General features: G+C 70.8%; 43 protein-coding genes and 2 pseudogenes (1 of these 45 running past the window's edge). 17 read left to right on the plus strand and 28 right to left on the minus strand.

Annotation, left to right across the window (positions count from 1 at the left end; genetic code table 11):
• Positions 1-131: 131 nt before the first annotated feature.
• The 4 genes from HZS56_RS19135 to HZS56_RS19150 all read right to left on the minus strand — a co-directional run bounded on the left by HZS56_RS19135 (position 132) and on the right by HZS56_RS19150 (position 3,772).
• Positions 132-1,511, minus strand: coding sequence for an SCO6881 family protein (locus HZS56_RS19135; protein WP_216721930.1), 1,380 nt, complete (start codon positions 1,509-1,511; stop codon positions 132-134).
• A gap of 34 nt (positions 1,512-1,545) precedes the next feature.
• Positions 1,546-2,229, minus strand: coding sequence for a hypothetical protein (locus HZS56_RS19140; RefSeq protein ID WP_216721931.1), 684 nt, complete (start codon positions 2,227-2,229; stop codon positions 1,546-1,548).
• A complete protein-coding gene (locus HZS56_RS19145) occupies positions 2,229-2,528 on the minus strand; it encodes a DUF6112 family protein (protein ID WP_216721970.1) in 300 nt (99 codons plus the stop codon). Before HZS56_RS19145 ends, HZS56_RS19140 begins: the two co-directional genes overlap by 1 nt.
• An 86-nt stretch (positions 2,529-2,614) precedes the next feature.
• Positions 2,615-3,772 (minus strand): C40 family peptidase, encoded by a 1,158-nt coding sequence (locus tag HZS56_RS19150; RefSeq protein ID WP_216721932.1) that lies wholly within the window; start codon positions 3,770-3,772, stop codon positions 2,615-2,617.
• Positions 3,773-4,396: 624 nt separating this feature from the next.
• Between HZS56_RS19150 and HZS56_RS19155 the strand changes: the two genes are divergently transcribed.
• Positions 4,397-5,146 (plus strand): DNA-methyltransferase, encoded by a 750-nt coding sequence (locus tag HZS56_RS19155; RefSeq protein WP_216721933.1) that lies wholly within the window; start codon positions 4,397-4,399, stop codon positions 5,144-5,146.
• 91 nt (positions 5,147-5,237) lie between these two features.
• On the opposite strand, the gene HZS56_RS19160 is transcribed toward HZS56_RS19155, so the two are convergent.
• Positions 5,238-6,158, minus strand: a complete 921-nt coding sequence (locus tag HZS56_RS19160; RefSeq protein ID WP_216721934.1) for a DUF5655 domain-containing protein — start codon at positions 6,156-6,158, stop codon at positions 5,238-5,240.
• 921 nt (positions 6,159-7,079) lie between these two features.
• Here HZS56_RS19160 and HZS56_RS19165 point away from each other — a divergent pair.
• Together HZS56_RS19165 and HZS56_RS19170 are read left to right on the plus strand one after the other, a co-directional pair.
• Positions 7,080-7,565, plus strand: a complete 486-nt coding sequence (locus HZS56_RS19165) for a CU044_2847 family protein (protein ID WP_216721935.1) — start codon at positions 7,080-7,082, stop codon at positions 7,563-7,565.
• Between the two features lie 25 nt (positions 7,566-7,590).
• The gene (locus HZS56_RS19170) at positions 7,591-12,291 is read left to right on the plus strand and encodes an NACHT domain-containing protein (protein ID WP_216721936.1); all 4,701 of its coding nucleotides are present in this window, start codon (positions 7,591-7,593) and stop codon (positions 12,289-12,291) included.
• 340 nt (positions 12,292-12,631) lie between these two features.
• Here the strand turns inward: HZS56_RS19170 and HZS56_RS19175 are convergent, their stop codons facing one another.
• From HZS56_RS19175 to HZS56_RS39095, 4 genes and pseudogenes are all read right to left on the minus strand, one after another.
• On the minus strand, positions 12,632-14,734 hold the full coding sequence (locus HZS56_RS19175) for a hypothetical protein (RefSeq protein ID WP_216721937.1): 2,103 nt from the start codon (positions 14,732-14,734) through the stop codon (positions 12,632-12,634).
• Between the two features lie 37 nt (positions 14,735-14,771).
• On the minus strand, positions 14,772-16,745 hold the full coding sequence (locus HZS56_RS19180) for a hypothetical protein (protein ID WP_216721938.1): 1,974 nt from the start codon (positions 16,743-16,745) through the stop codon (positions 14,772-14,774).
• A gap of 18 nt (positions 16,746-16,763) precedes the next feature.
• Positions 16,764-17,456 carry a hypothetical protein gene (locus tag HZS56_RS19185; RefSeq protein ID WP_216721939.1) on the minus strand — a complete coding sequence of 231 codons (693 nt, stop codon included), beginning with the start codon at positions 17,454-17,456 and terminating at the stop codon, positions 16,764-16,766.
• 739 nt (positions 17,457-18,195) lie between these two features.
• Positions 18,196-18,327, minus strand: a pseudogene (locus HZS56_RS39095) (MFS transporter); the annotation flags it as partial.
• A 186-nt stretch (positions 18,328-18,513) separates the two neighbouring features.
• Between HZS56_RS39095 and HZS56_RS19190 the strand changes: the two are divergent.
• A complete protein-coding gene (locus HZS56_RS19190; protein WP_216721940.1) occupies positions 18,514-20,583 on the plus strand; it encodes a phosphocholine-specific phospholipase C in 2,070 nt (689 codons plus the stop codon).
• A gap of 26 nt (positions 20,584-20,609) precedes the next feature.
• On the opposite strand, the gene HZS56_RS19195 is transcribed toward HZS56_RS19190, so the two are convergent.
• On the minus strand, positions 20,610-21,572 hold the full coding sequence (locus tag HZS56_RS19195; RefSeq protein WP_216721941.1) for a DMT family protein: 963 nt from the start codon (positions 21,570-21,572) through the stop codon (positions 20,610-20,612).
• Positions 21,569-22,375, minus strand: coding sequence for a phosphatase PAP2 family protein (locus HZS56_RS19200; RefSeq protein WP_216721942.1), 807 nt, complete (start codon positions 22,373-22,375; stop codon positions 21,569-21,571). Before HZS56_RS19200 ends, HZS56_RS19195 begins: the two co-directional genes overlap by 4 nt.
• 218 nt (positions 22,376-22,593) lie before the next feature.
• Between HZS56_RS19200 and HZS56_RS19205 the strand changes: the two genes are divergently transcribed.
• On the plus strand, positions 22,594-23,208 hold the full coding sequence (locus HZS56_RS19205) for a TetR/AcrR family transcriptional regulator (protein WP_216721943.1): 615 nt from the start codon (positions 22,594-22,596) through the stop codon (positions 23,206-23,208).
• A 163-nt stretch (positions 23,209-23,371) separates the two neighbouring features.
• On the opposite strand, the gene HZS56_RS19210 is transcribed toward HZS56_RS19205, so the two are convergent.
• A complete protein-coding gene (locus HZS56_RS19210; protein ID WP_216721944.1) occupies positions 23,372-24,424 on the minus strand; it encodes a DUF2510 domain-containing protein in 1,053 nt (350 codons plus the stop codon).
• A 295-nt stretch (positions 24,425-24,719) separates the two neighbouring features.
• Here HZS56_RS19210 and HZS56_RS19215 point away from each other — a divergent pair, with 295 nt between their 5' ends.
• Positions 24,720-27,398 carry an ATP-binding protein gene (locus tag HZS56_RS19215; RefSeq protein ID WP_216721945.1) on the plus strand — a complete coding sequence of 893 codons (2,679 nt, stop codon included), beginning with the start codon at positions 24,720-24,722 and terminating at the stop codon, positions 27,396-27,398.
• 25 nt (positions 27,399-27,423) lie between these two features.
• On the opposite strand, the gene pcaDC is transcribed toward HZS56_RS19215, so the two are convergent.
• From pcaDC to pcaH, 4 genes are read right to left on the minus strand one after another with little or no spacing between them, the layout of a single operon-like run.
• A complete protein-coding gene (gene pcaDC / locus HZS56_RS19220; protein ID WP_216721946.1) occupies positions 27,424-28,548 on the minus strand; it encodes a bifunctional 3-oxoadipate enol-lactonase/4-carboxymuconolactone decarboxylase PcaDC in 1,125 nt (374 codons plus the stop codon).
• Positions 28,545-29,903, minus strand: a complete 1,359-nt coding sequence (gene pcaB, locus HZS56_RS19225; RefSeq protein WP_216721947.1) for a 3-carboxy-cis,cis-muconate cycloisomerase — start codon at positions 29,901-29,903, stop codon at positions 28,545-28,547. The genes pcaDC and pcaB overlap by 4 nt, the downstream gene beginning before the upstream one ends.
• A complete protein-coding gene (gene pcaG, locus HZS56_RS19230) occupies positions 29,900-30,505 on the minus strand; it encodes a protocatechuate 3,4-dioxygenase subunit alpha (protein WP_216721948.1) in 606 nt (201 codons plus the stop codon). Before pcaG ends, pcaB begins: the two co-directional genes overlap by 4 nt.
• A gap of 6 nt (positions 30,506-30,511) precedes the next feature.
• Positions 30,512-31,285 carry a protocatechuate 3,4-dioxygenase subunit beta gene (pcaH, locus tag HZS56_RS19235; RefSeq protein WP_216721971.1) on the minus strand — a complete coding sequence of 258 codons (774 nt, stop codon included), beginning with the start codon at positions 31,283-31,285 and terminating at the stop codon, positions 30,512-30,514.
• A 227-nt stretch (positions 31,286-31,512) separates the two neighbouring features.
• Between pcaH and HZS56_RS19240 the strand changes: the two genes are divergently transcribed.
• On the plus strand, positions 31,513-31,977 hold the full coding sequence (locus HZS56_RS19240) for a MarR family winged helix-turn-helix transcriptional regulator (RefSeq protein WP_216721949.1): 465 nt from the start codon (positions 31,513-31,515) through the stop codon (positions 31,975-31,977).
• A 23-nt stretch (positions 31,978-32,000) separates the two neighbouring features.
• On the opposite strand, the gene HZS56_RS19245 is transcribed toward HZS56_RS19240, so the two are convergent.
• Complete coding sequence (locus HZS56_RS19245; RefSeq protein WP_216721950.1) at positions 32,001-32,984, minus strand: DUF3048 domain-containing protein; 984 nt, start codon at positions 32,982-32,984, stop codon at positions 32,001-32,003.
• A 210-nt stretch (positions 32,985-33,194) separates the two neighbouring features.
• On the opposite strand from HZS56_RS19245, the gene HZS56_RS19250 reads away from it, so the two are divergent.
• Complete coding sequence (locus HZS56_RS19250) at positions 33,195-34,385, plus strand: zinc-dependent alcohol dehydrogenase (protein WP_216721951.1); 1,191 nt, start codon at positions 33,195-33,197, stop codon at positions 34,383-34,385.
• Between the two features lie 204 nt (positions 34,386-34,589).
• On the opposite strand, the gene HZS56_RS19255 is transcribed toward HZS56_RS19250, so the two are convergent.
• Positions 34,590-35,657: an ATP-dependent DNA ligase gene (locus HZS56_RS19255; RefSeq protein ID WP_216721952.1), complete on the minus strand. Its 1,068-nt coding sequence runs from the start codon at positions 35,655-35,657 to the stop codon at positions 34,590-34,592.
• A 74-nt stretch (positions 35,658-35,731) separates the two neighbouring features.
• Between HZS56_RS19255 and ligD the strand changes: the two genes are divergently transcribed.
• On the plus strand, positions 35,732-36,757 hold the full coding sequence (ligD, locus tag HZS56_RS19260; protein WP_216721953.1) for a non-homologous end-joining DNA ligase: 1,026 nt from the start codon (positions 35,732-35,734) through the stop codon (positions 36,755-36,757).
• An 18-nt stretch (positions 36,758-36,775) separates the two neighbouring features.
• Here ligD and HZS56_RS19265 read toward each other — a convergent pair whose 3' ends face one another.
• Together HZS56_RS19265 and HZS56_RS19270 are read right to left on the minus strand one after the other, a co-directional pair.
• A complete protein-coding gene (locus tag HZS56_RS19265; protein ID WP_216721954.1) occupies positions 36,776-38,965 on the minus strand; it encodes an OmpL47-type beta-barrel domain-containing protein in 2,190 nt (729 codons plus the stop codon).
• A gap of 14 nt (positions 38,966-38,979) precedes the next feature.
• A complete protein-coding gene (locus HZS56_RS19270) occupies positions 38,980-41,457 on the minus strand; it encodes a ThuA domain-containing protein (protein ID WP_216721955.1) in 2,478 nt (825 codons plus the stop codon).
• Between the two features lie 200 nt (positions 41,458-41,657).
• On the opposite strand from HZS56_RS19270, the gene HZS56_RS19275 reads away from it, so the two are divergent.
• On the plus strand, positions 41,658-42,680 hold the full coding sequence (locus tag HZS56_RS19275; RefSeq protein WP_216721956.1) for a multicopper oxidase domain-containing protein: 1,023 nt from the start codon (positions 41,658-41,660) through the stop codon (positions 42,678-42,680).
• A gap of 352 nt (positions 42,681-43,032) precedes the next feature.
• Positions 43,033-44,220, plus strand: coding sequence for a LacI family DNA-binding transcriptional regulator (locus HZS56_RS19280; RefSeq protein ID WP_374201181.1), 1,188 nt, complete (start codon positions 43,033-43,035; stop codon positions 44,218-44,220).
• A gap of 247 nt (positions 44,221-44,467) precedes the next feature.
• Here the strand turns inward: HZS56_RS19280 and HZS56_RS19285 are convergent, their stop codons facing one another.
• A complete protein-coding gene (locus HZS56_RS19285) occupies positions 44,468-45,253 on the minus strand; it encodes a VOC family protein (protein WP_216721957.1) in 786 nt (261 codons plus the stop codon).
• Positions 45,254-45,449: 196 nt separating this feature from the next.
• Between HZS56_RS19285 and HZS56_RS19290 the strand changes: the two genes are divergently transcribed.
• Positions 45,450-45,695: a WhiB family transcriptional regulator gene (locus HZS56_RS19290; RefSeq protein ID WP_216721958.1), complete on the plus strand. Its 246-nt coding sequence runs from the start codon at positions 45,450-45,452 to the stop codon at positions 45,693-45,695.
• Positions 45,696-45,839: 144 nt separating this feature from the next.
• On the opposite strand, the gene HZS56_RS19295 is transcribed toward HZS56_RS19290, so the two are convergent.
• The 4 genes from HZS56_RS19295 to HZS56_RS19310 form a co-directional block, all read right to left on the minus strand.
• Positions 45,840-46,814: an acyl-ACP desaturase gene (locus HZS56_RS19295; protein ID WP_216721959.1), complete on the minus strand. Its 975-nt coding sequence runs from the start codon at positions 46,812-46,814 to the stop codon at positions 45,840-45,842.
• 208 nt (positions 46,815-47,022) lie between these two features.
• Positions 47,023-47,799, minus strand: coding sequence for a dimethylargininase (ddaH, locus tag HZS56_RS19300; RefSeq protein WP_216721960.1), 777 nt, complete (start codon positions 47,797-47,799; stop codon positions 47,023-47,025).
• 96 nt (positions 47,800-47,895) lie between these two features.
• Entirely contained in the window at positions 47,896-50,154 is a 2,259-nt protein-coding gene (locus HZS56_RS19305; protein ID WP_216721961.1) for an ATP-binding cassette domain-containing protein, read from the minus strand.
• 10 nt (positions 50,155-50,164) lie between these two features.
• The gene (locus HZS56_RS19310; protein WP_216721962.1) at positions 50,165-51,790 is read right to left on the minus strand and encodes an ABC-F family ATP-binding cassette domain-containing protein; all 1,626 of its coding nucleotides are present in this window, start codon (positions 51,788-51,790) and stop codon (positions 50,165-50,167) included.
• A gap of 400 nt (positions 51,791-52,190) precedes the next feature.
• Between HZS56_RS19310 and HZS56_RS19315 the strand changes: the two genes are divergently transcribed.
• On the plus strand, positions 52,191-52,886 hold the full coding sequence (locus HZS56_RS19315) for a GOLPH3/VPS74 family protein (RefSeq protein ID WP_216721963.1): 696 nt from the start codon (positions 52,191-52,193) through the stop codon (positions 52,884-52,886).
• 39 nt (positions 52,887-52,925) lie between these two features.
• Here HZS56_RS19315 and ssgD read toward each other — a convergent pair whose 3' ends face one another.
• Positions 52,926-53,342: a spore wall synthesis regulator SsgD gene (ssgD, locus tag HZS56_RS19320; protein WP_216721964.1), complete on the minus strand. Its 417-nt coding sequence runs from the start codon at positions 53,340-53,342 to the stop codon at positions 52,926-52,928.
• 326 nt (positions 53,343-53,668) lie between these two features.
• Between ssgD and HZS56_RS19325 the strand changes: the two genes are divergently transcribed.
• Both HZS56_RS19325 and HZS56_RS19330 read left to right on the plus strand, forming a co-directional pair.
• Positions 53,669-53,998, plus strand: coding sequence for a plasmid stabilization protein (locus HZS56_RS19325; RefSeq protein WP_216721965.1), 330 nt, complete (start codon positions 53,669-53,671; stop codon positions 53,996-53,998).
• 69 nt (positions 53,999-54,067) lie between these two features.
• Complete coding sequence (locus HZS56_RS19330) at positions 54,068-54,772, plus strand: endonuclease V (protein ID WP_216721966.1); 705 nt, start codon at positions 54,068-54,070, stop codon at positions 54,770-54,772.
• On the opposite strand, the gene HZS56_RS19335 is transcribed toward HZS56_RS19330, so the two are convergent.
• The gene (locus tag HZS56_RS19335; RefSeq protein ID WP_216721967.1) at positions 54,760-54,954 is read right to left on the minus strand and encodes a hypothetical protein; all 195 of its coding nucleotides are present in this window, start codon (positions 54,952-54,954) and stop codon (positions 54,760-54,762) included. The genes HZS56_RS19330 and HZS56_RS19335 overlap by 13 nt on opposite strands.
• 304 nt (positions 54,955-55,258) lie before the next feature.
• On the opposite strand from HZS56_RS19335, the pseudogene mmpA reads away from it, so the two are divergent.
• Positions 55,259-55,399 (plus strand): annotated as a pseudogene (gene mmpA / locus HZS56_RS39100) (morphogenic membrane protein MmpA); the annotation flags it as partial.
• A gap of 39 nt (positions 55,400-55,438) precedes the next feature.
• Here mmpA and HZS56_RS19345 read toward each other — a convergent pair.
• Positions 55,439-56,617 carry a saccharopine dehydrogenase family protein gene (locus HZS56_RS19345; protein WP_216721968.1) on the minus strand — a complete coding sequence of 393 codons (1,179 nt, stop codon included), beginning with the start codon at positions 56,615-56,617 and terminating at the stop codon, positions 55,439-55,441.
• Between the two features lie 206 nt (positions 56,618-56,823).
• Here HZS56_RS19345 and HZS56_RS19350 point away from each other — a divergent pair.
• Positions 56,824-57,671: part of a CaiB/BaiF CoA transferase family protein coding region (locus HZS56_RS19350; protein WP_216721969.1), annotated on the plus strand (this coding region is incomplete at its 3' end). Its footprint extends 240 nt past the window's final position; the window shows 848 of its 1,088 annotated nt.

Raw genomic sequence — 57,671 nt, forward strand, 5'->3', positions numbered from 1 at the left:
GGCGCGTCTGCCCGCTGGGGGTGGGGGGCGCGGCACCCCGCGGGGGGCGGGGGGGGGGCGGGGGGGGGGGGGGCGGCGCGGGGGGGGGGGCGGGGGGGGGCGGGGGGGGGGGCCCCCACGTCCACTGCGGGCTAGGAGCCAGGTCCATTCGGGGGCGAGGGGTAGACCCAGCTCTGCGGTGTGGCGTCTCCCTGCGGCGCGGGCCCGCTGGACCGTGGCGCTGGCGGGTCCTCGTGCAGGACCCGGGATGGAGCGACGGACGCACGCGGGGGAGTGGGGGCGGAGGCGGCCGGGGCTGTGCCTGCGGCTGCCTGGCCGGGGCGTTGGATGAGGGGGACACCGCGGTCGCCGTCGGTCTGGGGGCGGCGTATCAGGGCCTGGCCCTTGTCGCCGGTGGCGTTCGAGTCCTCACCGAAACGGAAGTGGGTCTGCTTCGGCTGGGCGTCGCCGCTCGAGCCACCACTCGAGCCACCGGTCGGGTCGATCCCGGGGTCCGCCCCGCCCGCCCCTTGGCCCGGCACATTCGTCGGCCCCTGCGGTGCGGGCGCCCCCGTGCCGGCCTGCATGGCGAGCTGGCCCGCCGTCTTCGCCGCGCCCGCCGCGACCGCCACACCCGCCACCCCGGTGCGGTGCAGGTCGTCGTGGCCGCCGCCGTCGGCCGCCCAGTGCACGAACTTGTACGTGGCGTACGGGCACAGCAGCACGAGCACCATGACGACCATGCCCGCGAGCGCATCGGAGAGGGCGCCGAGCCCGTCGCTGGCGTGCGTCTTGCCCACGGCGGACACACCGAGCAGGAACACGATGGTCATCAGCAGCTTGGAGACGATCAGCGTGCTGGTGGCCTCGATCCAACCGCGCCGCCAACGGCGGGCGACCTCCCAGCCGCCGCCCGCCCCGGCGAACACCGCGAGCGAGACGAGGACCAGGACGCCGACCTTGCGGGCGATCATGACCGCCCAGTACATGAACGCCCCCACGGCGCAGCTGAGTGCGATGAAAGCGGGAGTTCCCCAGCCCAGCCCGAACATCGCACCCAACTCATTGACCCTGATGATGCGGCGCACCGCTTCAACGGCCGAGGTGTTCGCGGCCTGGAACAGGCCCGCGCTGAGCGCGTCGACCACGGTGATCAACACGGTGGTGCAAGCGATAGCGGCGAACGCGAACAGGACGCCGACCACGGTGCCGTAGACGGCCTGGGCGAGCGCACGCTCGTCGCGGCGCCAGGCAGCCCGGGTGAGCTGCAGGCAGAACGTGCCCACGGACAGCACGAGCCCGATGGGCAACAGCAGTTCGTAGTTGTGCCGGAACCATTCGGCATTCAGGTCGATGGCCGTGGTCTGGTCCACGGCCTTGGTCGCCAAGTCCGCAGCAGCCTGGGCCATTTCGCCCATCGACTTGGCGATCCAGGCGCCGATGCCGTCCGTGACGGCCTCGCCCGTGGCGCCGGCGACACCGCCCACGGTGTCGCACACCGTGTTCATCAGGGGAAGGTCACACGCCCCCATGAGGGCACCTCCTTTTCGGAGTTGAGGGCCGTGATCACGGCGAGGTGTTCGGCAGGGTCCCGACCAGCGCGCAGTCGTGGTGCGGGCGGCACTGGACGGCGAGGGTGGTGGAGCGGGACTCGGCTCCGGCGCCGGCGCCCTTCCAGGTGATGGACTGCTTGCCGGAGACCGTGACGGCGTAGACGTACGCGTCGGTGATCGCGCCGGGGTCCTGGCGCAGGGCACTCTTGAAGGCCTGCGGAAAGTGGCCCTCGCCGATGGAGGCGTCGGCGTGCTGGCGGTTGTCGTGCATCCGCGACCACAGCACCGGGCTGGGCACCTGCGCGGCGACCGACCTCCAGTCGGCGACCTTGTCCTCGTCGGTCATCCACCGCTTGAGAGCGGCGAGTTGCTGAGCATGGGAGTAGGTGCGGGTGTCGTAGCTCCACAGGGCCCTGGTGGCGGCCTTGGCGAAGGTCACCGGATCGCGTGTCCGCGGCGGCTCGGTCACCGCCGAACCGGAATCCGGCTTGGGGGACGACGCGCTGGCTGATGCGGACGATGGGCGCGGCGCCGCCTTTGGCGCGGACGGAGATTCGGCGCGGGTCAGGTAGGCGGCCAGGCCGGCGACGGCCAGCAGCACTGCGAGCACGGCACCCCCGATGGCCGCGCGACGGCCCACCGACGACGGTCCCCGCCAGAGCCGCTCACCAGCGGACGCGGGAAGCTTCTTCGGCATCAGTGGACCTGCGTCCCCATCGCCGAGAAGAAGGCGACGATGCCGTTGGCGGCGCCCAGCAGCAGCGCGCATCCGGCGGCCACCACGGTGCCCTTCTTGCCGGTGGCCTCGGCCTGGTGACCGCCGCTGTGGTGACCCCAGGCCCATACGATCGCGGAGATCGCGAGGGCGCCGACCACGGCGATGATGCCGAACAGGTTGATGCTGCTGATGACCTTCTTCAGGACGTCGAGGCCGGGCAGGCCTCCCTCGCTCGGAGTGACGCCGGGGTTGTAGGCCAGGATCTGGGCGTGCTGCATGAGCTTCACTGGGACTCCAGGGTCAGATGTTGGGCGCGGGCACGCGAAGGCCCGGAAGTGGTGGAGAGGAGAGGGAGGGGCGCTGGTCAGACGATCCGGCGGGCAGCCAGCACGTCCGGGCGCCAGTCGGCCAGGGCCGAAATCTTGAGCACGTCGCCGGTGTGCGGGGCTTGCAGCACCAGGCCGTCACCGATGAACATGCCGACGTGCTCCGGCACTTCGGCCGTCCCCTCGGTGAAGAGCAGGTCACCGGGCTCGAGGGCATCCACGCTGACCTCCTTGCCCTCCTTGACCTGCGTGTACGTGGTCCGCGAGAGCGAGATGCCACCCGCCTTGTACGACGCCTGCATCAGGGACGAGCAGTCACAGCGCCCCATCGGGTCCTGGCCGCGCGGATCACTGCACTGGCCGCCCCACTGGTACGACGTGCCCAGCTGTCCCAGACCCCAACGGATGGCCGTGCGCACCGACTTCGGGGCAACGGCCGGGATCTTGTAGCCCTCGGGTACAGACCCGGCCGGGATGGCACCGAACTTGGTCCCGTCGTCACCGGTGCCGCACTTGGCAGACTCGGCGGACAGCGCCTCCGCAGGGGCGCCCGCCGTGTCCGCGCCTGCGGTCCTTGCGGAACCGGAACTCGATGGTGTCGACAGCGACGAGGCGATGGCCTGCTGCAGGGCCCTCGCCAGTGGCTCCCACTTGGCGTACGCCTCGGAGAACCCGCTCTGCTGCACCGCCTGCGCGGCTTGCGTGACCGTCATGGACTGCCACCCCGGAACCTTGAGCAGGGCCTCGTAGAACTTCGTCGAGGCATGGACTGGGTCGCGTACTTGTGCTGCCGTTCCCCAGCCCTTGCTGGGACGCTGCTGGAACAGGCCGAGGGAATCTCGATCCCCGTAGTCGAGGTTGCGAAGTCCCGATTCCTGCAGAGACGTTGCGAGCGCGATCACCTGCCCCCCAGGCGGAATCTTCATGGCAGCCGCAGTGGCCAGGATGGTTTTGGCGCTTGGGATCTGCTCGGCGGGATCGTCGAGCCCTGGGACCGAAACCGAATCCCGTCCGTGTCCCGCAAGGGCCGAATTCACCTGCTTGGCCACGGCTGCAGGGTTCACCCCCTGCGCGTCGCCCGGTGAACAAGTGGCAGCCTGCGAGGACTCGGCGCCCGCGAGCGCTATGCCCAGCGGCGCGACCAGCAGGAGTGGAGCGAGCGCCACGGCGCCGACTATGACAGGGGCCGTCTTCACGGCTGAGGCCCCGGGGGTGGGGCGCAAGCTGAAAAGGACAATGCCGGAGACAACTGCGCGGGGACATGCTGCATCAGCAACTCCTAACTCGTAGGCGGCGCAGTGCGGGCGTTCTCGTCGAAGGCCACCCAGACCGAGCCGGTCAGAACAATGCAAGTCCGAGAATCGGGGCGGGGGTCACAGACGCGCGGGATCGGCCAGATCCCGCGCGCCCGAACCATCCCAGGGGAAGAACGGCAGCCAGCCGCCCTCTTAATCTCAGAGACCACATGACAATCAACTCCCCGCCAATCGTGCTTGATTTCGAGGCGCTGCAAGGACGCCCGCTGCGTCTTGCGGGACACATCGGCACAGTTCAACTGGGTTGCAGCGCAGCCGCGTCCGTCGAACATGGCGAGACTGTATGAACGAATTCCGTCCGCACCAAACGCATCCAAATTGAGGGAGCAGTTCTTCGTGAGTGGGGACAGTAGTAGTTAGGTACGGCCGGATCGCGCGGTTAATCTCCCGCTGGTCCCCGCCCGGTAGATCTATTCGCACCTCTATGTGCGACATGGGCGGTCCCGCGCGGCCGCGGATGAATATCGGTCGCGTACGGCCCCTGCGAACAGAGAGAACCGCGCAATGTCATACACCCTGCATCGAGGCGACGCGCTCACGTCCCTCGCCGGCATTCCCGACAACAGCGTCGACGCCGTCATCACCGACCCGCCCTACAACAGCGGAGGCCGTACCAGCGGCGAACGCACCGGCCGCAGCGCCCGCGCCAAATACACCTCCGCCGACGCCGACCACGACCTCGCCAACTTCCCCGGCGAAAACCGGGACCAGCGCTCCTACGGGTTCTGGCTCACCCTCCTGCTCACTGAGTCCTACCGGGCCACCGTCGAGTCCGGCACCGCCCTCGTCTTCACCGACTGGCGGCAACTGCCCACCACCACGGATGCGTTGCAGGCCGCTGGATGGACATGGCGAGGCATCGCCTCGTGGCACAAGCCGGTCTCCCGCCCGCAGAAGGGCCGCCTGAAGCAGTCCTGTGAGTACATCGTCTGGGGCACCAAGGGGCCGGTCGACGCCAGCCGCAATCCTGTCTATCTACCCGGCCTCTACACGGCGAGCCAGCCCCGAAAGGGCCGTGTCCATATCACCCAGAAGCCCGTCGAGGTCATGCGGGAACTGGTGAAGATCTGCCCGCCCGGCGGCACTGTCCTTGACCCGTTTGCCGGCTCCGGAACCACCGGCGTCGCCGCCCTGATCGAGGGCCGACAGTTCATCGGCGTCGAGCTGTCCGGCCACTACGCCGACATCGCCGAGCAGCGGCTGCGCGATGCACTGACCCAGGACGCCTTCGAACTTGCTGGGCCCGAGAAGTGAGAACGAGACGAACCATGCATGGGGGGCGAAGCACGAGATGGGCTGTTGCTCCACCGTCTGGCTGGAGCAACAGCCCATCCTTGTAGTCGAGTTACGCGGCATCGACGCTGCATCGAATGAGGTCAGCGGCGCGGTCGAGATCCTGCCGAGTGGTGATCCGAACCTCGACAACGTGCTTTCCTTGCAGCCCGAGGTTTCCGCGCCCCTTCAAGTCCCGGGTGAAGCCTTCCTGCAGAGCCACGGTGCTGGGATCGAGGCGCAGGCTAACTACAAGCGCGCCTCGCCGAGGCTGGATACGTACCGTGGCGATGTTCTTGAAGCGCCGGTATGCGAAGTAGTGCATCTGCGGCTCCATCTGCACGTCGCGATGCGACAGCAAGAGCTCATCGAGATCGGCGTACAGCTCGCGCAACGCTGTGGGCGATTCGTCGAGAAACTGCTGGACCGACTTCGATGCCGCTGAAGCCGCTCGTACTGGCGACGTGCTCTTGCTGCGCGTCGTGAGCCGGGCGCCTCCAGCAGCCGAGACGAGCTGCAGCGCCACTGCATCGCCGAAGACCCGGTACGTCACGAGATCGATCCGGTGCGGGATCATCTCGACTGCCACCATCTCGTGATGCGTGAAGGCGCCGGCGACGCACACGATTCGTGGAGCACTCCAGTCGACTGTGTCGGCGGCTTCGTTGCCGAGCTTGTCTCGTACCAGGTTCTCGAACTCGTAGTGGTGGTCCTGGAGCCAGCACAGATAGGAGAGGGCTTGGACGACGATCGCTTCGTCCCGGGTTCGCTTGTACTCCACGATGACCGGCGTGCCGTTCTCATCTAGACCAAGTGAATCGATCCGGCCGCCATGGCGCCCAGTACGGTACTCAGTGGCCAGGAACCAGATCCCGAGCATCGTCTCCATGTTGGCCTCGACGAGCCTCTGCAGCTCGACCTCCATGCTGACGGTCTCCCCGGGTACTTCGGTGACGTGCTGGCCTCTGACCTTGAAGACCTTCAGGTTGCTCATCTCATTCCCCCCGACGTACCTGACCTTCGTACGTGATCAATCGAGTCGAGGGGGCCTGTATTCCTCCCAAGGAGGCGGCAACAGCGACGGTTCGGGCGCTCGCGCACAAGCCGGAGGAGGTGATGCGGTTGGCGAGGTATTTGACCGGTTCGCGAGGACGGGGCCACCGGTACTGCGACGCTGGCGGAGGAGAGGGTGGTCGTTCTTGAGTGTCCGGGCGGTCGCAGCAAGTGCAGATCGAGCAGTCCGTCAGTTCGTAATCGCTGCCACATCGCATGGCCTCGCTTCGCTGTCGTGGGCGCGGATCATTCGTTTCCTCCAGGAAAGCCCGTAATGAGATCGGCACAGTTGCCTCGGCGAAGCATCGGCGGTTACTGATCCGTGCTCGCGCCGTCCAGCTGTGGCGGGTCCGCTTCACATTCGGCGCAGCGCCGATGCTGCGGTTGGGTGGATACAAACCTTGGGTGCCTCGTCGAGGACGTGCTGAACTGACTCCGGGGTGGGGAGCCCGCACGGGCCGGCCAAGCAGTCTTGCGTTGCGCAGGCTCCGGGAGCCCCGACTTCGGTGATTGAGCTTCCAGCGCACCGGAATCACCGAAGTCCCGTGGGTGCGGGGATGACCCCGACCCTTTCGGCCGCGGCGGCGACGAACAAGCAGTCTCCACGCGTCCGCGAGCACGCTCCCTCGTCTGTGGATCCGACCGGCACGGTCGCTTGTGCCTTACCTGGGGTACGGGGAACGGTCCCTACTTGTAGCGTGCTGCCCCGAGGGCTGGACTGCCTCGGAAAATCGAAGCCCGCAACGATCTGATCAGGGGGACTCGCCTTCAGAGACCCCCACGCCGCATCGAGGAACGGCATCAGTGCTCTCCGGATTGGTGCCTCCCCGTTCATGCGCCACTGCAAGTGGCCGCTATTCTCATGACGATTCAGGCAATCGATTCACTGACGTACGGGGGTGGGACCGTGTCCCAGTTTGTGGACTTTGAGTTCGAGGATGGCACTTCGGCCATGGTCCAGATCTTGCCTGTTGACGGAAGCGACCGGGATGGGCCCGCTGACAGTCAGTGGGAAGATGATGTGCCCGTCGGGCCGGTCGGTGCGGGGACCCGTGTAATCCAGCGGTCGGGACAGATGCTTCATGACGCCTTCGCCCCGCTCGCGCCGATTTTGTCGGGTATCCATGCCCGAGCGCGGGAGATGCCGCATGCCCCGGACGAGCTATCCATCGCGTTCGGTGTGAAGCTCACTGCGGGGTTGAAGATGGCAGTGGTCAGTGGTGGCGAGGCCAGCTTCACCGTAACCGCCACGTGGAACACCCCCCAAGCGCAGAGCGCATCCGCCAGCCCTGCCAGCGCGACGCAGTCTGCAGAGCCAGCCGTAGCAGCCGGGGAGCCGCGGAACTGATGCGCGCTCGGGGAGTCCGTTGGTGATGGAAGCCGACGACCCGCTCTGGGGTGCGTTCGTAACCGTGCTGGCGAGCGACGGACGGGTGGTCGGCGGTGGTGTGTATACGCACTGCGGGGACCCCGCCCGCGCGACCCTTTTGACATGCGCTCATGTCATCAACTTAGCCGTAGGCCGAGACGAGTTCACCGCAGAGCCCCCGGGCCCGGCCGAGGTAACCTTGTCGTTTCCGGCGGCCCCGGCTGACCAGGTCACAGCGACGGTCAGCCGATGGTGGCCGGCCACGAGCCTCTCCCAGTCGGGGGCCCCGCCAGTGCGCGGACGCGACGGTCGCTGGCTGGCTGATTTCGCTGAACTCCAGCCCGTGACAACACTTCCGGCCGAGCTGCGGCCGGTCCCGTTGGCGGTAGCGGACCTGGGCGACGAATTGTGGGCCTGGCGCGGCAACGCAGACCCGCGCACCATTGTGCGTCTTGGCGTCAACGGGGCGGCAGGCGAGTGGTTGGTCCTCGAAGCTCCGCCGACCGGGTTCGCGGTCCAACCAGGCTATAGCGGAACCCCGTTGTGGCACCGCCAACGCGCCGCAGTGGTCGGCCTCATGGTCAGCGCGCACGAACGTGTCCCATACAACAGCATGACCACGGCCGTTCCCATCCGGCAAAGCTACGGCATCCGCGGCGACGTGCTCCGCGAACGGCTATTCGGCACCCAGGCCACCCGAAGCCGCCTCGGTGCAGGCATCTGGGCTTTGCTGAAGACTCAGCAGCAAGCAGCCGGGGCGTTCCCCTACCGGTCCGTAGGGCTGCATCGTGACGACCTTACCCAGGTCTACGTGCGTCAGCAGCTCTCCGCCGACGAGAATGCGCAAGGCCGCTCGCACACGATGGAGGAGGCCGCCGAAGCCGAGGAGGACGATCGACCGCCCCACACCGTGGAGGCCTTCCTCGCCCGCTTTCGGCACGTCCTGATCGTCGGGCCGCCGGGTACTGGAAAGTCCACGCTCACGCAGCAGTTGGCAGCCGAACTCGTATGCGTCCCGGGCCTACGCGGTGGGGAGACTTCACGGCTGGTCCCGATCCGTGTGTCAGCCCGGGATCTCGCTGATCGCCCCGAAGAAGAGCTCAGTGCGGCGGTCTCCGCTGCCGCACGCGCTGCCCTCTCCACCCGCCTCCATATCGACATCGGCGCGGACATATGCGTGGGCCCCGCAGACACTCTGGAGTGGCTGATCATTATCGACGGCCTCGACGAAGTAGCAGACACGGCCGCACGTGCGGAACTGTCCGATCGACTGCACAGGTTCATGGACCTCGAATCCAAACACCGGTTGCTGCTCACTACACGTCAGCTTCCTTCGCGCGAGCATGCTCGTTGGGAGGCCCGCGACGACCTCGGCCGATGCGAGATCGAGCCGTTCGAGCGCGGCCAGCGCCGTGACTTCGTCCATCGCTGGTTTCGCGACCAACCCGACCGCGCCGAAGACTTCCTCGCACAGATCACTACGGCCCGGCTGGAGGACGTGGTGTCGATCCCACTCCTTGCCACTGTCGCGGCCATCGTTTTCGAGGAGCAATCCGGACAGCCGCTGCCGCAGACTGCCTTTGCTCTCTACCAGCGCTTCGTATCGCATCTGTACGAATCACGACTGGCACAGCTGACAGCCAATCTCCGGGCACGGCTGTCTGGTTGGGCGGAAGCCGATCAGGTCATGCAACACCTGATCACTAGCCGGATCGACCTGCTCGAACACTGCGCGCAGACTTGGTTGCACGGTGAGGAAATCCTGCCCGTCGCACTGCAATGGCTTCGAGAGGCGGGATCCCAGCCCTACCCTCAGCCCACCGACTGGCCTGATGTCGTCGCTACTGTCCTGACCTCGACCGGACTGGTAGCTCACGACGGCACCGGCCTCACCTTCGTGCACCGCAGCTTCGCCGAGCATCTGGCGGCAGCAGGCGCTGCGCGGCGACTCCCTGCCCGGTTCGATGCAGATAACCCCAAGTGGTGGCACACGCTCCGGGGCGCACTGGCCGGTGGACGACAAGACCACGAAACGGTGCTGCACCGCGCACTACTCTCCGACACAGGAGACTTGCTGGACTGGTTGCTCGCCGGCGACGACCAAGCCCGTGAGCTCGGCGCCCGACTGATCTTCGAGGGAGCGCCTAGCACGGAGATCCACCACGAAGTACTGGCCGAGACCCTCAGCTACTGGAGCGCACGGACGAGGGTCACGGGGCCGAACCAGTTGGTGCGGGTACTCGACGCCATTCACTTCGCTCCTGCCGCTGTGGTGGAGGTCCTTATAGGTCTACTGGACGCCTCACGTCACCCCTTGGATCTCCGTGATGCCGCCATCCGCGCGCTCCTGCGCGCAGGCGCCGAAACGCATGAAGCGGTGCGCGCGTTGATTTCGATCGTCGACGAGCGCGCCCTCACCGGCATGCAGCGAGTGCGCGCGGCAGAGATGCTCATGGACCTCGGCCCCGAGGCTCGTTCCGCAGCACGATCCGGCCTCGCGCGCATCTCAATCGAGCATGACTGGGTTCTCTCCGACGTCCGCACCAGGGCGGCCAAACTTGCCGAAGAGATCGACGCGACGAACCTGACCGCAAACGATCTGGTGCACAGTATCGGCACCGACGTCCACAGATCCGGCGCATGGACCCGTTCGACGCTGGTACCCCGACAGGACCTGCCCCCCTGGCCTGTCGGCCCTGCTGACCTGCCAGCCCTCGACTACACACCGGTTGGCCTGGAGGAGTTCGCACTCCTGGAAGCCTACGAAACGGTGTCGCTTGAGGACGGACCCGCTGAGCCGTCCAGTGAAGAAGGCGGCCCGCATGCACACACCCTGCCCCCGCAGGCGCGGGCTGCCCTCGGGCTGCCCAAGTCGGGCCCGCTCGATCCTGCAGCGACGGCCCAGGCTATCTACACCGCCCTGGGGACGGTCTTCTTCGTGCCCCCCAAGCTAAGGACATCCCCTGGGGGTGAAGCCCGAAACTCGGATCAGGATCCAGGAACGAAAGACGCTCCGTCAGGGCTCGACGTCACCGACCAGCAGTGGGACGCTGTAGCCCGCTGGCTGTGTGCGCACCCAGAGTTGCATCTACCGGGTAGAACGGATACGTCCCTCAGCGTCGGTGAGATCGTCGCTTCAGCCACGCCCGGTCGGATCCATGCCCTTGCTGCGTCACTCATCCATGGATCGTCCAGCTCTCAAAAGGCCTGCGCCCTGCTAGCACGCCAGATCCTTGGCCCGGCCCCCACAACATCCCTGCATCTGCTGCGTATCACCGCTGAGAACGCCCAGCGGCCTGTCGACCATGTCATCGCCGAGCCCGTGATTGACGCGATCTGTACCCAGCTCCGCGGCAAGCAGTTCTGGCTGTCAAACGCCTACGCACAGACCGCCCGTGCCATCGGGAGCGAATTGTTCGCGACTCATCTGCTTGGATCAAGATCTGCCGACCCGAGCGGGGTCGTTCGAGCCCTGCTGGCACTAGACAGCAAGTACGTCCCCGCCGCCATCCGCTTTCTCGCCTCCAAAGCGCGCGACCCTCTCTGCGACCTGTCGCAGTGGTGCGCCGCAGTGCGAATGCTTAGGCGACTGCCCGAAGCCGTATCGCCATTGATCCGACTGGTGCGAGACGTCATCGAAGTAACTCACGAACCCGAGGACGTTCTGGAACTGTGCCGGCTATTGATCGACTACTCAGCTTTCGATGTGGCCACCCAGCACCTGCTAGATCTTGGATGGGACTCGTCCGTCGCGCCTGAACAACGACGCACCGCAGTCGAACTTCTGCCGCGTGGCGAGGGCTGTGAAGACGCAGCTGACCAAGCGCATGCGGTCATCCAAGAACTGACCACCCTCGCATCACCGGTGGAACGCGTCGCCTTGGCCGAGACCCTGCGCACTCTCGACCCCCGGGGGAGCCAGCTGGCGACCACGCTCCTCTTCTCCACTCTGGACGATGCCACCGTGCCGCCTGCCACCCGTCGAACGGCCCTCAACCTTCTCGCGGCCCTGGGGCCCGAAGTCCGTCGTCGCTTGGCGCACGACCTCGAGAAGCTCTACGCAGGGCCTACAGACTCTGACGCCCAGCGGCTGACGGTCCTGCGGAGCACGTCCCAGTGGGGTCCGGATCTCCATCGCGCAGCTCAGGGGATATGGGAACGACAGATACGCCGCCGAGCCGGGATGGAACGCGTCGCCATGGCTGCGGAGCTCCATAAGTGGGGGTGGATCAGCGAACTTCGATCGTCGCGTCTACTCAGCCGCATCGCCCGCTCAAGGGACGAAGAGGCACAAGTGCGTGCTGCCGCCGCCCACTTCTTGATGCGACACGACGGATCTGGGGTCCACTCTGCCGGAGAGGTACTGCTCCAGCTCGTGCGCGAGAGCCTCATCGCGCCTGGCCTGGCTCTCCAGGCGACCCGAGATCTAGCCGTCGCAGGCGGCTTGGTGGATGCACGGCGAATGCTGCGCCAACTGATCTTCGACATCAACGTCGCAGAAAACTATCGTTACAAGGCAGCCACCAGTCTTCTCATGGTCGACCTCACCGGCACGCCGGATACGTTGACGGCCCTCCGCTTCATGGTCCGCGATGCATCCTTGAGTAGGCGCACACGCGATTGGGCAACCTTTGCCCTTGACTACTCCCTCAAGGGAGTCCACATCCCAGACGGCACGCTTCCAACCTCCTGGGCTGGAAGCTAAGTCACTAATCTTGCTGTCGGCCTTGGGGGCGGCTCCTCTGGAGTAACGGCCATGAATAAGCGGTGAGCCTCTAGCAGACGGCTGGCTGACAAGTACGGAGGACGCCTCCCAGGAACAGGCGTCCTCGCGCTGCGCTGCTGCGGTGCATGCCAACACCCGGCCGGTGCAGGGGGTCCTATGGCGTTCGCGGGGGGACCACCCTTTCGGATGGCTACGGTTCCGCTCTGGCCGTCCAATCAGCGTATCGACGAGTGCACGCTACAAACCACTTGGTGGCGAGGAAGCGGCAGCTTCGGTGTTGAAGTCGGTGGATACTTCTGACGCGCTAAACTCAGGGGTACTACGAGAAGTCGCTCGGGGTGTACCGATTGCCCGTGACGACGCCTGCCACCACGGCGCGGTCGGCTCGGGCGCCTGGAGGTTGGTGTTTTGCCACCCACACCAGCTCATCGACCCGGAGCGACCCCAGTTTCATTTTCTCGGTGAGGTCGAGGACGATCAGCTGACCGAACGGGACGTTCGTGTTGCTGTACTCGGCGGCTTGCGCCAAGTACTTCCCCTCTAGGTAGGGCCGCTCGTTGCTTGTGTCGTTCTTCTTCAGCTCGGTCAAGTATTGGCGCGAACCGAAGTGAACGAGCACGTCGGCTCGCCCTATTGCCCGGTTGATCGGCTCTACCTGGATGAGGCTGCTGATTTGGCCGCTGATGAGCCAGTAGTAGAAGTGTTGCTGCAAGTCGCTCTCCACCGGTACGAGATCGCCGTCCTTCTTGTCGAACCGGCGACGATAGTCCCGGATCTTGATCCGCTTGCCCGTCGTGTCGTATCGGCCCTCGCCGAACGCAGTGGCGGTATCGAGGTCGGCAGCGGCCTTGAGGAACAGCAGCGTCTGCTCGACAAGCACGCTGAAGGTCCTGCGAGTCTCGCCCGTGAAGTCTGGGAATGTGTCCAGCTCTTCCAGGAGGCGGTTGAGTAGAGGCACGACGACCGGATCGGAATGACGAAGCCGGGCGAGGTCCTCATCGTAGGCCAGTCCATCAATCGCCTTGAGCTCGTCGTCGGTGATCTTTGCAGCGAGATCGGTGGTGAAGGTGAGGCCAAACTTCTTTACGGCTGTGGGGGCGAATCTGTGTGCCCGTTCCGCTTCAGCCTCGCTTGTTGCGTCCTCACCGGAGTTGCCGGTAGCTTCCGTCCCATGCTCGCGCCGAGCGACTGACGGGCGGGAGGTCAATTGCTGATCTACGCGTTGCAGCAACTGAGACGCCGTCTTGTGGTCGAAACTGCGGCCCGGATGCTGATCAGGTTCTGCGACAGCGCGGCGTAGCTGCGCCAGGAGAGCTTGCTGCCGCAGAAATGACTCCTCGATGGCAGGCTCAACAAGCACCGCTACCCCGTCACCATCGTGTGAGCCGATGGGACAGACCGTGCGGGCTGACTGGTAGGCGCTGAGTACGTGATCCAACGCCTCCCACGGCGCCATCCACACATCGTCCTGGAGGCATTCGGCTGCCCGTCGCAGCTGAAGGACTAGGCGTTCCCACGCCACGTCAGCCGCGATCTGTGGTTTCAGCCATGCTGGCTGATGCATGCCCCAGTTCCACGCACGGTGTTGTTCCAGAACTGCTGCCAAGCGATCAGCCGCTTCAACGAGTTGCGTGGGCTGCCTTGCTGTAAAGGCAAGCAGCGCGTCGCATACTGCAGCGTAAGACTGTGCGTCATGGCGGGCTTCCTGTGCCGCGTCGGCTGCGTTGAACCATGACCGGGCGGATTCGAGGTGGCCGCTGGCTTCTGCCAGCGACCGTGAGGTCACGGCGGACCGGAGGTTGTCGTAACCGAGTTCCACGAAGGCGTCGACGTTGCTCGCTTCAACGTCGGCAAGCCGCCGCAGAAAACCGCGAAGCGTCTCGGTGATTGCCTGCTCGTCATTGGACCAGCGATCCAGACTCAGTCCGATAATGCGTGGGAGCCTTTCCACGAAGTCCTCAGGGGCGTTGCAGTCGTCAAGGTCTTCCAGTGCACCCCACACTTTGAGCGGGCTGACTGCGTTGGACACCGCCAGCCGGATCGCTCCCTCCAATCGCGCTGCGGCCACCAGCGGTTGGGAGCTCACCAGTTCTTCGAGATTCCCCAGTAGAGCGCTGTTGAGCGGTTTGGCCAGTGCCCTCGTGGTTTCGAGGCTGCTGAACAGCGTTTCGAGCGCCGCAGTCGTGTGCAGGAAGCTGTATTGCCTGGCAAACCCGGCCGGGAACTTGGACGCTGCAGCATGCCAGTTTTGTTCTGCATGCTCGAAGGCATGAGAAACCGCTTCGGCCAAGAGGGGGGCGTGAGGGCCGGCAGCGACATCCGCGATCTCGGCGAGTACGAGGTCGTGGGGGAGGGCAACGCTGGGGAAACTAATCTCTTGGCCCGTAGCCGCCAGGTCGCTCAACCGTTCAGCGAGCTGCATCGTGCCCTCCTCTCTCCCGTTCATCAGCATGGGGCCTTCACCACAATGGGCGGCCCTCGGGGGCTTCCACGACATGATCGTCGTGTAGCACGTCATGAGCCAGCCCCGCGTCCGCGGTTGTTATCAGGACCTGAAGGTTGTCCTCCTGCGCCAGGGCGGCCAGTTCCTGAACCAGCTTGTGCGCGTCCAGGTCCTGGACCTCCTCGGCTTTAGGGCTGTCGATCATCAGCAGGCCTGGGTGAGTTGAAATGCCATGTGCGGCACCGACGCGGAGCAGGGCTATCACCACGGCGATGCGCAGGCGGAGCCGCTCGCCGGCGCTCTGTTTACTGAAGGAATCCGCGACGCCTCCGTCCTTGACGACCTTCAGCTGGGCAGCACGATTGATCTCCACCTTCTCCAAGGAGTCGATGCCGAAGCGGCGTCCGAGCTGGACGATCTGCTCGTTGACGTCCCGGAAGAGCCTCTCTGCCGCGACTGTGCTGTCCGCGCTCAGGACCTCAGTGGCTGCCTTGAGGATCTTGATTGTTGTTCTTTCGACGGGATCGTCAGCGATCTCGGGTGGTATGGGAGGCAGTACCGACAGGGCTCCTTCGAGCCGCAGCACGGATTCCCGCGCTGCCAGGCGCTCCGGGAGTTGCGTCACGGACTGAGCCCGCCGTAGCCGATCTTCGATGGTCTCGAGGGCTTGAGTGAGCCGAGCGAGTGCTGTCTCGGCTTCCTCCAGAGCTTCGTGTGCGGTCGTCTCCGCCTCTTGGGCATCACCTAGCCGTTGCTGCGCCTCGGATGTGACCTCTTCGGGGGTCAGGTCTTCGCCCGTGACCGGACGGGCGCAGACAGCGCATTCGTGGTTGTTCCGTTCTTGCATGCGTCGGTCCTCGGCGATGGACTGGTCGCACCGCGGGCAGGCCTGAGGGTCCAGGCCGTGGAACAGAAGCCGCGCCGTGACGCTTTCGGTCACGTCGTTGAGAATCTTCTCCTCGCGCTGCCTCTGAAGCCGGGCCCGGCGGTGCACGCGCATGAGCTCTTCCCAGGTGTCCTGGGCGTCGGCCACTTCGCGTGCAAGCCGGGCAGCCTCCGCGGCCAGTTCCGAGAGGGACTCACCCGGTTCTACGGATGGCAGGGCCGTCAGCTGGCTACGTGCGACCGCCAGGTCGGCTTCCACCTTTTCGCGTTCTGCCTTGCGGGCCTGGAACGCACCCTCAGCATCGGTGCGTCGCCGTTTGGCCGATGCATCCCTGAGGTCGTGGGCGGTCTTGACTCGGGTCAGGGTCGCAGCTGCTGGCAGGTCCAAGAACACTTGGAGTAGCCGGCCGGGCAGGCCACCCATCGTCTGGTCCCCCAGCAGCACTTTGTCTCCGCCGGCCGGCACGTAGATGGCTCCGTAGTACGAGGGCCAGCCATGGGTTTGAGTGCTGGTCTGCTTGACGCTATTGAGTAGCGGCTGGAGGTCGAGCCGGTCGAGCATGAAGGCTTGGGCCTGCTCCGCGAAGCTGGCCGAGCTGCTCGCGCGGAGGATCGGGGTCACCTCGTGGGCCGGGTCTGGCTCACGAAGCGTGCCGAGGGCATTGATGTCCGGCGCGGTGAGCAAGACCCCCGAATTGATCTCACCCTCCGTGACGTTCAGGCGGAAGCCTACCGGCTGTCCCGCCACCAGGGCGTCGAGGTCGAGTTCACGGATCCACTGGCGCACGCCCGCCTGCAGGTCCCGTGGAGTCCCACGCAGACACCAGGTGATCAGCTCGAGGACGCTGGTCTTACCCTTCAGGTTGGAGGCGACTAGGGCAGTCAGTCCGCCCGTGAAGTGAAAAGTGGTGTCGAAGGGGCCGGGTTCCGGTGTTCCGATGCGCACACCGGCTATGCGGAGCCGGTGTAGCCGGATTCCTCGTGGCCGGGCAGGCGTGAGGGTGAGCGGAAGTCCGTAGGTACCGAAGACGTCTCTGACGTTCTCCGCCGGCACCTTCGCGGCCGTCGCAATTCTTGTCTCAAGGTCTTCTTCGGCGTCGTTCATGGCTCCCCCGCCTCGTCGTCATCCGTGGTCTGAGCTTTGGGCTCGTAACTCGGAGAGCCGGGCTCTGGCTCGGGTGCTCACCGAACCGATGCGCGATCCCCGAGCCGCCTCGGCGTACTCCCTCTGCAGGTACTGACGCTTCTTCAAGTCCGTTCCGCCCAGGCCGTCTGCCAGCGCTACGACGAGTTCAACCCGCTTGACGTAGTAGCTGAATTCCGGCGCGTCGTGAACGATCTGCGCGGCAACCTGCGCACCGGCGGGCATGAGGTAGTAGTCGTGCTGGCGCACACGGCTGACGTTCCCCCGGCGCTTTCGGACCAGGAGACCTGCGCTCCGCAGGACTGCGAGCGCGTCATCGAGAGGCTCGTAGGCTCCAAAATGGTGTCGCAGCATCGGGTAGCGGCGTACTTCCGGCTCTTCAGAGTCCAGGATCTTGCCCGCCCATTCCAGCAGGCCCGGTTCGCGGCTTCTCTCGTAGTCGGTGAGCAGCTCGTCAGCCAGATAGTCAGGGTTTCTCAACCAGAAGTCGAGCTTCTGCAGCCTTACCTGTGTGCGGACTACCCCGACCGCGTCCGTGAGGCTGGGGTCCGCCAAGTCCAGTTCGTTGGGCCGCTCGCCTGCCCCGTGAATCAGTAGCAGAAGACGCACCGCGTCCTGCTCACGGCTCGTAACGGGATCCTCGGATTCATTCGGTGCCAGCTGATTTCCCACTGATCAAGAATATCGAGCCGATGCCTTCCCAGTAAGCCCTGTTCTTACGGGAGCAACAGCCGCCTACCGGAAGGGACGGTCCCGCATCATCCGTGGGGCGTGCGAAGGGGGCATCCTGGCTGCTTGCAGTGATGGAGCCTTCTCAGCCGCTGGGCAGGGCGATCATCACAGGTCGGGCCTTGTGGGAGGGGGTGCGACTGGGCTGATCGGCTGTTGCCTCGTCGAGCCAGGACGAGCCGCAGTAGTCCAGCGAGGGTGGGCCCGGGTCACGTGGATGCAGGCGAGGCGCTCCTCGGTGTCATCGATCGGGAGGAAGGAGGAGGCCCAACAGGCTATGGGAAATCGACGGGAGCGGGCTCGGCTCGCGGCGAGTTCTTCTATGACTGGAACGCTGGACTTCACGGCCTTTGAGGTCGTGAGCCGCGGAGGCTGTGGGTTTTGTTCGGATCGAGCGGCTCGTCGTGTTCGCCTACCGGATCGACCGGTGGGCCAATGCCGCATGAAGCAGCGTCTCCAGGGCGAAGCGGCTGGCTGCCCATGAGCTGTGCCCTGTACTCGTGGCGAGGGCTCAGCCAGTGGTCGGCCTGAACCCCGAGCTGATGGGGTGTCACGAAAGTCAGCCAGTGGTCAGCATTGAGACTGTCAGAGGTGGTCAAACTTTGCGGCAGACGCAGATTGCCCACCGTGCAAGAGTGTGTTCTGACCTGCAAGATTGCTGGTGCCGGGCCTCGTCGTATGCTGTCCCCGCGCCCGTATAAGAGAACCAGTCGTACCACTCGACGGCGTTGCCCACCGAGGCGGCGAGGAGCTGGCGTACGGGCCGTCGGCCGGGCGGTGCGTCCGTGTGCATGCCTGTCATGATCGCGACCATCCCCGGGTGGGAGGTGCGGCACACCCCGCGTACCCGTGACTTTCACACCAGCGCCATCGGACCCTTCCCTCTCGTTCGCTGCTCCTGGAACACTCCTTGCGCGCGCAATCCGTCAACATCCGGCAACGTCATCATCCGGCACCGTCCGGCCGGTTGGTCCCCCAAGGCGAGAGGTCCGTCACTCCCATGGCCGAAGTCAACCGGCGCAGGTTCTTCCAACTCGCGGGTGCCACCGCCGCGTTCAGTGCACTGTCCGCGAGCATCGAGCGGGCCGCGGCGCTGCCCGCGAACCACCGCTCGGGGACGATCGAGGACGTCGAGCACATCGTCGTCCTGATGCAGGAGAACCGCTCCTTCGATCACTACTTCGGCAGGCTGCGCGGCGTCCGCGGCTTCGGCGACCCGCACCCGGTGCGCCTGGACGACGGCAGGTCCGTGTGGCACCAGCGCACGGCCGACGGCACCGAGGTGCTGCCGTTCCACCCCGAGGCCGACGACCTCGGCATGCAGTTCCTGGAGGGCCTGCCGCACGGCTGGCCCGACGGCCAGGACGCCTACCACAACGGCAAGTACGACCGCTGGCTGCCCGCCAAGGGCACCACCACCATGGCCTACCTGACCCGCGAGGACATCCCCTTCCACTACGCGCTCGCCGACACCTTCACCGTCTGCGACGCCTACCACTGCTCCTTCATCGGCTCCACCGACCCCAACCGCTACTACCTGTGGTCGGGTCACACGGGCAACGACGGCGCCGGCGGCGGCCCGGTCCTCGGCAACGACGAACTCGGCTACGACTGGACGACGTACCCCGAGCGGCTCCAGGAGGCCGGGGTCTCCTGGAAGATCTACCAGGACGTCGGCGACGGCCTGGACGCGGCCGGCGGCTGGGGCTGGATCGACGACGCCTACCGCGGCAACTACGGCGACAACTCCCTGCTGTACTTCAACAAGTACCGCGACGCGAAGCCCGGCGACCCGCTGTACGACAAGGCCCGCACCGGCACCGACGCGAGGAGGGGCGAGGGCTACTTCGACCGGCTCCGCGCGGACGTCGGGGCGGGGCGGTTGCCGCAGATCTCCTGGATAGCCTCCCCGGAGGCGTTCTCCGAGCACTCCAACTGGCCCTCGAACTACGGGGCCTGGTACATCTCCCAGGTCCTGGACGCACTCACCTCCAACCCGGCGGTGTGGGCGAAGACCGCCCTGTTCATCACCTATGACGAGAACGACGGGTTCTTCGACCACCTGGTGCCCCCGCTGCCGCCCAAGTCCGCCGCGCAGGGCCGGTCCACCGTGGACGTCTCCCTCGACGTCTTCGGAGGCAGCGGCAGTCACCGCGAGGGCTTCTACGGGCTGGGCCCGCGCGTGCCCATGCTGGTCGTCTCGCCCTGGAGCAAGGGTGGCTACGTCTGCTCCGAGACCCTCGACCACACCTCGGTCGTCCGCTTCATGGAACGCCGCTTCGGCGTGCGCGAGCCCCAGATCTCACCCTGGCGGCGCGCCATCTGCGGCGACCTGACCAGCGCCTTCGACTTCTCGCGCAAGGACAGCCGCCCGGCCCGCCTGCCGGACACCGACGCCTACGAGCCGCAGGACCGCGAACGCCACCCCGACTACCGGCCCACCCCGCCCGCGGACCCCGGCATGCCCCGTCAGGAACGCGGACTGCGCCCCGCGCGCCCCCTGCGCTACGCCCCGCACGTGGACGGTGCCGCGGACCCGGACGCCGGGACGTTCACGCTCACCTTCGCCTCGGGCCCGAAGGCGGGTGCCGCCTTCCTCGTCACCTCCGGCAACCGCACCGACGGCCCCTGGACCTACACCACCGAGGCCGCCAAGAGCATCGCGGACACCTGGAACGCGGCGTACTCGGACGACGCGTACGACCTGACCGTGCACGGCCCGAACGGTTTCCTGCGCACCTTCCGCGGTGCCCGTGCGGCCGGCTCCGGGGCCGCCGCCGGGCCCGAGGCCACCGCCCGGGACTCCGGTGGCGACCTCCGGCTGACCCTGGTCAACAACGGCACCCGTACGGTCCGCCTCCGGGTCGAGAACGCCTACGGCGGCCGCGGCAGGACCTTCACCGTGCGCCCCGGAGCCACCGTCCGCCACACCGTCGACCTCGCGGGCAGCCGGCGCTGGTACGACCTGACCGTCACCTCGGAGTCCGACCCGGCGTTCCTGCGGCGCTTCGCCGGACACGTGGAGAACGGACGGCCCGGCGTGAGCGACCCGGCGATCGTCACGGACTGACACGGACGAAGACCTGCGGCCCGCGTTCAGAGCCGCGTGAGGCGCCCCGGCCCGGGCTGCCGGGGCACCAGCGCTCCCGCCGCCGCCCGCGCCTCCGGTCCCGTACCCGGTTCCGTACCTGTCGGCTCCGGCGCGGGCGCGGCAGCCACCGGAGGGGCGCCCGCGCTTCCCGCGGGCGCCGCCCGGCTCAGCTGCACCACGCCCCCGGCGGCCAGCGCAGCACCGGTCAGCGCGAGGGCGATGCCACCCGGCCCGCCGCGCAGCTGCTCCCCGAGCAGCGACAGCCCGATCACCGCGGCGGCCACCGGATTGGCCAGCGTCACCACCGCGAGCGGTGCGCCGAGGCCGCCCCGGTAGGCCGTCTGCGACAGCAGCAGCCCGCCCCCGGCGAACGCCGCCACCAGCACCGCCACCCCGACGACCTGGGCGGTGAGCAGCGGTCCCGTCTGGTCCGTGGCGGCGACCGTGACCGTCTGGGTGAGGGCGGAGGCGACCCCGGAGGCGATCCCCGAGGCCGTCGCGTGGCGCAGGCCCGGCCGGGCGCCGGGCCACGACAGCATCCCGATCAGCGCGGCCGTCGCGCCGGACACCGCCAGCGCCTCGGGCACGCTCAGCACGTCGTCGGGGGCCGGTCCGGACGCGGTGAGCAGCAGCGCGCCCAGCCCGAGCAGCGTCAGTCCGGTGCCCCGCCACTCCACGGCACTGACCCGCCGGCCCGCCAGCCGCGCCCCGAGCGGCACCGCCGCGACCAGAGTGAGCGCGCCGAGCGGCTGGACCACGGTGAGGGGGCCGTACTTGAGGGCCACCACGTGCAGCAGCGCGGCCGAGGCGTTGAGCGCGACCGACCACCACCAGGCGCCGGTGGCCAGCAGCCGCAACGTGCCCGCGCCGCTACCGCGCGACGCCAGCCGCTCCTGGGCGACGGCCGCCCCGGCGTAGGCGCAGGCGGAGACCAGGGACAGCAGGACGGCGACGAGGGCGGCGTTCACCGGCCCGCCCCGACCAGTTCCTGCTCCCGGGCCACCGCGCGGCGCCGGGCGGCCGGGCGCCGGTGAAGGGTGCACCGCGGCCGGTGGGGCAGGCGCAGCACGGCGAGGGCGAGACCCAGCAGGGCCGCCGCGGCGAGCACGTCGAGCCAGTAGTGGTTCGCGGTACCGACGATCACCAGCAGCGTCACCAGCGGATGCAGCAGCCACAGCCACCGCAGGCGGGAGCGGGTCGCGACGATCAGCCCGACCGCCAGCATCAGCGCCCAGCCGAAGTGCAGGGAGGGCATCGCCGCGAACTGGTTGGACAGCTCGTCGGTGCTCGGCGGGCCGTACACCGAGGGGCCGTACATCCGGGCCGTGTCGACCAGCCCTGCGGCGGTCAGCATCCTCGGCGGGGCGAGCGGGAACAAGAGGTGCAGCGCGAGCGCGGCACCGGTCACGGCGGCCAGTGTCCGGCGGGCCCAGACGTAGTGTGCGGGCCGGCGCAGGTAGAGCCAGACCAGGAAGGCGACGGTGGCCGGGAAGTGGACCGCCGCGTAGTAGGCGTTGGCCACGTGGACCAGCGTGTCGCCGTGCAGGAGCAGCGACTGCACGGCTCCCTCGTCGGGCAGTCGCAGCGCGCGTTCGAAGCCCCAGACGTCGCGGGCGTTGCGGAAGGCCTCGGCGGTGTGGCCCGCGGCCAGCTGCCGGCCCGCCTTGTAGACGAGGAAGAGCCCGGCCACGAGCAGCAGCTCACGGACGAGCGGCGGACGCGCGGGCGCGTCCGGTCCCGCTGCTCCTGCGGGATCACTGCGGGCTCTCATCCCCCGGCCCCTTCGCTGACGGTGGTGCGTGCGGCTCACAGGTACGGGGCACGTGTGACGGTTCTCATCGATACGACCTCGTTCCGATACGCCAGTGTACCGATACGGTCGAGTACCGGTACACTGGCGTATCGATAGGCGTGAGCACACCAGGCACACCGAGCACCGGACTGCCGGGAAGCCGGACCACGGGGAAGTACGAGGAGAGGAGCAGCGCGATGGCGTCACAGGCCGCGGACCGACCGGAACCGGTCGCCACCTCGCGCCGCTCCAAGCTCACACCCGAGCGTGAGCAGGAGTTCTTCGACGCCGTGCTCCAGCAGATCCGGTCCTGCGGGTACGACGCCGTCACCATGGAGGGCATCGCCGCCAGCACCCGGTGCAGCAAGTCCACGCTCTACCGGCAGTGGAAGACGAAGCCCCAGTTCGTGGCCGCCGCGCTGCGCTCCAGCAGCCGGGTCCGTTTCGCCGGCATCGACACCGGGTCGCTCGCCGAGGACCTGCGCCGGGCCGCCGCGGCCGCGGGCGAGGGGACCGGCAAGGACACGGGTCTGCTCCAGGCGCTGGGCCACGCGGTCATGGAGGACCCGGAGCTCAAGTGCGCACTGCGCGAGGCGCTCGTCGAGCCGGAGATCGCCGCCCTGCGGGAGATCCTGGCGCGCGGCGTGGCACGGGGCGAGGTCCCCGCCGGGCACCCGGCACTCGAGTACGTGCCGGCCCAGCTCTTCGGCATGCTCCGGATGCGGCCCGTCCTCGAGGGCAAGCAGGCCGACGCGGAGTACCTGGTCACCTTCGTGGAGGCCGTCGTGCTGCCGGCACTCGGCCTCCCCTGAGACCCAGGCCGCCGTCCACGGGATGACTGGACGGTGGCCTGCCCGCGCCGCACCGTGGGGACGGGGGCGGCGCGCACCCCCGGCCGGGCGGGGCACCCTCTGAGCGGAAGGGGCCCCGCCCGGCCGACGGTTCTCCGGACCCGCGGGCCGTCCGCCCCTCCGGTCAGATGTCCTGCCCGTTGCCGCCCCCGACCGAGCCCGCCTCGATGCCCTTGGTGATCTCGTCGATGACCGCCTCCTCCTCGCCGACGTCGACGCCGAAGCGGACGACGACGATGCGGTCCGGGGCCGCGGGCGAGGGGAAGGCCAGCGACTCGACGTACCCGTCGGAGCCCTTCGCGGTGACCGCCTTCCAGCGGACCAGGTACCCCTTCTGCCCGGCGACGGTGACCGCCTCGGAGGCCAGCTCCTCGTGCGAGGTGATCTCGCCGTAGGACGCGCCGCCGTAGGACTCCTCGGCGTTGGCCTCGATGTCGGCCTTCGCGACCTCCTCCGCGGTGCCGCCCTTGGTGCCCAGCACCATCGCCGGGGCCGAGTAGGCGCCTCCCTTGGTGCAGTCCGCCGAGCTGTCGCCGGGGCACGGGTAACTGTCGTCCGACGTGACGGACGCGCCGACCTGCAACTGCTGCCCGGACCAGCCGTCCGGGACCGGCAGGCTGATCCCGCTCACCGCGTCCGGCACCGAACCGCTGTCGATCGTGGGCGGTTCCGAACCGTCCGGCGCGGGCGACTCGCCGCCCCCGCCACTGCCACCGCCGTCGCCCCCGCGCGGGTCGCCGAAGGGACCGTCCCCACCGCCCGGGCCGCGCCGGTCCTGCTGCGAGGACCCTGCGCTGCTGCCGCCCGAACCGTCGTCGGCGAGCACGTACACACCGGCCCCTATGCCGGCCAGCACCGCCACCGCGGCCGCCACGGCTGTGCCGGTGCGCAGCCGGCGCCGCCGCGCGGACGGCGCCGCGTCCGGCGTGCCCGGATAGCCGGGGTGCACGGGGTACGGGCCCGGGGCGTCCCCGTACGAGGACGGCGCGTCGTCCGGCGCCTCGTGCGGCACCCCGGGCGCCGACGGCGGCTGCGCAGGAGGGGCCCCCGCGGTGTCCGGCTCCTTGGAGCGGACCTGGTCCGTCCACACCTTGCCGTCCCACCAGCGCTCGGTGGCGGGACCGTCCTGCTTCTGTCCGGGGTCCGGGTACCACCCGGGAGGAGTCGCCTGCGTCATGTCCCCACCGTATGAGGCGTCGGTGAAAGCACGATGAGAGGCCCGGCCGCCGGGCCCTTCGCGTGCGCCCCCGTGGGCCGGCGGACGGCCGCTGCGGGGCGTGGACCGCCCTGCGTCCGCGACGGGTTGACGCGCGGCGCACCCCGCCCCGCTGTTGACCGCGCCGTCCCGTCACCCGTGCCTTACCGCATGTCACCCGTCACGGCAACTGCTGCGCCGAGCGCACACCACGCGCGCGGCCGGAGGGCTAGGCTCGGGTTCGAACGTCATTCGGGCGACTCGGGGAGGCAGCGGGATGACGGAGGTACGGCGGGCGGGTGCCGCCACGGCCGCCCTCTGGGAGCGGGACGAGGAAGTCGCCACCATCACGCGCGCGGTGGACGACCTGCGCGCCGACCGCTCGTCACCCGGCCTGCTGCTCGAGGCCCGTGGCGAAGCCGGGGTCGGCAAGACCGCGCTGCTCAACGAGGCCCGCCGGACCGCCGAGGCCCGGGGCTGCACCGTCTGGTCGGCCCGCGGCGGCGAGACCCTGAGGTCCGTCCCCTTCAACGTCGTACGCCAACTGCTGCAGCCCGCACTCGTGTCCATGCTCCCCGAGGAGGCCCGCGAGTACCTCGGCGACTGGTACGACATCGCGGGCCCGGCCCTCGGCATAGCGGACCCCGGTGAGCGCCAGGCCGACCCGCAGGGCGTGTACGACGGCCTGGTCGCCGCCGTACGCAGGCTCGCCCGGCGGGAGTGGCCGCTGGTCCTGCTCATCGACGACGCCCACTGGGCCGACCAGGAGACCCTGCGCTGGCTCGCCGCGCTCGCCGAACGGCTCGACGAGACCTCCCTGCTGATCGTCTTCGCCCGCCGCCCCGGCGACGTCAGCGGCGACAGCGCCCGCCATCTGGACGCGGCCGCCGCCGTCGGCCGGCCCCTCGCCCCGCTGAACGCCCTCACCCCCGACGGAACCGCCGGACTGACCCGCGCCACGCTCGGCGACCACGCCGACGCCGCGTTCTGCCGCGAGGTGTGGGCCGTCACCGGCGGCAACCCCTACGAAACCGTCGAACTCCTCGCCAAGGTCCAGGACAGCGAACTGCAGCCCGTCGAGGCGGAGGCCGCCGAACTGCGCGCCCTGAACCGCACCGCCCGCGGCGGCGGACTCGTCGCCCGCCTGGAACAACTCGGCGTCGACTCCACCCGGTTCGCCTGGGCCGCCGCCATCCTCGGCGGCGGCATCACCGTCGACATGGTGGCCAGGCTCGCCACCCTCGACCGCGCCGACGCCGTCCGCTGCGCCGAACTGCTCTGCGACGCCCGCATCCTCTCCGTGCCCGACCCCGCGTCCGGCCGGCCGGACGCGAACGACCTGGAGTTCGTCCACCCGCTGATCGCCACCGCCGTCTACAACTCCATCCCCGACGCGCTGCGCACGGCGATGCACGGTATAGCGGCCCAGCTCGTGACCGACTCCGGGCTCGGCGCCGCGGCCGCCTCCCGTCATCTGCTCCAGGTGTATCCCGACGACGACCAGGAAGTCGTGGACCAGCTGCGCGAGGCCGCCCGCGAACACCTCGCCGTCGGAGCCCCCGACGCCGCCCGACGCTGCCTGGAACGCGCCCTCCAGGAACCGCCGTTGCCCGACGCGCACGCACGCGTCCTCTTCGAGCTGGGCTGCGCCACCCTCCTCACCGCGCCCGCCACCACCATCGGCCACCTGCGTACCGCGCTCGCCATGCCGGGGCTGGACGGCGAGCAGCGCGTCGACGCGGTGTTCCGGCTCTCCCAGGCCCTGCTCCACAACGACCAGCTGGAGGAGGCCGTCCGCACCGTCGAGGCGGAGGCCGCCCGCAACCCCGACCCGTCCGCGCGACTGCGGCTCCAGGCCGCCCAGTACATGTGGGAGGGCATCCACGCGGGCGAGACGTCCTCGCCCCGCCGCTCCGCGCGCCTGGCCGAACTCGCCGCCACCTGCACCGGCCGCGACAACGCCGAACGCGCCCTGCTCATCCTGCGCGGCTTCGACGCCATGACCCACGGCGAGAGCGCCGAAGAGGTCGTCGAACTGTGCGACCGCGCCCTCGTCAACGGCCGCCTCGCCCCCGGGCTCGGCTGGACCGACACCGAGTGGGGCCTGGAACTGCCCATGATGCTGGCCAGTTCCTACGCCTACACCGACCGGCTCGACCGCGCCGAGGCACTCTTCACCGAGGCCCTGCGCGCCTACGAGACCGCGGGCTGGAGCGGCGGACACCTGGCCCTCGCGCACGCCTACGTCGGCCTCGGCCACCGCAGGAGGGGACGCCTCAGGGAGGCCGAGCAGTCCCTGCGCGAGTCACTGCGCATCGCCGAACGCGTCGGCCGCGGGCTGCCCCTGTACTGGTCGGCGATCTGCAACCTGATCGACACCCTGCTCGCCCGCGGCCACGTCGAGGAGGCCCGCGGCCTGGCCGACCAGTACGGCTTCGCGCCGCCCTACCCGTCGACCATCGTGCTGCCCGACCCCCGCTCGGTCCGCGGCCGGCTGCTCCTCGCGACCGGCCGCACCAAGGAGGGCGTGGGCGAACTGGAGGCCGCCGAGAAGGCCGCGGCGATCCGCGGACGGCACAACCCGGTGGTGGTGCCCTGGGCGACCGAGCTGGCCCGGGCGCTGGCCACGGAGGATCCCGGCCGCGCCGCCCGGCTGGCCGCCGACGCCCGCGGCCAGGCCGAGCGTTTCGGCACGGACACCGCCATAGGGGAGGCCCTGCGCTGCGCCGCCGCGCTGGAGACCGGCCGGCGCGCCGTCCGGCTCGCCGCCCAGGCCGTCACCTACCTGGAGGCCTCGCCCTGCCAGTACGAGCACGCCGCGGCCCGTGTGGAGTACGGCATCCTGGCCCGCTCGGCCACAGAGCTGAACCGGGGCCTGGCACTGGCCGACTCGTGCGGCGCCGACGGCCTGGCCGAGCGCGCCCGGCAGGCCCTGGCCGTGGGGCACGTGGGCTGAGACGACACCGGTCCGGCGGGCCGCGTCACCCGGCGCCGGAGTCCTCCTCGGCCAGCACCCGCTGCGCCGTCGCGAACGCCGAGTTCGCCGCCGGGACCCCGCAGTACACCGCCGTCTGCAGCAGCACCGCCCCGATCTCGTCCGCCGTCAGCCCGTTGCGCCGGGCCGCCCGCACATGCATGGCCAGCTCCTCGTAGTGGCCGTGCGCCACCAGCGCCGTCAGCGTCACCATGCTGCGCTCACGGCGCGAGAGCGTCTCGTCGGTCCAGATCTCGCCCCAGGCGTAGCGCGAGATGAAATCCTGGAACCGGGCGGTGAACGGCGACTGCCGAGCCTGCACCCGGTCCACGTGCGCGTCGCCCAGCACCTCCCGCCGCACCGCCATGCCCCGCCCCGCGCCGCCGTCGAAGTGGGCCCGCAGCGCCGTCAGCACCGCCTCGGGCCGCTCGGCCGGCGCCAGGTGGGAGGCGCCCGGGATCTCGGTCAGCGTCGCGTCCGGCACCGCGTCGGCGATCTCCCGCAGATGCGCGGGCGGCGTGGCCGGATCCTCGCGGCCGGCGACCAGCAGCGTCGGCGCGGAGATCCCGCCGAGCCGGTCCCGCAGGTCGAAGGCGGCCAGCGCGTCGCAACAGGCGGCGTACGCACCGGGATCGGCCTCGCGATGGTCCCGCACCAGCCGGGGCACCGTGAACCCGGGAGTGAACCACCGTGCGTCCGCGCCGCCCGCCAGCTCCGCCAGCCCCTCCGCGCGCACCCGCGCGGCCCGCTCCTCCCACGGCTCGGCGCCGCCGAAGTGCGCGGACGAGCAGAGCACCGCCAGCGACGCCACCCGCTCCGGGTGGTGCACGGCCAGGTGCAGGCCCACCGCGCCGCCCAGCGACACCCCGGCGTAGGCGAACCGCTCCAGACCGAGCGCGTCGGCGAGCGTCAGCACCAGGGCGGCGAGATCGCCCACGGTGGCGCCCGGCCCGACGAGGTCCGCCGCCGAACCGCCGTGCCCCGGCAGGTCCCAGCGGACCACCCGGTGCCCGGCGCTCAGTTCGGGCGCCACCGCGTCCCACAGCGCGTACGAGGTGCCCAGCGAGGGCCCGAGCAGCAGTGGGGGAGCGGAGGCGGGACCTTCGGACAGGTGGTTGAGCAGGGTCGTCAACGTCGCTCCAGAGCACGGTCGGTCAGGGCTCCCGCGGAGCCGGTGTAGCGGGCGGGATCGGTCAGGGCGGCGAGGTCGAGGCCGGAGCCGCGCAACTCGGGCGACGCGGCGAGCAGTTCACCCAGCGGACGGTCCTCGGTGGCGGCCCGGCGGGCCAGCTCCGTCAGCAGTTCCTTCGCGCGGGCCCGCCCGAGCACCGGCGCCAGTTCCGCCGAGAGCCGCTCGGACACGATCAGCCCGTGCGTGATTCCCAGGTGCGCACGCATCACGTCAGGGCGCACCCGGAGCTCCTCGGTCAGCTCGGCGGCGTCGCGCGCGGCACCGCCGGCCAGCCGCAGCAGCTCCCGCAGGCACTCCCACTCGGCGTGCCAGGCCCCGGCGGGCCGCTCGTCCTCGGCGACCAGCGAGCCGTACAGCGTGGCCGCGAGCTGCGGGGCGCGCCTGGCGGCGGCCGCGATCAGCGTGGACCGCACCGGGTTGGCCTTGTGCGGCATCGCCGACGAACCGCCCCCGCCGCCCTCGGCGACCTCGCCGACCTCGGTGCGGGACAGCGTCAGCACGTCGGCGGCCGTCTTCCCGAGCGCCCCGGCGGCGAAGGCGAGGCAGCCGGCCAGGTCGGCGACCGGCGTGCGCAGGGTGTGCCAGGGCAACAGCGGGGTGCGAAGCCCCAGTTCGCGCGCGTACGCCTCCGGGAGCCCGACCGGGTCCGGGGCGCCGTACGCCCCGAAGGCCGCCAGCGTGCCTGCCGCCCCGCCGAGTTGGACGGGCAGCGTGTCGCGTACCGTCCCGATCCGGTCGCGTGCGTCCAGCACCAGCGTGCGCCAGCCGGCCGCCTTCAGACCGAAGGTCGTCGGCACGGCGTGCTGGGTGAGCGTCCGGCCCGGCAGGGGCGTGTCCCGGTGCTCGGCGGCCAGCCGGGCCAGCGCCCGTTCCGTACGGGTGAGGTCGGCGAGCAGCAGGTCCAGGGCCCGGGCGGCGACCAGCATCGTCGCGGTGTCCATGATGTCCTGGCTGGTGGCGCCCCGGTGCACCTGGTTCCCGTACGGTTCGCCGACCGCCTCGGTGAGGTCGGCCACCAGGGGGATGACCGGGTTCCCGCCGCTCCGGGCGCGCTCGGCGAGGGAGCGTGCGTCGAAGGCGTCCGGATCGGCGGCGGCCGCCCCGACCGCGTCCGCCGCCCCGGCCGGGGCGAGGCCGAGCGCGGCCTGCGCGCGGGTCAGTGCCGCCTCCGCGTCGAGCAGGGCCCGCAGGTAGGCACGGTCACCGGTCGCCGACGCGACCGCCGACCCCGCCCACCCGGGGGCGAGCAGTCCCGTGTCGGTGTCCGTGCCGGCGGGATCGGCAGATGATGTCACTGGAACTCCAGGAAGACCGTCTCGCCCTCGCCCTGAAGGCGGATGTCGAAACGGTACGTCCCGTGGCCCTCGTCCGCCGCGACCAGCGTGTCGCGGCGGACGGCCGGCACCCGGGACAGCAGCGGGTCGGCGGCGAGCGCCGCCGCGTCGCCCGGCAGGTACAGCCGGGTGTACAGGTGCACGAGCAGCCCGCGCGCGAACACGCAGACACTCACGTACGGCGCGCTCCGCCCCCGCGCCCCCGGCCGCAGCGTCCGCGCGTACCAGTGGCCGTCCGCGTCGGTCTGGATGCGCCCGAAGCCGGTGAACTCCACGCCGTTGCGGCCCAGGAAACCGCCGGTGGCGGGGTCGCGCCGCATCGAGCCGTCGGCGGTCGGTGTCCGGCCCTCGGTGTCCGGCCCCCACAGCTCCAGGAGGGCGTCGGGGAGCGGATCGCCCGCGCCGTCGTACACGTACCCGTGCACGGTGACCGTGTCCGGGTGTCCGGCGGGGGCGATGTCCTCGCCGCCGCGGAAGGGCAGCGCGTACCCGTAGAACGGGCCGACCGTGTGCGACGGGGTGGGCAGCACCTGCTCCGGACTGCTGGTGTCGATCTTCGTCATGGCGGGTCAGCGTCCTTCTTCGATCCAGGTGGCGTCCGGGCCGTCGAGCACGATGTCCCAGTGGTAGCCGAGCGAGAACTCCGGCACCGACAGGCTGTGGTCGTACGTCGCGACCAGCCGCTGCCGCGCGGCGTCGTCGGTCACCGACTGCAGGATCGGGTCGTAGGGGAACAGCGGGTCGTTCGGGAAGTACATCTGTGTGACGAGGCGCTGGGTGAACGCCGAGCCGAACACCGAGAAGTGGATGTGCGCCGGGCGCCAGGCGTTGATGTGGTTGCGCCACGGATAGGGCCCCGGCTGCACCGTCGTGAAGCGGTAGAAGCCGTCGTCGTCGGAGAGGGTGCGGCCGACGCCGGTGAAGTTCGGGTCCAGCGGGGCGTCGTGCTGCTCGCGCTGGTGCGCGTACCGCCCGGCCGAGTTGGCCTGCCAGATCTCCACGAGCTGCCCGCGCACGGGCCTGCCGGTCCGGTCGAGGAGGCGGCCGGAGACGGTGATGCGCTCACCGACCGGCTCCCCGGCGTGCTGCCGGGTCAGGTCGTTGTCGACCCCGGTGATGTCCCGTTCCCCGAAGGCGGGGGAGGCCAGCTCCACCAGCTCCGGGTCCTTGGTGACGTCGATGGCGACCGGCGGCTGCCCGGGGTGGCGCAGCACGGAGGAGCGGTACGGGGCGTAGTCGCGGCGCGGATGGTGCTCGACGGGCGCGCCGCCCGCGACCCGCTGCTCGTAGGCGGCGTGCCCGGCCGCGATCTCCGCGTCGATGTCGTGCTGGGTGAGAGTCAGGTCCACCGGGAAAACCCCATCCCTTGAGCGCGCCCCGGAGTGCCAGTCGTCACCAGATAGTCAGGGCACTGAGTATTTCAGCGAGGTGCCGGACACGCTGCCACCGTGCGGCCGGGGCGTCAAGACCCGTGAATCACCAGGCAGACAGGGCGGCGTGTGATCGGATGACCGTGAATCGTGACGTGTATCGTCAGTGCACCAACGAATGCGACGACGCGGGAGCGCGCATGGCAGCGGTCGATCTGACCACCCACCCCGGCCACCTGGCCCGGCGGCTGCAGCAGGCCCACTACCTGCTGTGGACCACGATGGTCTCCGAGGAGACCACCTCGCCGCAGTACGCCGTCCTCAACACCCTCGTCGCCGAGCCGGGTCTGGACCAGCGCACCGTGGGGGAGCGGGTGGGCCTGGACCGGTCCACCGTCGCGGAGGTGGTCGGCCGGCTGGACCGGCGCGGACTGGTCGACAAGGTCCGCGACCCGCAGGACGGCCGCCGGTCCCTGCTCCGGCCGACCGACGAGGGGCTGCGCGTCCACCGCAGGCTCGGTGTGCGCGCCGCCCGGATGAACCAGGTGTTCCTCGCCCCGCTCGCCCCCGACGAGCAGGCGGTCTTCTTCGACCTGATCCGCCGGGTCACGGACGCCGCCGAGGGGCTGCGCCACCCGGCCGAGCCGACGGCGGCACCGGGCTGACCGGCGCCCCGGCGCCCCGCGGCTCAGGAGTGCCCGGCGAAGACCACCCACACCTGGCCCGTGGCGAAGTGCAGCGGGGAGCCGTCCGCGGTGGTGAAGGTCGTGCCGTCCCCGGTCGCGCCGCGCTTCCAGCGGGCGTCCCAGCTCCGCCCGTCGCGCAGCACCTCCGCCCGCCCGGAGCCCACCGACTCGACGTAGGGCGAGTTGCTGCCGCGGAAGTCGCGGAAGTCCGACTCCCGCACCTTCACGTGCTGCACGACGACCGTGGCCGGTGCCAGCTGCCCGCCGTCGGCCGTGCGGGCCGGGGCGCCGTCCATGGCGACCAGCCAACGGTCCCGGCTCTCGGACCAGGTGAAGGTGAAGCTCGCCGACGGGTAGCGCACCGTGCGCGAGGGCTCCGCCCGGCCGCCCGCGGGAGCCCTGCCGTAGCTGAACCCGGTGGTGAGGGCCGCGGGGCCGGCGGGTTCCGGGAGCAGCCGGCTGGGCCACAGGTACAGGTTGTGCGGGGCCTGCTGTTCCTCGTCGCGGACATAGGCCTCGGAGTCCTCACCCGGCGGCTCCGCGTGCAGGGGCGCCTTGTCGATGAGCGGCAGCAGCTTGCTCTGCGCGCCGGAGAACGCCAGCGTCGGCCGGTCGAACTGGCCGAGCAGCTCCAGGTCGGACTCGCGGGCGCTGCGCACCGGCCCCACCGACTCGGGCAGCTCGGTGGCGTAGACGGCCATCAGCCGGCTCAGCCCGGCCTCCACCGGCTCGGCGTACACGACGTCCGCGGCCTCCAGGCCCGTCTGCGGGCGGGCCGCGGGCACGTTGTCGACCTTCACGGCGAGTACCGGCCCCGAGGCGGGGGCCGCGTCGTCGGCGGTCGCGGCGGCCGACCGCTCCGGCTTCGGCGACCGGCCGTCGACCTCGGCGGTCGGCGCCGCCGCGCAGCCACCCGCGGCCAGTGCGGCCGCCACCGCCGCCGTCAGCAGCGCGGCAGCCCGCCGCGTGCGCGTTCCCTGTCGCATTCCGGCCATCCGTCCACCCGTCCCGTGTCGTAGATCGTGCGCTGGGTGAAGCATTCAGGCCCATACCTGAAGGAATCCGATACGGCGCGCGGAACCGGGCAGATAATCCGCTGTTCGGGCGAAACGGTGCCGGGTTCGGCAACGGGAGCCCCGGGGTACCCGGCCGCCACGCAGAACCGACGCGCACGGCGACGGAGGGAGCGCGGGGCGATGAAGGCAGTGACATGGCAGGGAAAGCGGGACGTGCGGGTCGAGGACGTGCCGGACCCGAGGATCGAGCAGCCGACCGACGCGGTCGTCCGCGTCACCTCCTCGGGCCTGTGCGGCTCCGACCTGCACCTCTACGAAGTGCTCACGCCGTTCATGACACCGGGCGACATCCTCGGGCACGAGCCGATGGGCATCGTGGAGGAGGTCGGCGCCGAGGTGACCAACCTGAAGCCCGGCGACCGGGTCGTGGTGCCGTTCCAGATCGCGTGCGGACACTGCCACATGTGCGGCACCGGGCTGCCGACCCAGTGCGAGACCACCCAGGTCACCGGCGAGGGCATGGGCGCCCCGCTGTTCGGCTACACCCGCCTGTACGGCGCCGTGCCCGGCGGCCAGGCCGAGTACCTGCGCGTGCCGCAGGCGCAGTACGGCCCGATCAAGGTGCCCGAGGGCCCGGCCGACGACCGCTTCGTCTACCTCTCCGACGTGCTGCCCACCGCCTGGCAGGCGGTCGAGTACGCCGCAGTCCCCGAGGGCGGCAGTGTGGCCGTACTGGGCCTCGGCCCGATCGGGGACATGGCGTGCCGGATCGCCCGGCTCAAGGGGGCCGACCAGGTGTTCGGCGTGGACCTCGTGCCGGAGCGGCTCGAGCGGGCCCGCGCGCGGGGCGTGGAGACGTACGACCTGCGCTCCTTCGGCAACGAGAAGGACCTCGTCGCCGCGATTCAGGACCGGACGGGCGGCCGCGGCCCCGACGCCGTGATCGACGCGGTCGGCACCGAGGCGCACGGCAGCGCCGTGGCCAAACTGGTGCAGCAGACCGCAGCGGTGATGCCCCGGGCCATCGGCAGCCCCGTGGCGGAGCGGTTCAGCATCGACCGGCTCGCCGCGCTCTACACCGCCATCGACCTGGTGCGCCGCGGCGGCACCATCTCGCTCTCCGGCGTGTACGGCGGCATGGCCGACCCGATGCCGATGCTCACCATGTTCGACAAGCAGATCCAGCTGCGCATGGGCCAGGCCAACGTGCGCCGCTGGAGCGACGGCATCGTCCCGTACCTGACCGACGACGACCCGCTCGGCGTCGACGGCTTCGCCACCCACCACGTGCCGCTGACGGACGCGCCGCACGCCTACGAGATGTTCCAGAAGAAGCAGGACGGCGCGGTCAAGGTGCTGATGCAGCCCTGACGCGACGAGACCTCGCCCGGTGCTTCCCGTCCGCCGCCGGCCCGCAGCCGTACCCGTGCGCCACCGAGGAGACGGGGGCCGTCGAGGAACGGTGCGCGCGCACCGCCGACGCCCGGCCCGAGGCGCCGGACGTGCTGGAACGGCGTCTGAGCGTCCCCCGCCCCGCCGGCCTGCCCGTGCGCTCCGCCCTGCGCGGCTCCGCGCTCACGGCCCGCCGAGGATCTCCGCCAGGTCGTAGCGGACCGGCTCCTCCAGCTGCCCGTAGGTGCAGCTCTCCGGCGTCCGGTCCGGGCGCCACCGGCGGAAACGGGCCGTGTGCCGGAACCGCGCCCCGTTCTCCATGTGGTCGTACGCCACCTCGACGACCCGCTCCGGCCGCAGCGGCACCCAGGACAGGTCCTTCTTGCCGGACCACCGGCTCGGAGCCCCCGGCAGCCGCGCCGACTCGTGCGCCGCCTCCTCGGCCCACGCTGCCCACGGATGGCCCCGCACGTCGTCCATGCGCAGCGGCTCCAGCTCCTCCACCAGCTCGGCCCGGCGCTTCATGGTGAAGGCCGCGCAGACCCCCACGTGCTGGAGGACGCTCCGGTCGTCGTACAGGCCCAGCAGCAGCGAGCCGACCACGGGGCCGCTCTTGTGGAGGCGGTAACCGGCGACGACCACGTCCGCCGTGCGCTCGTGCTTGATCTTGTACATGGCCCGTTCGTCCTGCCGGTAGCGCAGGTCGAGCGGCTTGGCGACGACGCCGTCGAGCCCCGCACCCTCGTACTGCTCGAACCACCGCCGGGCCACCTCGATGTCGTCCGTCGCCGGCGCCACGTGCACCGGCGGCGTCACCCCGGACAGCGCCCGCACCAGCAGCGCCCGCCGGTCGGCCAGGCCCGTACCGAGCAGGGACTCGTCGTCCAGGGCCAGCAGGTCGAAGGCGACCAGCGACGCCGGCGTGCGCTCGGCCAGGGTCCGCACCCGCGAGTCGGCCGGGTGGATCCGCTCGCTGAGCGCGTCGAAGTCCAGGTGCCCCTCCCGCGCGACGACGATCTCCCCGTCCACCACGCACCGCTCGGGCAACCGCTCCCGCACCGCCGCCACCAGCTCCGGGAAGTACCTGGTCAACGGCTTGCCCGTCCGGCTGCCCAGCTCCACCTCGGCCCCGTCGCGGAACACGATCGCACGGAAGCCGTCCCACTTCGCCTCGTAGTGCATCCCCGGCGGGATCCTCGCCACGGACTTGGCGAGCATCGGCTTCACGGGCGGCATGACGGGCAGGTCCATGGTCCGATTCTGCGCGCCGTCCGTCCCCGACGCCTGATGTGCGAAGCGACCGGGCTGCCCCTACCGTGGCTCGCATGGCGGAAGCGGTGGAACTGGAGGCGGGCGGGCGGACCGTGCGGCTGTCCAGCCCGGGGAAGGTGTTCTTCCCGGAGCGCGGCTACACCAAGCTCGACGTGGCCCGGTACTACCAGGCCGTCGCCCCCGGCATCCTGCGCGCCCTGCGCGAGAGGCCCACCACCCTCCAGCGCTACCCCGACGGCGTCACCGGCGAGTGGTTCTACCAGAAGCGCGCACCCAAGAGCATGCCGGACTGGATCCCGACCGCGCACATCACCTTCCCCAGCGGACGCAGCGCCGACGAGATGTGCCCCACCGAGGAGGCGGCCGTGCTGTGGGCCGCCCAGTACGGCACCCTCACCTTCCACCCCTGGCCGGTCCGTCGCGACGACGTCGACCACCCCGACGAACTGCGCATCGACCTCGACCCGCAGCCCGGCACCGACTACGACGACGCAGCCCGCGCCGCCCACGAACTGCGGGCGGTGCTGGAGGAGTTCGGCGGGCTGCGCGGCTGGCCCAAGACGTCCGGCGGGCGCGGCATCCACGTCTTCGTGCCGATCGCACCGCGCTGGACGTTCACCCAGGTGCGGCGCGCCGCCATCGCCGCCGGCCGCGAACTGGAACGGCGGATGCCCGAGCGGGTCACCATCAAGTGGTGGAAGGAGGAGCGCGGCGAGCGCATCTTCCTCGACTACAACCAGACCGCCCGCGACCGCACCATCGCCTCCGCCTACTCGGTGCGCCCCCGCCCGAACGCGCCGGTATCCGCGCCGCTGACCTGGGACGAGGTGGGTGTCGCGCACCCGCAGGACTTCGACATCACGACCATGCCCGCGCGCTTCGCCGAACTCGGCGACGTGCACGCGGGCATGGACGACGAGAGATACTCCCTCGACGCGCTCCTCGAACTGGCGACGAAGGACGAGCACGACCACGGGCTCAGCGACCTGCCGTACCCGCCCGAGTATCCGAAGATGCCCGGCGAACCGAGCCGGGTGCAGCCCAGCCGGGCCAGGAAGCAGGCTCCCGGCCCGGACTGAGCCGCAGCTCCCGGCTGTCTACAGCTCCCTGATCCGGACGTCCCGGTACGAGACGACGTCCGAGGTGCTGTGCACCTGCAGTCCGACGTAGCCGGAGGCGAACCGCCGCCCGTCCGTGCCCGGGTCGTCCGAGCGCTCGGGGTAGAAGGTCTGCCCGCCGAAGTTGTCGAACTCGTTGATCAGCACACCGTTGCGGAAGACCGAGTAGTGCTGGTCCTCCACCCGGATCTCGTAGTCGTTCCAGGTGCCCTTCTCCGTCACACCCGCGCCGGCCAGGCCGACCCGGTCGAAGCCGTACACGGAGCCGGACTTGTACATGTCGCCGCTCGGGCTGTCGAACGCCTGGATCTCGTGCCCGTACTTGATGGCGACCCACTCCGGACGCGACTCCTCCGGGTGGTCGTGCACCTGCGGGAAGCGCACGAAGACACCGCCGTTGGTGTTCGCGGTGCCCGCCGCGTCGTCACGCCACTGGAGCTTCAGCGAGAAGTTCCCGTACTTGCGCTCCGGGAACCACAGCATCCCGAGGCCGTCCTTCGAGGTGCCGGAGGTGATCGACCCGTCGGCGTTCAGCCCGAACGAACCGCCGCCCACGTGCTCCCACTTGGCGAAGGACTCCGCGGTGCCGTCGAGGATGGTGCGGTAGCCGTCGGTCTGGCCGGGAGTGCCGATCCCGGACTCCTTGGCGGCCTTGTTGATCGCCTGGAACTCCCGCTTGTCGATGACGCCCTCGGAGCGCAGCGCGCTGCCGACCTCACGGACGTGCTTGAGGAAGAGCGCCTGGGACGTCCACTCCTTCTCGTCCTCGATCATCTCGTTGATCCGGCACCGGTTGTTGGTGATCCGGTTGGGCACACCCGTGTCCACCGTGCCGACGATCACGGTTGCCCGCTCGTCGAACTCCGGGCAGGGCGGCGCTGGAACCCCGCCGGCCACCACCGAGAAGCTCACGGTCAGCGGCTCGGACGTGTTGCCCGCCTGGTCGCTCGCCCGGTACGCCACGGTGTGCCGGCCCACGCGGTCGACGACCACCGGGTCGGTGTACGCCAGGTAGGGCCCGGCGTCGAGGGAGTACTCCACGGCCGCGACACCGGAACCGCCCTCGTCCGTGGCGCTCACGGTCACCTTCGCGCTGCCGACGTAGGCACCGCTGGAGTTCTTGGTGCCGTCCACGGTCGCGCCGGTCACCGGCGGGGTGGTGTCCTGCGGGGGAGCGGCGACGACGGTGAAGCCGACGCTCTTCTCCTCGGCGGCGTTGCCCGCCTTGTCGGTGGCCCGGTAGCGCACGGTGTGCTCGCCGACCTCGTGCACCATGACCGGCGCCGTGTACGCCGTCCAGGCGCCGTCGCCGACCGCGTACTCGATGGTGTTGACGCCGGAACCGGTGTCGGAGGCGGTGACCGTCACCGTCGCCATGTCGATGTAGGCGCCGTCAGGGTCCTGTTCGCCGCTGACCGTCGCCGAGGTCTCCGGCGGGGTCGTGTCGTCGGTGTCGGGGGCGGCCACGGTGAACGTGACGCTCTTCTCCTCGGCGGCGTTGCCCGCCTTGTCGAACGCCCGGTAGCGCACCGTGTGTTCGCCGACCTGGTCGACGACGACCGGCGTGGTGTACGGCTGCCAGGCGTCGTCGCCGCCGAGCGTGTACTCGATCCGCTCGACGCCGGAGCCGCCCTCGTCGGTGGCGGCGAGCGTCACGGTCGCTGAGCCGACGTAGGCGCCGTCGGCGTTCTGCGTGCCGCCCACCTCCGCCGAGGTCTCGGGTGCCGTGGTGTCCTCGCCACCGCCGCCCTCGGTCACCACGAGCACGCCCTTCATGTCCCCGTGACCGGGGATCGTGCAGTGGTACATGTACGTGCCGGGCGTGAGGGTGACCTCGGCGGTGTGCTTGCCGCCCTGGGCGTCACCCGGGTTGGCCAGGATGTTCAGCTGGACGTCCTGGTTGTACTCGGGATCGCTGGTCACGAACGTCAGCGTGTGCGGCATGCCGGTGGTGTTCCCGGTGGCCTCACTGTTCTCGAAGACGATCGTGGCCGGACCGGCCACCGCCGTCTCCGGCGCCGACGTGTACTTGGTGATGTCGTCGCCCGCAGTCCAGGTCAGCACCTGGTCGGCGGCGGCCGCGGCGGGCGCCGCCGCGGGCTGTCCGGAGGCGGACGTCGCCTGCAGTCCGAGCATCATCAGCAGGCCGGCCAGCAGCGCGGCCCACATTCTTCGTTGGCGTATCACTCGGTCCCCCTCGCCAGCTGTCCGGCGGCCGGCGTCGGACCGCCGCCCTCGTAAGTGACCCTCCACAGCGCCGACTTGGCGTCCGAGGTGAAGAAGCCGCGCCCGTAGTCCAGGACGTACAGCGCGCCGTCCGGGCCGAACTTCCAGCCCATCAGGTTCTTGATGCCGTCGTTGCCGACCGGCACGATCCTCTTCAGCGACTCCGAGTGCACGGGCAGACCGCCGTCGCCCTGCGTCTTCGGGTCCATCAGCACCGCGTTGCGCGGCTGGTCGGCGTCGTAGAAGTCGCCGACGAACCACTTGCCGTCCCAGTACGCGGGCCACTTGGTCTCGCTGGTGCTGTCCGCGTCGTAGCGGTAGACCGGGCCGTTCATCGCGGCCTGGCCGCCGCCCTTGAGCCAGGGCAGCCGGTAGACGGCCTCGTCCTCGTCGTAGGACGGGACCCCGTTCTCGTCGCGCGGGAAGTCGGGGCCGCCGCCCTGGGGCGAGTACCAGATGTTGTTGCCGGTCACCGGCGGCAGGTTGACCAGGCCGTCGTTGTTCGGCGACTCGTTCTTCGGCGCGTCGCAGTCGTACCAGCCCAGCGGCTTCGACGGGTCCGGCAGGTTCCGGTCCCGGTACGGCTGCTTGTTGCCCATGCAGTACGGCCAGCCGCGGTTGCTCGCCTCGGTGATCGCGGCGAACGTGTCGTACTTGGCCGGACCCCACGTCGGCGACGGGGCACCGGCGTCCGGGCCGACCCAGCCGGCGTACAGCGTGTCGGTCTTCTTGTCGACGGAGATGCGCGCGGGGTTGCGCACACCCATCACGTAGATCTCGCCGCGGGTCTTGCCGCCGCCCTCGGCGGTCTCCTTGCCGGTGAAGAGATTGCCCTCGGGGAGCGTGTACGTCCCGTCCGGCTCCGGGTGGATGCGCAGGATCTTGCCGTTGAGGTTGTTGGTGTTGCCGGCGGTGCGGCGCGCGTCGGCGAAGGACACGCCCTTGAAGTTGGGCTCCGGGTTGTTGCCGGAGTAACCGTCGCTGAAGCCGCTGGAGTTGTTGTCACCGGTGGCGATGTACAGGTTGTCCTGGGAGTCCCAGGCCAGTCCGCCGCCCGCGTGGCAGCAGCTGTGGATCTGCACCGGCCACTTCAGCAGCACCTTCTCGCTGCCGAGGTCCAGCTTGTTGGTGGCCTGGTCGAGCGTGAAGCGGGAGACCCGCCGCTCGGCCATGTGGGTGTCCCGGTTGATCTCGGAGTGCGGGGTGTAGTGCAGGTACACCCAGCCGTTGTCCTCGAACTGCGGGTCCAGCTCGATGCCGAGCAGGCCCTCCTCGACCTTGACCAGCTCGTCGCCGCCGCCCTTGTTGCCGAAGACGGTCAGTGCGCCGGCCAGCGTGACCTTGTCGGTCTTCGGGTCCCAGACGTGGATCTCGCCCGTGCCCTTGCCGATGTCCGGGTCGTCCCAGTCGGTCACCACCGGCTGGGAGGCGTCCTTGCCGCCGCGCCCGATGTAGAGGACGCGGCCGTCGGGAGCGGTGACCAGGCCGTGCGGTTCGCCGATCTGGTCGTTCTGGCCGGGCTGGTTGGGGTCGGTGAGCCGCTCGGCCTTGTAGTTGGCGTCGATGGTGGCCTTGCAGTCGGCCTGCGACAGCCGCGTGGTCCACAGCAGCGCGCCGCGCAGGTGGGTGCGGAAGTCGGTCTCGTCGTACGACGACACCGTGCCGCCCATGCCGGTGTAGAAGGACCGGCCGCCGTCGTAGTCGCGGCACCAGCTGACCGGGTGGTCCGCCCCGTTGGCGCTCGCGCCGGGCGCGTACGTCGACTCGCGCACCCGGGCCACCGTGTGCACGTCGCCGGACGGGCTGGTCTGCCAGTTCAGCCACTTGTCGGGGCGCTTCCACTCCAACGGCAGGTCCTTGGTGGCCGGATGGCGCCGGTCACCGACCTCGACCGTGGCCCGCTGGACCTCCGTCGGGCTGTCGGCGGCCGGACGGGCGCCGACCAGACCGGTGAACCAGTCCGAGTAGGGCTCGGCGCGGGCGGCGTCGTGGATGCCGACGAACCCGCCGCCGGCCTCCATGTACGCCTCGAGGCCCGCCTCCTGGGCCGGCGCCAGGACGTCGCCGCCGCCGGTCAGGAACACCACCGCGTTGAAGCGGCTGAGCCGCGTCTCGTTGGTGAAGACGTTGGCGTTGTCCGTGGCCGTGACCTCGAAGCGCTCCTTCTCGGGGCCGGACCGGCCGATCGCCTCGATGGCCGCGATCCCGGCGTTGACGACGGGCGACTCGTCGCCGGCGGCGGCGGACCCGTAGTAGATCAGCACACGTACGTTGGAGCCGCCTGGCGGCGACTTGATCGACATCGTTGTCAGCGACGGATCCGGCGCCGGACGTGCACTGGCGGCAGGGCCGGCCAGCAGTCCCGCGGCGACGAAACCGGCGGTGGCGAAGGCTGCCAAGCCTCTGCTTCTCGCGCTCAACCCTCTCAAGGGCATGGGCACCTCCTCGGTCACGGCAGCAGCGCCAAGGAAGCTAGACCTCTTTGCGCGGTACGCCAATAGGTATGACCGGGATTCAACGAACTTTGTCCTGAGTGTGGATAAACGTGGCGTCAAACGGTACGGTCCCACAGGCTCATCACAGCCAATCAGGCCTTGAGTCTGCGCACATTCCGTATCGGCGTGGGGAGTTCGGCATGGACAGGCGAGGCTTCAACCGACGGGTACTGCTGGGCGGCGCCGCCGTCGCGACATCGTTGTCGATCGCGCCGGAGGCCGCCGGCGAGACCGCAGCCAAGGGCGTCACCGCCAGGACGGCAGCGGCCGGGGGCGAGGTGAGACACCTCAAGATGTACGCCGAGAAACTGCCGAACGGTCAGATGGGCTACGGCTTCGAGAAGGGCAAGGCGTCCATTCCGGGCCCGCTGATCGAGGTCAACGAGGGCGACACGCTCCACATCGAGTTCACCAACACCATGGACGTACGGGCGAGTCTGCACGTCCACGGCCTGGACTACGAGATCTCCAGCGACGGCACGGCCATGAACAAGAGCGACGTCGAGCCCGGCGGAACCCGCACCTACACCTGGCGCACGCACAAGCCCGGCCGCCGCGACGACGGCACCTGGCGCTCCGGCAGCGCGGGCTACTGGCACTACCACGACCACGTCGTCGGCACCGAGCACGGCACCGGCGGCATCCGCAACGGCCTGTACGGACCGGTGATCGTGCGGCGCAAGGGCGACGTACTGCCGGACGCCACGCACACGATCGTCTTCAACGACATGCTCATCAACAACCGCGAGCCCCACACCGGCCCCGACCTCGAGGCCACCGTGGGCGACCGGGTCGAGATCGTCATGATCACGCACGGCGAGTACTACCACACCTTCCACATGCACGGTCACCGCTGGGCCGACAACCGCACCGGCATCCTCACCGGGCCCGACGACCCGAGCCGGGTCGTCGACAACAAGATCACCGGCCCCGCCGACTCGTTCGGCTTCCAGATCATCGCGGGGGAGGGGGTGGGCGCCGGGGCGTGGATGTACCACTGCCATGTGCAGAGCCACTCCGACATGGGGATGGTGGGGCTGTTCCTGGTGAAGAAGCCCGACGGCACGATCCCCGGTTACGAGCCGCACGAGCACGGCGCCAAGGCCGCCGGCGGCGGGTCCGGCGCCGAGGAGAAGACGGCCGGACACGAGCACGCACACTGACACGAGCAACAAGCATCGGCATGAGTGGCAAGCATTGGCACGAGCACGAGCACGAGCACGAGCACGAGCACGAGCACTGAGCGGGGTGCGGGGCCGGCCGACGCCGGGCCTCCGTGTCGCACGGAGCATGCCCCGCGTCGGACCGGCCCGGGACGCGCGGGCGGGCGCCTGGGCGCCCGCCGGGCGCACCGTCGGCGACCGGGTCAGCTCTTCTCGTGCGTCCTCCGCCTGAACATGAGTCCATCGTGCTCCCGAACCGGCCCCTCCACAAGGAGGTTTCCGGCCCGCACGGCCCCCTTCCGCCCGACGGCCTGCCGCTATCCTGAGCCGCAGCCGCCGAGGAGGAGTGCCCGTGACCGCCACCGCGCCGCGCCCCACGCTGGAGGCCGTAGCCGAGCGCGCCGGGGTCTCGCGGGCCACCGTGTCCCGCGTGGTCAACGGGGCGCAGGGGGTGCGGGAGTCGTTGGCCGAAAGAGTCCGGCGCGCGGTGGAGGAACTCGGTTACGTCCCCAACCAGGCCGCCCGCAGCCTGGTGACCCGACGCCATCAGGCGGTCGCCGTCGTCGCGGCCGAACCGGAGACCCGGGTCTTCGCCGACCCGTACTTCGCCCAGCAACTGCGCGGCATCAGCAAGGAACTGACGGCCCACGACAACCAGCTCGTGCTGCTGCTCACCGAGGGGCGCGAGGACCACGCCCGCGTCGGCCGCTACCTGGCCGGCGGCCACGTCGACGGCGCCCTCGTGTTCTCCCTGCACCTGCACGACCCGCTGCCCGGCCTCGTGCGCGGCGCCGGCCTGCCGACCGTGTTCGGCGGGCGCCCCGACTGGGACGACGGCGGGGACGACGTGGTCTACGTGGACAGCGACAACCGTGGCGGCGCCCGCGCCGCCGTCCGTCACCTGGCCGGCCTCGGCCGCGACCGGATCGCTCACATCACCGGCCCGCTCGACCAGACCTCCGCGGCCGACCGGCTCGCCGGTTTCCGCGACGTGAGGGCGCCGGGCGCCGGACCGGAGCCGGTGGCGCACGGGGACTTCACCTCCCACGGCGGGGAACGGGCCATGCGGGAACTGCTCGACCGGTGCCCGGGCCTGGACGCGGTCTTCGCGGCGAACGACCTGACCGCGGCCGGTGCCCTGCGGGTGCTGCGCGAGCGCGGCCGGAGGGTGCCGGACGACGTGGCCGTCGTGGGCTTCGACGACATGCTGCCGGTGGCCGAGCAGACCGACCCGCCGCTGACCACCGTCCGGCAGGACATCGAGGGCATGGGCCGCCTGATGGCACGTCTGCTGCTGCGCGGCCTGGACGACGGGGCGGCAGGGGACGCGGGGACGAGTCGGGGCGCGGGTACGACCTGGGACGCGGGAACGGCCTGGGACGCGGGGGCAACCCGGGGCGCGGAGACGGCCCGGGCTGTGGGGACGATCGAGGGCGTGGCGGCGATCGACGGCGTGGGGGCGGCCGGCGGCGGGGCCCCGGCGGCCACGACGTCCGGCGTGATCCTGCCGACCACGCTGATCCGCCGCGCCACCACATGAGCGGAGCCGCCGAGGGCGGTGCCGCCGCCTGCGGAGCGGGTGCCGGGACGGATGGCGGGTCGCGTTCACGCCCGCGACTGTGTCCGTGCCGGTTTCCGGCGCGCCCCGGCGAGACCCCGCCCCGGCACTCCCGTGTCGCAGCACGGCAGTGCCGCCGTGTCGCCGGGGCACGGTACCGCCCGCCCCTGCCGTGCGACCCGGTTGCCGGAGGTGCCCGCACCGGTGACGGCGCGGGCTGGAGCGGTGGCTAGGCCTGCCGGGGCAGCGGCCTGAGCACCGCGAGCCGGGCACCGTGCGGGTCGGCGAGGTGGGCGACCCGCCCGACGCCCTCGATGTCCCTCGCCTCCACCGGCACCGTGCCGCCCAGTTCGAGGGTCCGGGCGACCGCGGCGTCCGCGTCGTCCACCGCGAGGTACGGCAGCCACCCGGCGCCCGTGTGCGGCGCGTCCTCGGCGAGGGGCACGATCCCGCCGAACATCGCGTCCTCGCCCTGGCCCGCCGGATTGACGCAGGTGTAGGAGCCGCCGGGGAAGGGCACGGCCGAGGTCTCCAGCCCCAGCACCGACCGGTAGTACGCGGCGGCGGCCGCGACGTCCGCCGTGTGCAGCTCGACCCAGCACAGCGCGCCGGCGTCGCCGGCCGCGCCCAGGCCGGCGAGCCGCCCCGGCTGCCAGATGCCGAACGGCAGCCCGGCCCGGTCGGCGAGGATCGCCATGGTGCCCTGGTCCAGTACGTCCGCGGGGCGTACGAGGACACCGCCGCGGGCCTGCTCGGAAGCCCTGGCGGCGGACCCGGCGTCGGGGACCTGGAAGTACACCGTCCACGACGGCGGACCCTGCTCGGGCGTGGTCCGCATCCCCCCGGCCACGATCCGGCCGTCCAGCTCGAAGAAGCCGTAGCCGCCGGCCTCCGGGCCCGCCGACCGGAAGCGCCAGCCGAAGAGGCCGCCGTAGAAGGACACGGCTGCGTCGAGGTCCGGGGCGCCGACGTCGATCCAGTTGGGGGCGCCGGTGACGTAACGGGTGGTGAGCATGATCGCCCTCCTCGGAAGGGGCCCGTTGCCTGTACTGCCGAGTCTTCCACCGACGGCCGGTCGCCGCTTCCGCGCGCCGCCGTGCGAGGAAGCGACCGGGGGAGGAGCATCCGTACGGCCGCCCCGCAAGGAGCGGCCGCGCCGCGTTGATCCGGCGTTGATCAGATGTTTTTCGCCCCCCGGCACGCTCCTGTCCATGCACATCGAGACGATCACGACGCCCGACCTCGCCTGGCAGGAGGAGGCGTTGTGCGCACAGACCGGGGGCGACTTCTTCTTCCCGGAGCCCGGCAGCTCCGTACGGGACGCGAAGCGGATCTGCGCCCTGTGCCCGATCCGCTCGGCCTGCCTCGACTTCGCGCTGAGCAACGACGAGCGGTTCGGGGTGTGGGGCGGACTCTCGGAGCGGGAGCGGCTGGCCCTGCGCCGCGCCTCGCACTGAGCCCGGTCGCCGGTCACGGCCGCGGCCACCGCCCGCGGGCCCACTCACTGCTCACGACGACCGGTCGCCGCTCCCGGCCACCGGCCGCCGCCACCCGTCACCGCCACCCGCCGCCGGGCCCCGGCGTCCGCGCGGCGTCGGTGCTCAGCCCGCCGCCCGCGCCGCCATCCGCGCCTTGCGCGCCGCCAGCTTCTCGTCGAACTTGGCCGCCTCCGCGTCCAGCCCGCCCATGTACAGCCCCAGCTCCTCCTGCGCCCGCAGGCCCTCCGGGCCGAGGCCGTCGATCTCCATGACCTTCAGGAAGCGCAGCACGGGCTGGATCACGTCGTCGTGGTGGATGCGCAGGTTGTAGACCTCGCCGATCGCCATCTGCGCGGCGGCCCGCTCGAAGCCGGGCATGCCGTGCCCCGGCATCCGGAAGTTGACGACCACGTCGCGCACCGCCTGCATCGTCAGGTCGGGCGCGATCTCGAAGGCCGCCTTCAGCAGGTTCCGGTAGAAGACCATGTGCAGGTTCTCGTCGGTCGCGATGCGGGCGAGCATCCGGTCGCAGACCGGGTCGCCCGACTGGTGGCCCGTGTTGCGGTGCGAGATGCGGGTGGCCAGCTCCTGGAAGGCGACGTACGCCACCGAGTGCAGCATCGAGTGCCGGTTGTCCGACTCGAAACCCTCGCTCATGTGGGCCATGCGGAACTGCTCCAGCTTGTCCGGGTCGACCGCGCGCGAGGTGAGCAGGTAGTCGCGCATCACGATGCCGTGCCGGCCCTCCTCGGCGGTCCAGCGGTGCACCCAGGTGCCCCAGGCGCCGTCGCGCCCGAAGAGGCTGGCGATCTCGTGGTGGTAGCTGGGAAGGTTGTCCTCCGTCAGCAGGTTCACCACCAGGGCGATCCGGCCGATCTCGGTGACCTTGGACTGCTCCTTCTCCCAGGCCTCGCCGTCCTCGAAGATCCCCGGGAAGTTCCGGCCGTCGGTCCACGGCACGTACTCGTGCGGCATCCAGTCCTTGGCGACCTTCAGATGCCGGTTGAGTTCCTTCTCGACCACTTCCTCCAGCGCGTACAACAGCCGGGCGTCGGTCCAGTCGGCGGAAGCGCCGAGGTGCGGGGAGACGATCGTCACGGAGAACTCCAGGGGACGTGCGACAGAGCAGAGCAGCCCGGCGAGCGGTGCCGGGGAACCTACGGGATCGTAGGCTACGAAACCGTAGGTTACGAGACCGTAGGTTAAGTGCAAGGTAAAGAGCGCTGATCAGCCGCCGTCCGGCGGGACACGACAAGGCCCCGAGACCCGCAGGTCCGGAGCCGGTCGGACGGTTCCCGCCGCGTGCTCAGGCGTACAGCTCCCGCAGCCGGACCGAGAGGCACGTCACACAGCCTTCGAGCTTCTCGAACTCCCCGATGTCCACGAGCACCGGCTCGTGGCCGAGGTCGGCGAGCAGGTCGGCCGTCTTGGGCGCGCTCGCCGCCATCAGCAGCTTGTCGCCGCCGAGCAGCACCACGTGCGCCCCCGACTCCTCCGGCACCGGAAGGAAACGGGGGAAGAGCGAGGGCGCGTCCGTCATCGGGATGTGCCCGAGCACCGTCCCGTCGGGCAGCGCGGTCACCGCCGACTTCAGGTGCAGCACCTTGCTCACGGGCACCGGGACGACCCGGGCGCCCAGCGGCTCGAACACCGCCCGCAGCTGCTGCACACCGGCCGCGTTGGTACGCCCGCCGCGACCCACGTAGATGGTGTCGCCGATCTTCAGGACGTCCCCGCCCTCCAGGGTGCCCGGCTCCCAGACCCAGTTGACCGAGCAGCCGAGCCGGGCCACGGCCTCCTCCACGCCGGCCGTCTCCGCGCGCCGCGACCCGGCGCCGGGCCGCGTGATCAGCGCGACGTTGCGGTACACGACGACCGCGTCCTCGACGAACACCGAGTCCGGGCAGTCGTCGGCCGGGTCCACCTCCAGCGTCTCCCAGCCGTGGGCCCGCAGGGCGTCGACATAGGCGTCCCACTGCTCGACCGCCAGGCCGTGGTCGACCGGCTCCCGCTCGATGTGCGTCACCAGCCCTTCGGCGAGCCGGGGACCGGGGCGACGGACGAGGGCCTTCTTGCTGGGCACGCGGGACCTTTCGAGTCGGCACGGGCATGACCGGCGGCCGTGGGGCGGCGCCGGGTCCCCATCTTGCAGCGGGCACCCGCGCGGACGGAACCCCCGTCAGGCGCCCGTGGCCCTCCTGAGGTGCTCCGCCGTACTCGAGTCGCGGGCGGCGAGCAGTTCGCGCGGGGTGCCCTCGAAGACCACCCGGCCGCCGTTCCGTCCCCCGTCGGGACCGAGGTCGATCACCCGGTCGGCGTGGGCCACCACGTCCAGGTTGTGCTCGACGACCACGACCGTGTTGCCGGTGTCCACCAGCCGGTCCAGCAGGGCGAGCAGCCCCCGCACGTCCGACATGTGCAGCCCCGTCGTCGGCTCGTCCAGGACGTAGACGGCGCCCGTGCGATGCAGGCGGGTGGCCAGCTTGATGCGCTGCCGTTCCCCGCCGGAGAGCGTGGACAGCGGCTGCCCGAGGGTGAGGTAGGTGAGGCCGACGTCGCGCAGGGCGCACAGCCTGCGCCGTACGCCGGTGTCGGCGAAGAAGTCCAGCGCCTCGCCGGCCGTCATCGCGAGCACGTCGGCGACGGACCTGCCGCCGACCGTCAGCCGCAGCACCTCCTCCCTGAAGCGCCGCCCCTCGCAGTCGTGGCAGGTCGTCGTCACCGGGTCCATGAAGGCGAGGTCCGTGAAGATGATGCCGCGCCCCTCGCAGGTGCCGCACGCCCCCGCCGAGTTGAAGCTGAAGAAGCCCGGTTCGGCCCCCGTCTCCCGCGCGAAGATCTTCCGCACCGTGTCCATGATCCCGAGGTACGTCGCCGGGGTCGAGCGGGCCGAGACGCCGATCGCCGACTGGTCGACGGCCACCACGTCCGGATGGGCGGCGGTCAGCTCCGCGACCAGGGTGCTCTTGCCCGACCCGGCGACCCCGGTGACCGCGGTGAGCACGCCGGTCGCGAACGCCACCGTCACCTCCCGCAGGTTGTGCCGGCCGGCCCCCTTCACCCACAGTTCCCCGCCCGGCGTCCGAACGGTCTCCTTCACCGCCGTGCGGCGCCCCAGGAACCGTCCGGTGAGGGTGTCCGACGCGGCCAGCCCGGCCGGTGTTCCCTCGAACACCACCCGGCCGCCGTCGGCGCCGGCCCGTGGACCCATGTCGACGACGTGGTCCGCCAGCGCGATGACGTCCGGGTCGTGCTCGACCACCAGCACGGTGTTGCCCTTGTCGCGCAGCCGCAGCAGCAGGTCGCCGAGGCGCCCGACGTCACGCGGGTGCAGTCCGACGCTCGGTTCGTCGAAGACGTACGTCATTCCGGTCAGGCTGGAGCCGAGGTGCCGCACGGTCTTCAGCCGCTGCCCCTCGCCGCCGGACAGCGTGGCGGTCTCCCGGTCGAGGCTGAGGTAGCCGAGGCCGATCGCCTCCACCCGCTCCAGTGCGGCCACCGCGGCACCGGCGACCGGCAGGGCCACCGGGTCGTCGATCTCCTTCAGCACGGCGATCAGGTCGGTGATCTGCATCCGCGAGCAGTCGGCGAGGGAGTGCCCTCCGACGCGGGTCGCGAGCGCCGCCGCGTTCAGCCGGGCCCCGCCGCAGTCGGGACAGCGGGCCTCGACCAGGAAGCCTTGCACCAGCTTCCTGGTCTTCTCGCTCATGCCGGACAGGTCCCGCTTCAGGTACAGCCGTTCGAACCGGTCGGCGAGGCCCTCGTACTCGGTGCTCCACGTCCCGCCCGAGCCGCTGACGGTGACCCTGCTGCCGGGCCGCCCGTGCATCAGGAAGGCGCGCTCGGCCTCCGTGAAGTCGCCGACCGGCTGGTCGATGTCCAGTTCCTCGGTGTTGGTGTACGTCTGCCCCTGCCAGGTCCCGGCCGCGAACGGCGGGAAGCGGACCGCGCCGCCCGCCAGCGACCTGGCCGGGTCGAGGATCCGGTCCCAGTCGGGCTGCACCCGGCGGCCCAGCCCGTCGCAGCCGGGGCACATGCCCGACGGGTCGTTGAACGAGTACGCCGTGGCCCCTCCGGCGCTGGGGGTGCCGTGCCGGGAGAACAGCACCCGCAGCACCGAGTGGATGTCGGTCATCGTGCCCACGGTGGAGCGGGAGTGGCCGCCGACCGGCCGCTGGTCGACGACGATCGCGGGGGTCAGGTCCTCCAGGGCGTCCGCGTGCGGCCGTTCGTACTTCGGCAGCCGGTTGCGCACGAACCAGGTGAACGTCTCGTTCAGCTGGCGCTGCGACTCCACAGCGATCGTGTCGAACACGATCGACGACTTTCCCGACCCCGAAACGCCGGTGAACACGGTCAGCCGGTTCTTCGGGATGCGGAGCGTGACGTCCTGGAGGTTGTTCTCCCTGGCCCCGGTGATGCTGATGAACTCGCTCATGCCGGGGACGCTAGGCGGGATACCCGACAGTTTCCGGCGTGATTTCCTTCAGTTCCCCCTCCTCCAGCAGCAGCCAGCGGGTGATGCCGAGCGACTCCAGGAAGGGGATGTCGTGGCCGGCCACGATCAGCGCCCCCTCGTACGACTCCAGCGCGCTGGTGAGCTGCCGTACGCTCGCCATGTCGAGGTTGTTGGTCGGCTCGTCCAGCATCAGCAGCTGCGGCGCGGGCTCGGCCAGCATCAGTGCCGCCAGCGCCGCCCGGAAGCGTTCGCCGCCGGACAGCGTCGCCGCCGGCTGGTCGGCGCGGGCGCCCCGGAACAGGAAGCGCGCCAGCCGCGCCCGGATCCGGTTGTTGGTGGCGCCCGGCGCGAACCGGGCCACGTTCTCCGCGACGCTCAGCCCGTCGTCCAGGACGTCCAGGCGCTGCGGCAGGAAACGCAGCGGCACATGCGCCGTCGCCTCGCCCGCCACCGGCTCCAGCTCCCCGGCGACGGTGCGCAGCAGCGTGGTCTTGCCCGCGCCGTTGCGCCCGATCAGCGCGATCCGTTCGGGACCGTGCAGATCGAGACCGCCCGCCACGCGGGCGCCGTACGCCGGCTCCAGGTCCCGCAGGGTGAGTACGGTCCGGCCGGGCGGCACGGCCGTGTACGGCAGGTCGACGCGGATCTCGTCGTCGTCCCGCACGGCCTCCGCCGCGTCGTCGAGCCGCTCCTTCGCCTCGGCGAGCTTCTCCTCGTGCATGATGCGGTACTTGCCGGCCGACTGCTGGGCCGTGCGGGCACGCAGCTTCATCACCGCCCGGGGCTCCCGCTTGGTGTCGTACATCTTCTGCCCGTACCGCCTGCGCCGGGCCAGGACGACCTGGGCGTCGGCCAGTTCGCGCTTCTGCCTGCGCAGGTCCGACTCGGCGACCCGCACCATGCGTTCGGCCGCCTCCTGTTCCACGGCCAGCGCCTCCTCGTACACCGAGAGGTTCCCGCCGTACCAGGTGACCGATCCGGAGCGCAGGTCGGCGATCTGGTCGACCCGCTCAAGGAGTTCGCGGTCGTGGCTGACCACGACCATGACGCCCGGCCAGGACTCGACCGCCGCGTACAGCCGCCTGCGGGCGTACACGTCGAGGTTGTTGGTGGGCTCGTCCAGCAGCAGGACGTCGGGCCGGCGCAGCAGCAGCGCGGCCAGCCGCAGCAGCACCGACTCTCCGCCGGAGACCTCGCCGACGGTGCGGTCGAGGCCGATGCGGTCGAGCCCCAGCTCGCCGAGCGTGGCCAGGGCGCGTTCCTCGACGTCCCAGTCGTCGCCGACGGTCTCGAAGTGCTCCTCGCGCACATCCCCCGCCTCGATGGCGTGCAGCGCGGCCCGCAGCGCGTCGATGCCGAGCGCCTCGTCGACCCGCAGGGCGGTGTCGAGCGTGACGTTCTGCGGCAGGTAACCCACCTCCCCGCTCACCCGGACGGTGCCGTCCGCCGGGGTGAGGCGGCCGGCCAGGAGTTTCAACAGGGTGGACTTCCCGGCCCCGTTCACCCCGACCAGCCCCGTTCTGCCGGGGCCGAAGGCGGTGTCGAGTCCCTCGAAGACGGAGGTTCCGTCGGGCCAGGAGAAGGACAGGGACGTACAGGTGATGGAAGTAGACATACGGGTCTCCGCGGTTGCTCGAAGCAGTCAGGGGGCAAACGCGTATCGAGACACGGACGCGGCGGCGACCGCCGTCCGACAAGTGGCGGACGGGAGGGCGGACGCGAGGTCGGCCCGGAGAAGCCGGAGAAGGAGGAGCCCCGGAGCGCGTGGGCAAGAAAAAAGCCCTGCTCCGCAAGGACGGCTCGAACGCCGAGGTCGCACGCGGCGGGCACACGTGAGATACGTGTGACGCGGTGTCTCAGAACCTCAGACGAGCAACGTCCTTCTCCGATCGGCGGCAACAGAAGCGATATACACCGTAGGAGTGGCCTGGTGGGCTGTCAACGCGTTAAACGCACCGACGGACGTCGTGCGTGCGGTGGCGAAGACCCGGCCCCACGGCCCGAAGGAGGCACCTGTGCCCCGTGAACCGCTCTCCCTGCCGGCCGGTCTCTGCCTGCTGGCCTGGGACCCCGCACGGCCCGGCGCCGCCGACACCGCCCGGGTCCACCACCTGGTCCGCGCCGGTGCCCTCGTCGAGCTGGCCCGCCGCGGACTGCTCACGGACGACGACGGCATCGCCACCCCCGTCGACCTGGACTCCGAGACCGGGGACCCGGTCCTCGACGGCCTGCTGGAACTCGTGCGGGAGTCGCTGCCGCACGGTTGGCGGGCCTGGGTCGCCCTGCACGCGCGCGTCACCTTCGACGCCGCCCGGGAGCAGCTGGTGGCCGAGGGCTGCCTGCGCGCCGAGAAGAAGCGCGTGCTCGGCGTGTTCCCCTCGGTGGAGTACACCCTGGCGCGGGCCGACGTGGCACAGGCACTGCGCAGGCGGTCCCGGGACGTCCTGGAGGGGGCGGTGCCGGCGGGGGAGGTCTCCGAGCGGGACACGGCCATGGCGGCGCTGGCCGCAGCCGCGGCGGAGCCGGGAGTCGTGGCGGCTGCGGGATCTCCTGGAGGGGGCGGTGCGGGGGCGCGCGGCGAACGGACGGAGCGGACCGGGTACCTCGCGGCGGCACCGGGCGCGCACGGCATCCCGTACGGCATCCTGGACGAGGTGTGCGGCGCGGTGCGCGACGAGGCCGCGCACACCGAAGCACCGGCGGGCGGCTGACCGCCCCCGCAGTGGAGGAGCGCAGTGGAGGAGGACCGGTCAGCGGCTCCCGCGCATCAGCTCGGCCAGCTCGTGGTCCAGGTCCAGCTGGAGGTGTTCGAGCCCCACCGGCACCAGCTCCCCGGTGGCCTGCAGGAAGCTGCGCAGCTCTCCCGAGCGGACATGGATCACGGCCGTGCCCTCGGGCGCGTGGAACTCCAGGACCGTGCGGTCGTACCCGTAGGGGCGCACCCTGACGTCGCCATGGCCGTCCGGCTCCTGCATCCCCGTGATGAGCAGCTCGCGGGAGAAGGTCCAGCAGACCTCGACGTTCTCCAGGGTGGCCGGGGCCGGAAAGGTCATCCGCACGGCGAACGGGTCGCTGCGGTCGTAGAGCAGGGTCGCGGGAATGCTCGGCATGCGCGGGGCGGCGGCGACGAGACGCGCCTCGACGGGCTGCTCGATGACGGTTGACAACGCCTTGCTCCCTCGTGACGGCTGGGCGGGCTTCGGGGATCGTGCGGGCCGGGCACTGGAAGAGACGACGGAATCAACCAATCCGTGCACACGACCAACGAGTGACCTCTGTCACCGCGTTCATGCACCGGCGTGACACGGCTCTCCCCGGGCGCCCCGCACGGCAGTTGCGGCCCCCGCTCACCGGGTGCGTCACCCGGCCGGAGCCCCGGCGCCGGGCGGGCCGGGGTGTTTGTCCGTAACGTGGGTAACCGTTCGCTGTACCTGAGAGGACGCCCGCTCTGTCCGAGAGGACGTTCGCCGTACCGGAGAGGAAGTGAGCGGACATGCCGAGCGGTTCGAGCCCCAAACGGGAGCGGCAGTACGAGCACATCAGGAAGAGTGCGAAGGACCGGGGCGAGAGCACCGGCCGGGCCAAGGAGATCGCGGCCCGGACCGTGAACAAGGAGCGTGCCCAGTCCGGCGAGTCGAGGACCGCCAGCCGCACGTCCACACGGGACAAGTCGCCGAGCAAACGCGGCGGACAGCGGTCCGGCAACCGGCAGGGCCCGCAGGGGCTCACCTACGACCAGCTGTACCAGGAGGCCAAGCGCCGAGACATCAGCGGCCGTTCGAACATGAACAAGGGCGAACTGCAGCGCGCACTGGGCAAGTGAGCCCTCCCCGCACCGGGGGACCCGGGGCAGTCCGGACCCGACCGGCGCTCCCGTAGGCTTGCGGCCACGATGACGACGACCGTGACCGCGCAGACCCCCGCCCACTGGCCCGCGACCGAGGAGCAGGCCCGCGCCGTCCAGGACGCGCTGCGGGGGCGCGTGGTGCTCGACGAGCCGGGTCCGCCGCCCGGCACGGGCCGGGTCACCGGGGTCGACGTGGCCTACGACGACGCACGCGACGTCGTCGCGGCGGCCGCCGTGGTGCTGGACGCCGGGACCCTCGACGTGGTCGCCGAGGCCACGGCCGTCGGACGGATCTCCTTCCCCTACGTGCCGGGCCTGCTCGCCTTCCGGGAGATCCCGGCCGTCCTCGCCGCCCTGGACGCCCTGCCCTGCCCGCCCGGTCTCGTCGTCTGCGACGGGTACGGCCTCGCCCACCCGCGCCGCTTCGGCCTCGCGAGCCACCTCGGGGTGCTCACCGGGCTGCCCACCGTCGGGGTGGCCAAGAACCCGTTCACCTTCACGTACGACGATCCGGACACCCCGCGCGGCAGCACGTCGCCGCTGCTCGCCGGCGCCGAGGAGGTGGGGCGGGCGGTGCGCACGCGCGACGGCGTCAAGCCGGTCTTCGTCTCCGTCGGCCACCGCGTGGACCTCGCCAACGCCTGTGCACAGACCCTGGCGCTGGCCCCCGCCCACCGCCTCCCGGAGACGACCCGCAGGGCCGACGCCCTGTGCCGCACGGCCCTGCGGACAGCCGCCTACCCGGCCTGATCCGCGATGCTCCAGCGGCCCACCTCCTGGTACGCCGAGTCGTGGATCGCCGAACCGTCGCCCGGCCGCAGGCCGTAGTGCTTCAGGTTGCCGCCCCAGTAGCGCAGGATCCGCTGCAACTCGCCCGTGGGGTCCTCGGCGAGTGCGCCCTCGTCCATGGTGACTTCGAGAAGGAACTTCATACCTTCGAGGGTCTCATTGAACTTCCCAGTGAGACTTTTCCGTGCACCGCACGGGATGTGCACAGGGAGTGTGGGCAGTGGTGTTGAGGAGCGCGGGAAAAGTCTCAAACAGGGGTGCCGGGGCACGGTCGGCGCCGTGCGGCCGGTCCGACGATCTGAAGATCCGTACGGATGTGAGTACCCGTACGGATGCGGCGTCGCCCGCGCCCCCGGCAGGCTGGCAGCCATGACGCCACGCCCCGCACCCGAGTACTCCGCCGAGCCCGTCCGCACGGCCGAGCCGCGGCGGACGCCCGAGCCCGTCCGGACGCCCGAGCCCGTCCGGACCGCCGAGCCCCGGCGGCCCGTCGGGCGGGCGGTGGTCGCGGGGCTGGTGCTCGCCGTGGGGGCGGGCGCGGCCTGGGTGGCCGGGATGATCTACACCATCGCGGGCTGGTCCGGATGAGCCCCGTCCGCGGGGGCGGTCCCGCGGGTGACCCGCCGGTCAGCGCGTCGCCGCCACCCGGAAGCGGATGCCTGCCGCCCGCAGCCGTCCGGTCAGCGCGTCGCCCATCGCCACCGCCGTCGTGACCTGTCCGGCCGTCGGCGGCAGATCGTCCACGGCGAGGCAGAGCGCCGCCTCGGCGAACATCTTCGCCGTCTCCCCGTAGCCGGGGTCGCCGCCCGAGACCTCGGTGCAGACCCTGCGGCCGCCGCCCTCGCCGACGAAGCGGACGGAGAACCGGCTCCTCGCCCGCCGCTCCGCGCTCGGCCCCTCGCCCGGTGCGAGCCACCCCGACAGCAGACGCCGTGCCGCCGGAACCTGGGCCGCCACCACCAGCGCTCCCACGGCCGCCGCCCCGCCCACCGCGACGGGCAGGTGCCGTACGGCCGCGTAGTGGCGGTAACGGAAGTCGGGGCCGTAGCGGTCCAGGGCCCTCGCCGAACGCCGCACCACCTGCGGGTCGACGGTCGGCAGGGGCAGCGCCCAGGCCCCCACCTCCCCGGCGAAGCGCGGGGCGCCCGTCGGCGTCACCGCGCGGCGCCCCGCCGGCCGGGGCTCACGGCGCCGGCGTTCCAGCGCCGCGGCCCGCAGCTGCCGGCCCCGTGCGAACTGACCCAGCGCGGACGCGAACGTGCCGCCGGAGAAGGCCGCGTCGACGCTCACGAAGCCGTCCACGGTCAGCGGCACGCCCTCGGGCAGCTGCCGCACGGTGAAGTACACGCCCAGGTCATGCGGTACGGAGTCAAAACCGCAGGCGTGCACCAGCCGCGCACCGGTCTCCCGCGCGCGTGTGTGGTGGCGTACGTAGGTCAGGTCGACGAACTCCGGCTCACCCGCCAGGTCGAGACAGTCCGTCCCCGCCTCCGCGCAGGCGGCGACCAGCGCGTCGCCGTACCGGACGTAGGGGCCCACTGTCGTGGCCACCACGCGCGCGTGCACCGCGAGTTCGCGCAGCGAGGCCGGGTCGGACACGTCGGCGGCCAGCACGCCGACGCCGGCCGCGGCGGGCAGCCGGTCGCGCAGCCGGCGCAGCTTCTCCGTGCTGCGTCCGGCGATCGCCCAGCGCAGCCCGTCCGGCGCGTGCGCCGCGAGGTACTCCGCCGTCAGTTCGCCGACGAACCCCGTCGCCCCGAACAGCACGACGTCGTACGGTCGGCCTGCCGTGTTCTGCCTGCTCATGACGTCCCTCCGTCACCCGTCGGCGGCCCCCTGGTCCGCAGCCCGCGCCGTCGCGGGCGGCCGGAGCTAGCGTGAGAGGCGCGGGCCCGGTGGGCGGCCCGCGCCACAATTGGCTAAGCGCTTGCTCGCCGGGGCCTTGTGCCCAGTGGAACACGTTCTTAGCATCACTGGTGTTACATCGGTTGTGTCACAGAGCTGAGGGTTCGATGCCGAACGCCGAGACACCGGCGCGGACGCCGGGTGCGGGACCGCTTGGGCCGGGTGCGGGACCGCTCGGTGGGGTGCGCGTCGTCGAGCTGGCCGGCATCGGCCCCGGCCCCTTCGCCGCCATGCTCCTGGCCGACCTGGGCGCCGACGTCGTCCGCGTCGACCGTCCCGGCGGGCCCGGCCTCGGGATCGACCCCGCCCGTGACGTCACCAACCGCAACAAGCGCTCCGTGGTCGTCGACCTCAAGGCGCCGGACGGCCCGGCCCGCGTCCTCGACCTCGCCGAACGCGCCGACGTCCTGATCGAGGGCTACCGCCCCGGCGTCGCCGAACGGCTCGGCGTGGGCCCCGCCCCCTGCCACGCCCGCAACCCGCGCCTCGTCTACGGCCGTATGACCGGCTGGGGCCAGGACGGGCCGCTGGCCCGGCGTGCCGGGCACGACATCGGGTACATCGCGCTCACCGGCACCCTCGGCCTGATCGGCGCCCCCGGCACACCGCCGCCCGCCCCCGCCAACCTCCTGGGCGACTACGCGGGCGGCTCCCTCTACCTGGTCGTCGGCATCCTCGCCGCCCTGCACCACGCGCGCGAGCACGGCACCGGGCAGGTCGTGGACGCCGCCGTCGTCGACGGCACGGCACACCTCTCCTCGATGATCCACGGCATGCTCGCCGCCGGCGCCTGGCAGGACCGGCGCGGCGCCAACCTCCTCGACGGCGGCTGCCCCTTCTACGGCACCTACGAGACCGCCGACGGCCGGTACATGGCGGTCGGCGCCCTGGAACCGCAGTTCTACGCCGAGTTCATGCGGATCCTCGGCATCCCGGACCAGGCACCGGCCCGCGA

Source organism: Streptomyces mayonensis (assembly GCF_018982965.1).
Lineage (GTDB): Bacteria > Actinomycetota > Actinomycetes > Streptomycetales > Streptomycetaceae > Streptomyces > Streptomyces mayonensis.

What these genes read in the sequence shown, in the direction of transcription:
- HZS56_RS19145 (WP_216721970.1), bottom strand. Translation starts at nt 2,528, where the DNA reads ATGCAGCACGCCCAGATCCTGGCCTACAACCCCGGCGTCACTCCGAGC.
- HZS56_RS19345 (WP_216721968.1), bottom strand. Translation starts at nt 56,617, where the DNA reads ATGAGCAGGCAGAACACGGCAGGCCGACCGTACGACGTCGTGCTGTTC.
- HZS56_RS19335 (WP_216721967.1), bottom strand. Translation starts at nt 54,954, where the DNA reads ATGAAGTTCCTTCTCGAAGTCACCATGGACGAGGGCGCACTCGCCGAG.
- HZS56_RS19310 (WP_216721962.1), bottom strand. Translation starts at nt 51,790, where the DNA reads ATGTCTACTTCCATCACCTGTACGTCCCTGTCCTTCTCCTGGCCCGAC.
- HZS56_RS19175 (WP_216721937.1), bottom strand. Translation starts at nt 14,734, where the DNA reads ATGCAGCTCGCTGAACGGTTGAGCGACCTGGCGGCTACGGGCCAAGAG.
- HZS56_RS19285 (WP_216721957.1), bottom strand. Translation starts at nt 45,253, where the DNA reads ATGCTCACCACCCGTTACGTCACCGGCGCCCCCAACTGGATCGACGTC.
- HZS56_RS19240 (WP_216721949.1), top strand. Translation starts at nt 31,513, where the DNA reads ATGGCAGCGGTCGATCTGACCACCCACCCCGGCCACCTGGCCCGGCGG.
- HZS56_RS19255 (WP_216721952.1), bottom strand. Translation starts at nt 35,657, where the DNA reads ATGGACCTGCCCGTCATGCCGCCCGTGAAGCCGATGCTCGCCAAGTCC.
- HZS56_RS19155 (WP_216721933.1), top strand. Translation starts at nt 4,397, where the DNA reads ATGTCATACACCCTGCATCGAGGCGACGCGCTCACGTCCCTCGCCGGC.
- HZS56_RS19245 (WP_216721950.1), bottom strand. Translation starts at nt 32,984, where the DNA reads ATGCGACAGGGAACGCGCACGCGGCGGGCTGCCGCGCTGCTGACGGCG.
- HZS56_RS19165 (WP_216721935.1), top strand. Translation starts at nt 7,080, where the DNA reads ATGACGATTCAGGCAATCGATTCACTGACGTACGGGGGTGGGACCGTG.
- HZS56_RS19140 (WP_216721931.1), bottom strand. Translation starts at nt 2,229, where the DNA reads ATGCCGAAGAAGCTTCCCGCGTCCGCTGGTGAGCGGCTCTGGCGGGGA.
- HZS56_RS19265 (WP_216721954.1), bottom strand. Translation starts at nt 38,965, where the DNA reads ATGTGGGCCGCGCTGCTGGCCGGCCTGCTGATGATGCTCGGACTGCAG.
- HZS56_RS19275 (WP_216721956.1), top strand. Translation starts at nt 41,658, where the DNA reads ATGGACAGGCGAGGCTTCAACCGACGGGTACTGCTGGGCGGCGCCGCC.
- HZS56_RS19325 (WP_216721965.1), top strand. Translation starts at nt 53,669, where the DNA reads ATGCCGAGCGGTTCGAGCCCCAAACGGGAGCGGCAGTACGAGCACATC.
- HZS56_RS19200 (WP_216721942.1), bottom strand. Translation starts at nt 22,375, where the DNA reads ATGAGAGCCCGCAGTGATCCCGCAGGAGCAGCGGGACCGGACGCGCCC.
- HZS56_RS19160 (WP_216721934.1), bottom strand. Translation starts at nt 6,158, where the DNA reads ATGAGCAACCTGAAGGTCTTCAAGGTCAGAGGCCAGCACGTCACCGAA.
- HZS56_RS19270 (WP_216721955.1), bottom strand. Translation starts at nt 41,457, where the DNA reads ATGCCCTTGAGAGGGTTGAGCGCGAGAAGCAGAGGCTTGGCAGCCTTC.
- HZS56_RS19305 (WP_216721961.1), bottom strand. Translation starts at nt 50,154, where the DNA reads ATGAGCGAGTTCATCAGCATCACCGGGGCCAGGGAGAACAACCTCCAG.
- HZS56_RS19180 (WP_216721938.1), bottom strand. Translation starts at nt 16,745, where the DNA reads ATGAACGACGCCGAAGAAGACCTTGAGACAAGAATTGCGACGGCCGCG.
- HZS56_RS19135 (WP_216721930.1), bottom strand. Translation starts at nt 1,511, where the DNA reads ATGGGGGCGTGTGACCTTCCCCTGATGAACACGGTGTGCGACACCGTG.
- ligD (WP_216721953.1), top strand. Translation starts at nt 35,732, where the DNA reads ATGGCGGAAGCGGTGGAACTGGAGGCGGGCGGGCGGACCGTGCGGCTG.
- pcaG (WP_216721948.1), bottom strand. Translation starts at nt 30,505, where the DNA reads ATGACGAAGATCGACACCAGCAGTCCGGAGCAGGTGCTGCCCACCCCG.
- HZS56_RS19330 (WP_216721966.1), top strand. Translation starts at nt 54,068, where the DNA reads ATGACGACGACCGTGACCGCGCAGACCCCCGCCCACTGGCCCGCGACC.
- HZS56_RS19190 (WP_216721940.1), top strand. Translation starts at nt 18,514, where the DNA reads ATGGCCGAAGTCAACCGGCGCAGGTTCTTCCAACTCGCGGGTGCCACC.
- HZS56_RS19250 (WP_216721951.1), top strand. Translation starts at nt 33,195, where the DNA reads ATGAAGGCAGTGACATGGCAGGGAAAGCGGGACGTGCGGGTCGAGGAC.
- HZS56_RS19210 (WP_216721944.1), bottom strand. Translation starts at nt 24,424, where the DNA reads ATGACGCAGGCGACTCCTCCCGGGTGGTACCCGGACCCCGGACAGAAG.
- HZS56_RS19205 (WP_216721943.1), top strand. Translation starts at nt 22,594, where the DNA reads ATGGCGTCACAGGCCGCGGACCGACCGGAACCGGTCGCCACCTCGCGC.
- HZS56_RS19215 (WP_216721945.1), top strand. Translation starts at nt 24,720, where the DNA reads ATGACGGAGGTACGGCGGGCGGGTGCCGCCACGGCCGCCCTCTGGGAG.
- HZS56_RS19170 (WP_216721936.1), top strand. Translation starts at nt 7,591, where the DNA reads ATGGAAGCCGACGACCCGCTCTGGGGTGCGTTCGTAACCGTGCTGGCG.
- HZS56_RS19290 (WP_216721958.1), top strand. Translation starts at nt 45,450, where the DNA reads ATGCACATCGAGACGATCACGACGCCCGACCTCGCCTGGCAGGAGGAG.